54 protein-coding genes, 1 tRNA gene and 1 pseudogene (2 of these 56 only partly in view) are annotated in these 56,292 nt (G+C 66.1%); 17 read left to right on the top strand and 39 right to left on the bottom strand.

Annotated features, from left to right (window positions below; genetic code table 11):
- Positions 1-837, bottom strand: partial view of a transcription termination factor NusA gene (gene nusA, locus TV39_RS07260; RefSeq protein WP_043480087.1) — the 5' portion only. Its footprint begins 144 nt before the window's first position; the window shows 837 of its 981 coding nt (coding positions 1-837); the start codon lies at positions 835-837; its stop codon lies off the left edge, out of view.
- Positions 837-1,454, bottom strand: a complete 618-nt coding sequence (gene rimP, locus TV39_RS07255; RefSeq protein WP_043480085.1) for a ribosome maturation factor RimP — start codon at positions 1,452-1,454, stop codon at positions 837-839. The genes nusA and rimP overlap by 1 nt, the downstream gene beginning before the upstream one ends.
- A gap of 87 nt (positions 1,455-1,541) precedes the next feature.
- On the opposite strand from rimP, the gene TV39_RS07250 reads away from it, so the two are divergent.
- The 3 genes from TV39_RS07250 (at position 1,542) to TV39_RS07240 (ending at position 4,726) form a co-directional block, all read left to right on the top strand.
- Positions 1,542-2,822 (top strand): ferritin-like domain-containing protein, encoded by a 1,281-nt coding sequence (locus tag TV39_RS07250; RefSeq protein WP_144406346.1) that lies wholly within the window; start codon positions 1,542-1,544, stop codon positions 2,820-2,822.
- 82 nt (positions 2,823-2,904) lie between these two features.
- Positions 2,905-3,636, top strand: coding sequence for a VIT1/CCC1 transporter family protein (locus tag TV39_RS07245; RefSeq protein ID WP_043480081.1), 732 nt, complete (start codon positions 2,905-2,907; stop codon positions 3,634-3,636).
- 43 nt (positions 3,637-3,679) lie between these two features.
- Entirely contained in the window at positions 3,680-4,726 is a 1,047-nt protein-coding gene (locus TV39_RS07240) for an aminoglycoside phosphotransferase family protein (protein WP_043480079.1), read from the top strand.
- Here TV39_RS07240 and TV39_RS07235 read toward each other — a convergent pair.
- The 11 genes and pseudogenes from TV39_RS07235 to dxr all read right to left on the bottom strand — a co-directional run bounded on the left by TV39_RS07235 (position 4,723) and on the right by dxr (position 16,155).
- Positions 4,723-6,147, bottom strand: coding sequence for a pyridoxal phosphate-dependent decarboxylase family protein (locus TV39_RS07235; RefSeq protein ID WP_043480078.1), 1,425 nt, complete (start codon positions 6,145-6,147; stop codon positions 4,723-4,725). The two genes, TV39_RS07240 and TV39_RS07235, sit on opposite strands and share 4 nt — an antisense overlap.
- Positions 6,148-6,213: 66 nt before the next feature.
- Complete coding sequence (locus tag TV39_RS07230) at positions 6,214-7,008, bottom strand: sulfite exporter TauE/SafE family protein (protein WP_043480077.1); 795 nt, start codon at positions 7,006-7,008, stop codon at positions 6,214-6,216.
- Positions 7,009-7,026: 18 nt separating this feature from the next.
- Positions 7,027-8,838 (bottom strand): proline--tRNA ligase, encoded by a 1,812-nt coding sequence (locus TV39_RS07225; protein ID WP_043480075.1) that lies wholly within the window; start codon positions 8,836-8,838, stop codon positions 7,027-7,029.
- A 438-nt stretch (positions 8,839-9,276) separates the two neighbouring features.
- A complete protein-coding gene (locus TV39_RS07220; protein WP_043480074.1) occupies positions 9,277-9,864 on the bottom strand; it encodes a hypothetical protein in 588 nt (195 codons plus the stop codon).
- A gap of 32 nt (positions 9,865-9,896) precedes the next feature.
- On the bottom strand, positions 9,897-10,784 hold the full coding sequence (locus tag TV39_RS07215; RefSeq protein WP_043480072.1) for a GNAT family N-acetyltransferase: 888 nt from the start codon (positions 10,782-10,784) through the stop codon (positions 9,897-9,899).
- Positions 10,747-11,912 (bottom strand): annotated as a pseudogene (gene ispG / locus TV39_RS07210) (flavodoxin-dependent (E)-4-hydroxy-3-methylbut-2-enyl-diphosphate synthase). The gene TV39_RS07215 and the pseudogene ispG overlap by 38 nt, the downstream one beginning before the upstream one ends.
- 47 nt (positions 11,913-11,959) lie before the next feature.
- Positions 11,960-12,253, bottom strand: coding sequence for a YciI family protein (locus TV39_RS07205; RefSeq protein WP_043480071.1), 294 nt, complete (start codon positions 12,251-12,253; stop codon positions 11,960-11,962).
- Positions 12,254-12,295: 42 nt separating this feature from the next.
- Positions 12,296-12,844: a hypothetical protein gene (locus TV39_RS07200; protein WP_043480069.1), complete on the bottom strand. Its 549-nt coding sequence runs from the start codon at positions 12,842-12,844 to the stop codon at positions 12,296-12,298.
- A complete protein-coding gene (locus TV39_RS07195; protein WP_043480068.1) occupies positions 12,841-13,515 on the bottom strand; it encodes a hypothetical protein in 675 nt (224 codons plus the stop codon). Before TV39_RS07195 ends, TV39_RS07200 begins: the two co-directional genes overlap by 4 nt.
- A gap of 105 nt (positions 13,516-13,620) precedes the next feature.
- A complete protein-coding gene (locus TV39_RS07190; RefSeq protein ID WP_043480066.1) occupies positions 13,621-14,952 on the bottom strand; it encodes a M50 family metallopeptidase in 1,332 nt (443 codons plus the stop codon).
- An 18-nt stretch (positions 14,953-14,970) separates the two neighbouring features.
- Positions 14,971-16,155 (bottom strand): 1-deoxy-D-xylulose-5-phosphate reductoisomerase, encoded by a 1,185-nt coding sequence (gene dxr, locus TV39_RS07185; RefSeq protein WP_043480064.1) that lies wholly within the window; start codon positions 16,153-16,155, stop codon positions 14,971-14,973.
- A gap of 88 nt (positions 16,156-16,243) precedes the next feature.
- Between dxr and TV39_RS07180 the strand changes: the two genes are divergently transcribed.
- Positions 16,244-17,716 (top strand): lipase maturation factor family protein, encoded by a 1,473-nt coding sequence (locus tag TV39_RS07180; protein WP_043480273.1) that lies wholly within the window; start codon positions 16,244-16,246, stop codon positions 17,714-17,716.
- Here TV39_RS07180 and TV39_RS07175 read toward each other — a convergent pair.
- Together TV39_RS07175 and TV39_RS07170 are read right to left on the bottom strand one after the other, a co-directional pair.
- On the bottom strand, positions 17,708-18,394 hold the full coding sequence (locus TV39_RS07175) for a response regulator (RefSeq protein ID WP_043480062.1): 687 nt from the start codon (positions 18,392-18,394) through the stop codon (positions 17,708-17,710). The genes TV39_RS07180 and TV39_RS07175 overlap by 9 nt on opposite strands.
- Positions 18,391-19,971: a sensor histidine kinase gene (locus tag TV39_RS07170; RefSeq protein ID WP_043480061.1), complete on the bottom strand. Its 1,581-nt coding sequence runs from the start codon at positions 19,969-19,971 to the stop codon at positions 18,391-18,393. Before TV39_RS07170 ends, TV39_RS07175 begins: the two co-directional genes overlap by 4 nt.
- Positions 19,972-20,238: 267 nt before the next feature.
- On the opposite strand from TV39_RS07170, the gene TV39_RS07165 reads away from it, so the two are divergent.
- Genes TV39_RS07165 through TV39_RS07150 form a run of 4 tightly spaced genes read left to right on the top strand, consistent with a single transcriptional unit; the run spans position 20,239 to position 23,820 of the window.
- Positions 20,239-21,246 carry a Bug family tripartite tricarboxylate transporter substrate binding protein gene (locus tag TV39_RS07165; RefSeq protein ID WP_043480059.1) on the top strand — a complete coding sequence of 336 codons (1,008 nt, stop codon included), beginning with the start codon at positions 20,239-20,241 and terminating at the stop codon, positions 21,244-21,246.
- Complete coding sequence (locus tag TV39_RS07160; protein WP_043480058.1) at positions 21,243-21,755, top strand: tripartite tricarboxylate transporter TctB family protein; 513 nt, start codon at positions 21,243-21,245, stop codon at positions 21,753-21,755. Before TV39_RS07165 ends, TV39_RS07160 begins: the two co-directional genes overlap by 4 nt.
- Positions 21,755-23,374, top strand: a complete 1,620-nt coding sequence (locus TV39_RS07155; RefSeq protein WP_043480056.1) for a tripartite tricarboxylate transporter permease — start codon at positions 21,755-21,757, stop codon at positions 23,372-23,374. The genes TV39_RS07160 and TV39_RS07155 overlap by 1 nt, the downstream gene beginning before the upstream one ends.
- 53 nt (positions 23,375-23,427) lie before the next feature.
- A complete protein-coding gene (locus tag TV39_RS07150; protein WP_043480054.1) occupies positions 23,428-23,820 on the top strand; it encodes a universal stress protein in 393 nt (130 codons plus the stop codon).
- A gap of 97 nt (positions 23,821-23,917) precedes the next feature.
- Here TV39_RS07150 and TV39_RS07145 read toward each other — a convergent pair whose 3' ends face one another.
- The 7 genes from TV39_RS07145 to TV39_RS07115 form a co-directional block, all read right to left on the bottom strand.
- Positions 23,918-24,751, bottom strand: coding sequence for an HpcH/HpaI aldolase/citrate lyase family protein (locus tag TV39_RS07145; protein ID WP_043480052.1), 834 nt, complete (start codon positions 24,749-24,751; stop codon positions 23,918-23,920).
- Positions 24,748-25,368: a MaoC family dehydratase gene (locus TV39_RS07140; RefSeq protein ID WP_235347302.1), complete on the bottom strand. Its 621-nt coding sequence runs from the start codon at positions 25,366-25,368 to the stop codon at positions 24,748-24,750. The genes TV39_RS07145 and TV39_RS07140 overlap by 4 nt, the downstream gene beginning before the upstream one ends.
- Positions 25,365-26,132 carry a CoA transferase subunit B gene (locus TV39_RS07135; protein WP_043480051.1) on the bottom strand — a complete coding sequence of 256 codons (768 nt, stop codon included), beginning with the start codon at positions 26,130-26,132 and terminating at the stop codon, positions 25,365-25,367. The genes TV39_RS07140 and TV39_RS07135 overlap by 4 nt, the downstream gene beginning before the upstream one ends.
- Positions 26,133-26,134: 2 nt before the next feature.
- Positions 26,135-26,974 carry a CoA transferase subunit A gene (locus tag TV39_RS07130; RefSeq protein WP_043480049.1) on the bottom strand — a complete coding sequence of 280 codons (840 nt, stop codon included), beginning with the start codon at positions 26,972-26,974 and terminating at the stop codon, positions 26,135-26,137.
- Between the two features lie 59 nt (positions 26,975-27,033).
- Positions 27,034-28,197 (bottom strand): acyl-CoA dehydrogenase family protein, encoded by a 1,164-nt coding sequence (locus TV39_RS07125; protein ID WP_043480048.1) that lies wholly within the window; start codon positions 28,195-28,197, stop codon positions 27,034-27,036.
- A 65-nt stretch (positions 28,198-28,262) separates the two neighbouring features.
- Complete coding sequence (locus TV39_RS07120) at positions 28,263-30,491, bottom strand: ATP-binding protein (protein ID WP_043480269.1); 2,229 nt, start codon at positions 30,489-30,491, stop codon at positions 28,263-28,265.
- Positions 30,492-30,499: 8 nt separating this feature from the next.
- Positions 30,500-32,107 (bottom strand): carboxyl transferase domain-containing protein, encoded by a 1,608-nt coding sequence (locus TV39_RS07115; RefSeq protein ID WP_043480046.1) that lies wholly within the window; start codon positions 32,105-32,107, stop codon positions 30,500-30,502.
- Between the two features lie 198 nt (positions 32,108-32,305).
- Here TV39_RS07115 and TV39_RS07110 point away from each other — a divergent pair, with 198 nt between their 5' ends.
- Positions 32,306-32,959 carry an SACE_7040 family transcriptional regulator gene (locus tag TV39_RS07110; RefSeq protein ID WP_043480267.1) on the top strand — a complete coding sequence of 218 codons (654 nt, stop codon included), beginning with the start codon at positions 32,306-32,308 and terminating at the stop codon, positions 32,957-32,959.
- Between the two features lie 71 nt (positions 32,960-33,030).
- Here the strand turns inward: TV39_RS07110 and TV39_RS07105 are convergent, their stop codons facing one another.
- Genes TV39_RS07105 through pdhA form a run of 3 tightly spaced genes read right to left on the bottom strand, consistent with a single transcriptional unit; the run spans position 33,031 to position 36,592 of the window.
- A complete protein-coding gene (locus TV39_RS07105; protein WP_082049561.1) occupies positions 33,031-34,395 on the bottom strand; it encodes a dihydrolipoamide acetyltransferase family protein in 1,365 nt (454 codons plus the stop codon).
- An 8-nt stretch (positions 34,396-34,403) separates the two neighbouring features.
- The gene (locus TV39_RS07100) at positions 34,404-35,414 is read right to left on the bottom strand and encodes an alpha-ketoacid dehydrogenase subunit beta (protein ID WP_043480043.1); all 1,011 of its coding nucleotides are present in this window, start codon (positions 35,412-35,414) and stop codon (positions 34,404-34,406) included.
- Positions 35,414-36,592, bottom strand: coding sequence for a pyruvate dehydrogenase (acetyl-transferring) E1 component subunit alpha (gene pdhA / locus TV39_RS07095; RefSeq protein ID WP_043480041.1), 1,179 nt, complete (start codon positions 36,590-36,592; stop codon positions 35,414-35,416). The genes TV39_RS07100 and pdhA overlap by 1 nt, the downstream gene beginning before the upstream one ends.
- A gap of 196 nt (positions 36,593-36,788) precedes the next feature.
- On the opposite strand from pdhA, the gene TV39_RS07090 reads away from it, so the two are divergent.
- Both TV39_RS07090 and TV39_RS22495 read left to right on the top strand, forming a co-directional pair.
- Positions 36,789-37,262 (top strand): Lrp/AsnC family transcriptional regulator, encoded by a 474-nt coding sequence (locus TV39_RS07090; RefSeq protein WP_043480040.1) that lies wholly within the window; start codon positions 36,789-36,791, stop codon positions 37,260-37,262.
- 119 nt (positions 37,263-37,381) lie between these two features.
- On the top strand, positions 37,382-38,248 hold the full coding sequence (locus TV39_RS22495; protein WP_235347301.1) for a hypothetical protein: 867 nt from the start codon (positions 37,382-37,384) through the stop codon (positions 38,246-38,248).
- 95 nt (positions 38,249-38,343) lie between these two features.
- On the opposite strand, the gene TV39_RS07075 is transcribed toward TV39_RS22495, so the two are convergent.
- On the bottom strand, positions 38,344-39,960 hold the full coding sequence (locus TV39_RS07075; RefSeq protein ID WP_043480034.1) for a solute symporter family protein: 1,617 nt from the start codon (positions 39,958-39,960) through the stop codon (positions 38,344-38,346).
- The gene (locus tag TV39_RS07070; RefSeq protein WP_028272139.1) at positions 39,957-40,337 is read right to left on the bottom strand and encodes a DUF485 domain-containing protein; all 381 of its coding nucleotides are present in this window, start codon (positions 40,335-40,337) and stop codon (positions 39,957-39,959) included. Before TV39_RS07070 ends, TV39_RS07075 begins: the two co-directional genes overlap by 4 nt.
- Before the next feature lie 198 nt (positions 40,338-40,535).
- On the opposite strand from TV39_RS07070, the gene TV39_RS07065 reads away from it, so the two are divergent.
- Genes TV39_RS07065 through TV39_RS07050 form a run of 4 tightly spaced genes read left to right on the top strand, consistent with a single transcriptional unit; the run spans position 40,536 to position 44,349 of the window.
- Positions 40,536-41,753: a sensor histidine kinase gene (locus TV39_RS07065; protein WP_043480265.1), complete on the top strand. Its 1,218-nt coding sequence runs from the start codon at positions 40,536-40,538 to the stop codon at positions 41,751-41,753.
- A 22-nt stretch (positions 41,754-41,775) separates the two neighbouring features.
- On the top strand, positions 41,776-42,495 hold the full coding sequence (locus tag TV39_RS07060) for a LytR/AlgR family response regulator transcription factor (RefSeq protein WP_043480032.1): 720 nt from the start codon (positions 41,776-41,778) through the stop codon (positions 42,493-42,495).
- On the top strand, positions 42,492-42,842 hold the full coding sequence (locus tag TV39_RS07055) for a DUF485 domain-containing protein (RefSeq protein ID WP_043480030.1): 351 nt from the start codon (positions 42,492-42,494) through the stop codon (positions 42,840-42,842). Before TV39_RS07060 ends, TV39_RS07055 begins: the two co-directional genes overlap by 4 nt.
- 7 nt (positions 42,843-42,849) lie before the next feature.
- Positions 42,850-44,349 carry a sodium/solute symporter gene (locus TV39_RS07050; RefSeq protein WP_043480028.1) on the top strand — a complete coding sequence of 500 codons (1,500 nt, stop codon included), beginning with the start codon at positions 42,850-42,852 and terminating at the stop codon, positions 44,347-44,349.
- Between the two features lie 44 nt (positions 44,350-44,393).
- On the opposite strand, the gene TV39_RS07045 is transcribed toward TV39_RS07050, so the two are convergent.
- From TV39_RS07045 to rpsB, 6 genes are all read right to left on the bottom strand, one after another.
- Positions 44,394-44,978 (bottom strand): DivIVA domain-containing protein, encoded by a 585-nt coding sequence (locus TV39_RS07045; RefSeq protein ID WP_043480027.1) that lies wholly within the window; start codon positions 44,976-44,978, stop codon positions 44,394-44,396.
- A gap of 77 nt (positions 44,979-45,055) precedes the next feature.
- Positions 45,056-45,976 (bottom strand): phosphatidate cytidylyltransferase, encoded by a 921-nt coding sequence (locus TV39_RS07040; RefSeq protein WP_043480025.1) that lies wholly within the window; start codon positions 45,974-45,976, stop codon positions 45,056-45,058.
- Complete coding sequence (gene frr / locus TV39_RS07035; RefSeq protein ID WP_043480023.1) at positions 45,976-46,533, bottom strand: ribosome recycling factor; 558 nt, start codon at positions 46,531-46,533, stop codon at positions 45,976-45,978. Before frr ends, TV39_RS07040 begins: the two co-directional genes overlap by 1 nt.
- Positions 46,534-46,644: 111 nt before the next feature.
- Positions 46,645-47,382: a UMP kinase gene (pyrH, locus tag TV39_RS07030; RefSeq protein WP_043480021.1), complete on the bottom strand. Its 738-nt coding sequence runs from the start codon at positions 47,380-47,382 to the stop codon at positions 46,645-46,647.
- Positions 47,383-47,530: 148 nt separating this feature from the next.
- A complete protein-coding gene (tsf, locus tag TV39_RS07025; RefSeq protein WP_043480020.1) occupies positions 47,531-48,367 on the bottom strand; it encodes a translation elongation factor Ts in 837 nt (278 codons plus the stop codon).
- Between the two features lie 135 nt (positions 48,368-48,502).
- Positions 48,503-49,384, bottom strand: a complete 882-nt coding sequence (gene rpsB, locus TV39_RS07020) for a 30S ribosomal protein S2 (RefSeq protein WP_043480018.1) — start codon at positions 49,382-49,384, stop codon at positions 48,503-48,505.
- Positions 49,385-49,836: 452 nt separating this feature from the next.
- Between rpsB and TV39_RS07015 the strand changes: the two genes are divergently transcribed.
- Positions 49,837-50,361, top strand: a complete 525-nt coding sequence (locus TV39_RS07015; protein WP_043480263.1) for a M23 family metallopeptidase — start codon at positions 49,837-49,839, stop codon at positions 50,359-50,361.
- Positions 50,362-50,392: 31 nt separating this feature from the next.
- Here the strand turns inward: TV39_RS07015 and TV39_RS07010 are convergent, their stop codons facing one another.
- From TV39_RS07010 to TV39_RS06985, 6 genes are all read right to left on the bottom strand, one after another.
- Positions 50,393-51,583: an acyl-CoA dehydrogenase family protein gene (locus TV39_RS07010; RefSeq protein WP_043480016.1), complete on the bottom strand. Its 1,191-nt coding sequence runs from the start codon at positions 51,581-51,583 to the stop codon at positions 50,393-50,395.
- Positions 51,584-51,827: 244 nt separating this feature from the next.
- A tRNA-Ile gene (locus TV39_RS07005) sits at positions 51,828-51,901 on the bottom strand.
- 128 nt (positions 51,902-52,029) lie between these two features.
- Positions 52,030-53,226, bottom strand: a complete 1,197-nt coding sequence (locus TV39_RS07000; RefSeq protein WP_043480014.1) for a glycosyltransferase — start codon at positions 53,224-53,226, stop codon at positions 52,030-52,032.
- A gap of 109 nt (positions 53,227-53,335) precedes the next feature.
- Positions 53,336-54,241, bottom strand: a complete 906-nt coding sequence (locus TV39_RS06995; protein ID WP_043480013.1) for a DMT family transporter — start codon at positions 54,239-54,241, stop codon at positions 53,336-53,338.
- Positions 54,241-54,864, bottom strand: coding sequence for a CDP-alcohol phosphatidyltransferase family protein (locus tag TV39_RS06990; RefSeq protein ID WP_043480011.1), 624 nt, complete (start codon positions 54,862-54,864; stop codon positions 54,241-54,243). Before TV39_RS06990 ends, TV39_RS06995 begins: the two co-directional genes overlap by 1 nt.
- Before the next feature lie 51 nt (positions 54,865-54,915).
- Entirely contained in the window at positions 54,916-55,773 is an 858-nt protein-coding gene (locus tag TV39_RS06985; RefSeq protein WP_043480009.1) for a phage holin family protein, read from the bottom strand.
- Positions 55,774-55,957: 184 nt separating this feature from the next.
- Here TV39_RS06985 and TV39_RS06980 point away from each other — a divergent pair, with 184 nt between their 5' ends.
- Positions 55,958-56,292: the 5' end (the start) of a multidrug effflux MFS transporter gene (locus tag TV39_RS06980; protein WP_442853488.1), read on the top strand. It continues 889 nt past the right edge of the window; the window shows 335 of its 1,224 coding nt (coding positions 1-335); the start codon lies at positions 55,958-55,960; the stop codon falls past the right edge of the window.

Here is a 56,292-nt window from a genome sequence, read left to right as displayed (position 1 = left end):
TGCCTCATCCGTGATGGTGACGGAATTCACCCTCGACGGCGACAAGGCGCTGGCGATGAACGTGGCCGGGTCCTCACTGAAATCGACGATGTCGATCTTTTCGTCGTTGAGCTCGGTCATGACGGCCCGGACGCGTGAACCCATCTCACCGATGCAGGCACCCTTGGCGTTGATGCCGGGGATGTTGGCCTTGACGGCGATCTTGGTGCGGTGTCCGGCTTCGCGGGCCAGCGCCACGATCTCCACCGAGCGGTCGGCGATCTCCGGAACTTCCAGTTCGAAGAGCTTCCGGACCAGGCCGGGGTGGGAGCGGGACAGCGTGATGGACGGGCCCTTGGTGCCGCGGTGCACGTCGATCACGAAGGCGCGGAGCCGGTTGCCGTGGATGTATTTCTCGCCGGGTACCTGCTCGGGCGGGGGCAGCAGCGCCTCCACCGTTCCAAGGTTCACCTGGATCATGTGCGGGTTGTTGCCCTGCTGGATGGTGCCGGCCACCAGTTCGCCCTCGCGGCCCTTGAACTGGCCCAGGACGTTGTCGTCCTCAGCGTCGCGCAGGCGCTGGAGGATGATCTGCCGTGCGGTGCTGGCAGCGATGCGGCCGAACCCGGCCGGGGTGTCCTCGAACTCGCCGATGGGGGCGCCGTCGTCGTCGATTTCAGTGGCCCAGATGGTTACGTGGCCGCTCTTGCGGTCCAGCTCTGCGCGGGCCTTTTCGAAGGCTCCCGGAGACTTGTGGTAGGCCACCAGCAGTGCCTGCTCGATGGTCGGGATCAGGAGGTCCAGCGGGATTTCACGCTCACGCTCCAGAAGTCTCAGTGCGCTCATGTCAATATCCATCAGGCCTCCTCAGAAGGTCCATTGTTTTCATCTTCCAGACCGACCTCATCGAGGTGGCTGAACTCTATCTCGACTTTTCCGTTGCGGATCCTGTCGAAAGGAATCTTTTCGGGCGCGCCCTGCTTGGGCTTCATCCCCTTTTTGGCCGCGATCTCCGGAATCAGGGTCACGCCGTCGTCGTCAACGGACTGGATCCTGCCGGTGAGGTTCTCGCCCTGGATGACATTCACCTTGACCATCCGGCCGCGGGCGCGGTGCCAGTGGCGCGGTTCAGTCAGGGGCCGTCCGACGCCGGGCGATGACACCTCGAGGTCGTACGGGCGGCTGTCATAGCTGGGATCGCCGTCCAGGATGCCGGAGAGCTCCTTGGAGATCTCCGCAATGACGTCAAGGCTTACTCCGCCGGTCTCTTCCTGCGGCAGGTCCACCACCACGTGGACCACCCGGTTTGCCCCGGCGACGTGAATGGACACGTCCTCCAAGTACAGCCGGTGTGCTTGGACCGTGGGTTCCAGCAGCGTCCGGACGCGCTCGGCCTCCGGATTATGCACGGACTCGGCCTCAGCCTTGCCCGTCCCGGTCCGGTCTGATGAAGTCGTGGCTTCTACATTACTCACGATGCCGGCCGCCTCCCGCTAGATGATGTTGTGTGTACTAGCGTAGCGATTTTATGGGCGCCATGGTGCACTCGCCTGCTGCCGGACATGACAACATGGTCTGTTGTGAAAGACGACACCAAGGAAAAACGACGGCCGGGCCGCTATTTCCGGTTCGGCATCCTGGCGTCACTGGCAGTGCTGGTCATCAGCCTCGGGCTGGCGCTGATACCCGGGCCGCCGCCCGAGGCGCCGGAACCCCCGTTTTCCGAGCGTGCGCGGACCTCAGCCCTTGCCGAAACGATGCAGCTGCGCATGGCCGGCAGCCGGCTTGCCGATTCCGTTTCCGGTGCCGAGCGCCAGGCGCTCCTGCGCACTGTGACTTTGCTGACAACCCAGGCGAGGGCCTTGGCCGCGCCCGGCCAGGAACCGTCGCCCGCGGCCACAGGTGCCAGCTCCGCGCCCGCCTCCGCCACCGCGTCCGGCACGGCAGCTGGTTCCGTCTCCGCGCCCGTGACAGGGGAACCCTCGGGGCCGGACTCCCCCGCCGGGCTTGTGGCCTCCTTGTCCGCCAGCGGCAGCCAGCGTCTCAGGGACGCGGAAGCGTCCGACGGCGGGATGGCGCGTCTGCTTGCCGCCGTCGGTACCGCGCAGGTTCTTCAGGCGTCCTCGCTGGCGACCGGCGTGGGGGCAGCCGCCCCGGAACTCCCCACGCTGTCCGTACCGTCATCGCCACCTGCAGCGGCGGCCGCTGCATCGCAGCCGGCCGCATCTCCGTCGGATGCCTCTCCAGTCCCTGCGTCTAGGGCCGCTGCTTCTCCGGGCGCATCTCCGGCCGCCGGCGAAAGTTCATGCCCGCCGGCTCCGGCCGCGTCCGGTCCGGCCGCGGGGGCGGCGACGCCGGCAACCGCCCTGGCCACGACGGTCAAGACCGAGGCTGAGACGGTCTACGGCTACCAGGTGGCCCTGGCCCGCCTCGAAGGCGCTGCCGCCGGCCTGGCGTCACAGCTGCTCGCCCGGCATGAATCGGTCCTCGCCGAAGCGGAGGACCTCAGCAGGGCCCGGTGCGCGGACATTCCGCCGCGCGAGGCCGGCTACACGCTCAGCCCGATGTTCCTTGAATCGCCGGCGGCCGGCCTGGGCAGCCTCGAAGCAGGAACCCTTCCGGTGTACGGGGACCTGGTGGCGTTGAGCGACGGCAGCACCCGGCAATGGGCCATTTCCGGCTTGCTGGCCGCCGCCAACCGCGCAGCGCAATGGGGCGCTGACGCCGGACCCCTGCCGGGCATCGTGCTGGACACCGCACAGCTTCCCGACCTGGCGCAGGACAGCGGCGCCCCGGCCTCCACCGCGCCGGGGGCTTCGCAGGCGCCGCCGGACGCCGGGTAACCCGCGCCCGGCGAAAGCGTGCCTAACCTTCCTTAGTCCCGTATTACTGGCATGGCACGCACACCAGTGGTTTGCTATACGCATGGACAGCGCCCGAGTAGCAACGCAGCATGAGAACGAACCGCACCACAACGACATCGCCCACCGGCTGAACTGGCTACGCGCCGGCGTGCTCGGCGCCAACGACGGCATCGTTTCCGTAGCGGCGATCGTGGTGGGCGTCGCCGGCGTCACCACCGATTCCGGCCCCATCCTGGTCGCCGGCGCGGCGGGCGTGGTGGGCGGCGCGATTTCCATGGCGCTGGGTGAGTACGTGTCCGTCAGCAGCCAGAAGGACAGCCAGCAGGCACTTATCGAAAAGGAAAGGCGCGAGCTGGCGGAGCAGCCCGAAGAGGAGCTCGAGGAGCTCGCCGCCATTTACCAGGGCAAGGGTCTCAGCCCTGCGACCGCCCGCACCGTCGCCAAGGAACTCACGGCCCACGACGCCCTGGGCGCCCACCTGTCCGCCGAACTGCACATTGACGAAACCGATATCGTCAGCCCGTGGCATGCCGCTTTCGCGTCGGCAATTGCCTTCCTGGTCGGAGCGATCCTGCCCATGCTGGCAATCCTGCTGCCGCCGGAAAACATCCGGGTTCCCCTGACCTTCGCGGCGGTGCTCGTGGCACTTGCGGCAACAGGTGCCCTGGGAGCCTGGATCGGCGGAGGGTCGAAAATGAAGGCCGCCGTCCGCGTGGTGGTGGGCGGTGCCCTGGCCCTGATCGCCACCTTCGCCATCGGCAACCTGCTCGGCGCCAGCGGCGTCGTCGCCTGATTCCCCGAATACGGCAAGCGGTCCGGCGGTTAGGCTGGATCCGATGAAACCGCCCGCAGATGTCCCGATCCCGCCCGACCTCAGCCGCCGCTACAGCCGGACCAGCGGCGGACGTGCCTGGCTGGGTTCACTCCAGGGACTGATCTGCGGACGCCTGGAACGGTGGGACCTTGAGGTGGACCTGAGGCCTGGCGAGCTGCCATGGAACGGCCATGGCGGCGTGGTGGTACCGGTAACCCGGCAGGGTGTCCCCGCAGTCCTGAAGGTGGCCTACCCGCACGACGAGGCCCGGGTGGAGCGATTCGCCCTCCGGCTCTGGGATGGACACGGCGCCGTGCGGCTCCTTGAGTCCGACGCCGGAACCTGTTCCATGCTCTTGGAGAGGCTGGATGCCGGCTGCTCCCTCCAGGAGGTGCCGATGGAAAGGGCCGTGGAGGTGTGGGGCGGCCTGACCCGGCAGTTGGGCCTCACGCCGGACCAGCGCCCGGAGTGGCATGAATTCGACCATGTGGCCGCCCGGGCCGAACAGTGGAGCGATGATCTTCCAGCCGACTGGGAACAGCTCGGCAGACCCTTTCCGCGCTGGCTCCTGGAGGCTGCCCTGGAGGTGTGCCAGACCCGCGGAGCAGTGGGCCGCCGTGCCGGCACCGACGTCCTGGTCAACACGGACTTCCACTACCTCAACATCCTGGCCCGGCCGCAAGGCGGTTTTGCGGCAATAGACCCGCAGCCCATGATCGGCGAGGCCGAATTCTCCGTTGCCCCGATCCTGTGGAACCGCATCCGGGACCTCCCCCGGAGCGATCCCCGCCGGGGCCTGCTGGACAGGTGCCGTGAGTTCAGTGCCGCAGCGGGGCTCAATGCCGAGGTGGCCCGGCAATGGAGCCTTGCGCGTGAGGTGGAAAACGCCCTGTCGTACGCCGCGCGCCCGCACCACGACGGCGACCTCGCGCGTTCCCTCTGGGTGGCGAGCACGCTCGCCGGACGCACCCTTGACGGGCTCCCAGCGGCACACGATCTTCCCGAACCGGGACAAGCAGCCCCCGGGGAATCAGCACCCGGGGAAGCAGCCCCGCGGGCGTCGTCCTAGCCGCGGACCGCGGCCAGGGCTTTCCGCACGGCACCGACGGCCGCTTCGACGTCGGCGTCGTCCGTTGTCCAGTTGCTCACGGAAATGCGCAGGACATCCCGCCCCTGCCAGCGGGAACCGGACATCCATACGTGGCCGTCCTCGATGATCCGGGCCGTCACGGCCCGCGTGGTGGCGTCGTCGCCGAACGCCAGTGAGACCTGCGTGTAGGCGACGTCGTTGAGCACTTCGACGCCGTCCAGCGCCGACAGTTGCTGTGCCAGCTGCGAAGCGCGGCTGACCAGGTTGCGCACCTGCGCGGCAACACCGTTCCGCCCGAGGGACTTCAGCGCCGCCCAGACGGGGACGCCGCGTGCCCTGCGGGAGAGCTCCGGGACGGTCTGGAAGGGGTCCGCCGCCGCACCGGCATCGCGGATCATGTAGCTGGGATTGACGCTCATCGCGGCCTCCAGCGCCTCCGAGTCCCGCACGGCCACGATGCCGCAGTCATAGGGCACGTTGAGTGTTTTGTGCGCATCGGTGGCCCACGAGTCAGCCAGGTGCAGCCCGGCGGTGAGGGCGGCGAGTTCCGGCACCGCGGCCGCCCAGAGCCCGAAAGCACCATCTACATGCACCCAGGCGCCATGTGCCTTCGCAACGGTGATCGCCTCAAGAAACGGATCGAAGGCGCCGGAGTGCACGTTCCCGGCCTGCAGGCACACAATCGGCGGCGCAGGAGGTAGTCCCCCCGCACAGCCCGACGCATTGACCAAGGCCCGGTCCAGGGCGCAGTCCAGCTCCGCCGGATCAATGCGGCCCTGCAGGTCCGAGGGCACCACGAGGGGGCTTCCCAGGCCCAGGTACCTCAAGGCGAGATCGATCGAGTCATGGCGTTCCTGCCCCACCAGGCAGCTGACAGCCGGAGCGCCGGCAAGGCCGCCGGTGTTGACGTCCCAGCCGGCTTTCTCCAGGACGCGCCAGCGTGCGGCCGACAGACCGGCGAAGTTGGCCATGGTCGCCCCGGTGACGAAACCGACGTCGGCCGCTTCCGGGAAGCCCAGCAGCTCCAGGAACCATTGACCGGCTGCCGCCTCGATGGCCGCGGTGGCGGGCGTGGCGGCCCGGAGGAAGGAATTCTGGTCCCAGGCGCTCACCAGCCAGTCGGCCGCCATGGCGGCAGGCAGGGTGCCGCCGATGACCCAGCCGAAGAAGCGGCCGGAGGGCATGGCCATGAGGCCGGGTTCCGCCTTGACTGCAAGATAATCGATCACGTCACCCGCCGGAATGCCGTCCTCGGGCATCGGGCCGCCAAAGGCGGATGCCAGCTCCCCTGCTGTGGCGCGGGGCCCCACGTGGCGCGTGGGCTGGCTTTCCAGCCATTCACGGGCATGCCTGGCTGCTGCGTCCAAGGCGTCCCGGAAGGGTTCGTCCCCTGTTGACATAGGTGAATGGTACGCCCGCTCCCTTCCCGCCGGGAGGGTCTTTCGCATCCCCTTCGGTGCAGGCGCCTAGGCGAAGGTGTCCTGCCAGATGTCGTAGCCCAGCTTGAGGATCAGGGCCCCGACGACGACAAGGAAGACGTTGCGGATAAAGGTGCTTCCCTGTTTCACCGCGGTCCGCGCCCCGAGGTAGCCGCCTGCCATGTTGGCGAGCCCCAGCACGAGTCCGACGCCCCACAACAGCGAGCCGTGCGGCAGGAAGAAGATCAGAGCGCCGGCGTTCGTGGCCATGTTCACAATTTTTGCCTTGGCGCTGGCTTCGAGGAACGCGTAGCCCATCGCGGAAACGAGGGCGATGATCAGGAACGATCCCGTCCCGGGTCCGATCAGGCCGTCGTAGAACCCGATGGCCGCTCCAATGAGGCAGGCCACCACGTAGTGCGTCCTGCCGTCGTGGCGGAGCGAGGTCAGGTCGCCGACGTTGGGTTTGAAGGCAGTAAAGAGCGCGACGGCGACCAGCGCCGCCACGATGATGGGTTTGAAAACACTAGCCGGCAAGGTGGCGGCCAGAACAGCGCCGCCGAAACTGCCTGCCAGCGCAATGACGGCCATGGGTATGGCCGTCCGCAGGTCGGGCCGAACGCGGCGGTAGTACGTCACCGCGCTTGTTGTGGTCCCGAAAATCGAACCCATTTTGTTGGTGGCAAGGGCCTGGACCGGGCTGATGCCCGGGACCAGCAGCAACGCCGGGAGCTGGATGAGTCCCCCGCCGCCCACCACGGCATCAATCCATCCTGCGGCGAAGCCCGCCACGATGATGAGGATCAGCGTGGCGGGCTCCAGCGATTCGAATCCCGAGATCACTCCTGCGGCCGGGAGGGGTTACTTGCTGCGGACGGCGTTGACTACGTAGTCAACGGCCTTCTCAACGGCAACGTTCTCTGCCTCACCGCTGCGGCGGTCCTTGATCTCCACGACGCCGTCCGCCAGTCCGCGGCCGACGGCCAGGATGGTGGGCACGCCGATGAGTTCAGCATCGCCGAACTTGACGCCCGGGGACACCTTGGGGCGGTCGTCATAGATGACCTCGAGGCCGGCGGCTTCGAGTTCGTGTGAGAGCTTCTCGGCGGCCGCGAAGATTTCCTCGCCCCGCCCCACAGCCACAACGTGGACATCGGCAGGGGCCACTGCCCGGGGCCAGACCAGGCCCTTGGCGTCGTGGTTGGATTCGGCGAGGGCGGCAACAGCGCGGGTGACGCCCACGCCGTAGGAACCCATGGTGACCACGACCTGCTTGCCGTTCTGGTCCAGGACCTTCAGCTCAAGGGCTTCGGCGTACTTGCGGCCGAGCTGGAAGATGTGGCCCATCTCAATGCCGCGTGCGGTCTCCAAGGGTCCTGAACCGTCCGGTGCTTCGTCGCCGGCGCGCACTTCGGTGCACTCGATCACGCCGTCCCAGCCGAAGTCGCGGCCGGCCACGAGCCCGAAGACGTGCTTTCCGGCCATATTCGCGCCGGTCACCCAGGCGGTGCCGCTGACGACGCGGGGATCCACCAGGTACAGGAGCTTGGCTGCACCTTCCAGGCCCAGGAGCGGGGTGCCGAGCGACATGCCCGGGCCCAGGTATCCCCGGACGATCAGGGGGTTGCGGGCGAGGTCTTCCTCGCCAGCGGCTTCCACGGTGATCTCACCGGCGACCGGCAGGTAGGCGCCGATGTTGGCCTCCACCCGCTTCAGGTCGACGCCGCGGTCGCCGGGCACGCCAATGACGACGATCTGGCGCTCTCCGGTGGGCAGGGTGACGGCGAGGACAACGTTCTTGAGCGTGTCAGCGGCCGTCCAGGCGCCGCCGTCGTTCTCATCGCGCGGAACCAGCTGGTTTGCCGCGTCCACCAGCGTGTCGATGGTGGGGGTGTTCGGGGTGTCCCGGATCTCGGCTGCAGGCGCGTTGCTGAAGTCGATCTCGGCGGGGACCACGGTGGTCACGGCTTCAACGTTGGCTGCGTAGCCGCCGGCGGACCGCACGAAGGTGTCTTCGCCGATCTCGGTGGGGTGCAGGAATTCCTCGCTCCGGGAGCCGCCCATGGCACCGGCAGTGGCAGCCACCGGAATCACCTCGAGGCCGAGGCGCTCGAAGATCTTCAGGTAGGCGGCACGGTGCGCGTTGTAGCTCGCGTCCAGGCCGGCGTCGTCGACGTCGAACGAGTAGGAGTCCTTCATGATGAACTCGCGGCCGCGCAGCAGGCCGGCGCGGGGCCGGGCCTCGTCGCGGTACTTGTTCTGGATCTGGTAGATGCTCAGCGGAAGGTCCTTGTACGAGGAGTACAGGTCCTTGACCAGGAGGGTGAACATCTCCTCGTGGGTGGGGGCCAGGAGATAGTCGCCGCCCTTGCGGTCCTTGAGCCGGAAGATGCCCTCGCCGTACTCGGTCCAGCGGTTGGTGGCCTCGTAGGGTTCCTTGGGCAGGAGCGCCGGGAAGTGGACTTCCTGGGCACCGATGGCGGTCATTTCTTCACGGATAACTTTTTCCACCTTGCGCAGCACGCTGAGGCCCAGCGGCAGCCAGGTGTAGATGCCCGGCGCTGCCCTGCGGATATACCCGGCGCGGACCAGGAGACGGTGGCTCGCCACCTCGGCGTCGGCGGGATCTTCGCGCAGGGTGCGCAGGAACAGCTTGGAAAGTCGAAGGACCACGGGTAGGAATCCGTTTCTTGGGAGGTGCCTGTTCTGATGACGGGCTTGGCAAATTCGTCTGGGTACTAATCTACCGTGGCGCGGCGGGTGCCGGGTTCCCGGCGGCCGGCCGCCGGCGTCGGCGGCTGAAATCCCGCTCCGGACGGAGAAGAGCCACGCCAGAACTAGAGGAAGCCCCTGGCCGTCACCGGCTGGTCATCCTGTTTTGGCGTGGCTCTTACGGCCCGTCGGACCGAGAAGTCCGGAGGAAGCGCTAGGCGTGCCCGCTGGGAAGGTCAACGTCCAGTGCCATCTGTTGATTTCCCCTCTGAGACCGCACGCACCCCATTCGGCGCGGCTAGGAAGAACCTATGTGATCCACTGCACCATTACAAGAGTCGTCACGCAGTTTTCTGCAGTTGACTCCGGGTTACCGCGTGTGTCCGGATGGGCGGCAGGCTAGTCAATGAGGGCGGCCGCCTGGTCCAGCAGGGCTTCAGCCGACGCCAGGTCGGAGGAGGTAACGCCGGCCCCTGAAGCCTGCGCGGAGATCAGGACTCCGCCTTTGACGGCGAAGGTCATCCCAGTGCTCTGGGTGGCACCAGTGGGCAGCGTGACGTCCGTCTGCATGGCAACGGCGCCGGGAGTGCCGGCTCCGCTGTCAAGCCTGGTGGTGGCCGCTGTCATGGACATTCCGCCGATATTCATGCTGATGTTGCCGCAGGCTTCGATGTCGTTGCCGCGCTGTGCAAGCGATTGGTCCAGCTTTTCCTTTTCAACGCCGGAAAGGAGCGAGAGCCTCTGGGTCAGTTCAGCCGTAGAGGACGTGGATGCGCCCACTGCCATTGTGGTGTTGCTATCCGGCTTCAGTGCCGTGCCCGTTGCGATGGTATTGCATTCGGCGGGCTCCACCTGGACTTCGGTCATGAGGGAGACCATCTGATCCAGCGCCTGCGAGACCTTCTCCGCGGGCATCACCGACAGGGCTACGCTCTCCGAGTCCTTCACCGCTCCGGCGATCTCCGCCAACTCACCGGCCGTCAGCATTGTGAACTCAGCTGCCGGCCGGTTGCGGCCAGCTAGAACAGAACCGTAGCGAACGTACCCACCTGGTGGAAGCCAACACGTTCGTAGGTGGCCCTCGCCCGGGCGTTGTAGTCATTGACGTACAGGCTGGTGACCGGCGCCAACTTCTGCGCCAGCACTACGACTGCGGCCATGTACCCGGCGCTGAGTCCGCGTCCGCGGCAGGAGGGGTTCATCCAGACGCCCTGGACCTGGGTCACATCGGGGGTAACGGCGCCCAGTTCGGCCTTGAACGTGACCTGGCCGCCTTCGTCGAGGTGGACGAGGGAATGACCCTGCCTGATGAGGCCTTCCACGCGCCGGCTGTAGAACTCGCGGCCGCCCAGGAATGGCGAATAACCGACTTCTTCTTCGAACATGGCGGCGCAGGCGGGGAGGATCCTGTCGAAATCGGCGAGCTGGCCGATGCCCAGGCCGGTGTTGGGCTGAACCGCCGGCGGCCCGGCGATGCTCATCAGCGGCTGGTCCGCCCGGACCTCGTGTGCCTGCTGCCCGAGCTGCTCCAGTTGCTCGTACATCGCCAAAACAGTATCCGCGGGCCCGAAGATGGAGGCGAAGCGGCGGCCGGAGCGTTGCGCATGCTCGGCGACCGGGCCGGCGAGCTCCGCGTCCAGCTGGATGGGAACAAGGTTCGCCCCGGCCCAGCACGCGCCCACCAGGGCGTCGCCGTCAAACACGCCAAAGATACTGGCCCCGCCCGTGGTGGGCGCGGCCGTTCCCGTTGCGGCCAGGTGCGACAGGATGAAGACGTTGGCCACAACGTCCGTCCGGGCCAGCTCGCGCAGCTCCGCGGTGTCCGGCCCGGACAGGACCCTGATGGATATGCCGGGCCCTGCAGTCTCTCTACGAGACGCTAACCACGGGGCTACCCTTGACAGCATCTTCGCCATCGGCCTCCCCCATCTCTTCAGCGATTCGCATGGCCTCTTCGATCAGTGTCTCAACAATTTCACTCTCGGGGACAGTCTTGATGACCTCTCCCTTCACAAAGATTTGTCCCTTGCCGTTACCGGAGGCCACGCCCAGGTCGGCTTCGCGTGCCTCGCCGGGGCCGTTGACGACGCAGCCCATGACGGCAACGCGCAACGGGATCTCCATGCCTTCCAGCCCTGCAGTGACCTGTTCGGCCAGCGTGTACACGTCCACCTGGGCCCGGCCGCAGGACGGGCAGGAGACAATTTCGAGCTTGCGGGGACGCAGGTTCAGCGACTGCAGGATCTGGTTGCCAACCTTGATTTCCTCGACGGGCGGAGCGAGAGGGAAACGCGGATGGTGTCGCCGATGCCCCGCGACAGCAGCGCGCCGAACGCGGTGGCGGACTTGATGGTGCCCTGGAAGGCCGGGCCGGCTTCGGTGACGCCGAGGTGGAGCGGCCAGTCGCCCTTTTCAGCCAGCATCTCGTACGCGGCAACCATGATCACGGGGTCGTTGTGCTTGACGGAGATCTTGAAGTCGTGGAAGCCGTGCTCTTCAAACAGCGAGGCTTCCCAGACGGCTGACTCCACCAGGGCCTCGGGGGTCGCCTTGCCGTACTTCTTCAGGATCCCGGGTTCTAGGGATCCTGCGTTGACGCCGATCCGGATGGAGGTGCCGTGGTCCTTGGCGGCGCGGGCGATCTCCTTGACCTGGTCATCGAACTTGCGGATGTTGCCGGGGTTGACGCGTACCGCGGCGCAGCCCGCTTCGATGGCGGCGAAGACGTACTTGGGCTGGAAGTGGATGTCCGCAATCACCGGGATCTGGGACTTCCGCGCGATGATCGGCAGCGCCTCGGCGTCATCCGCGGACGGGCAGGCCACGCGCACGATGTCGCAGCCTGAGGCCGTCAGCTCAGCTATCTGCTGCAGCGTGGCGTTGATGTCCGTGGTGGGCGTGGTGGTCATCGACTGCACGCTGATGGGCGAATCCGAGCCGACCCCCACCGAGCCCACCTTGATCTGGCGGGTCTTCCTGCGCGGGGCAAGGACGGGCGGCGGTGCTGACGGCATTCCCAGGCTGACCGAGGTCACGTGGACTCCTCTTTAGATCGAAATTCGATGGTGTGTGATGCCGGCGGCTAAGCGGCGTGCCCGGCCAGGAGGCCGGTCACCGGGTCCCATTCGGTGGTGCGCGTGCCTGCGATGACGTCGGCCGAGGCGTAGGGATCCTGCTTGAGGATGCCGTTCAGCGCATTTTCGTCTGCGGCCTTGAAGATCAGCAACGCACCGGCGCCGTCACCGTAGGGTCCGCTGGCCAGGAGCGCGCCTTCACGGGCAAGCCCGGCAGTCCATTCGCGGTGTGCCGGACGGGCGGCGTTCCGTGCTTCGGTGGACTCGGCGGCGTATACGTACTCAACAGCAAAAACAGTCATACGGATACCCTATCGCCATGCCCGCCCGAGTATGTATCCGGTTCAGCCAAGGAAGAGGATCCTGGCGAGGGCGGCAACGCCGGCGCCCCACAGCATGGAGGTCAGCGTGCCGATGATGAACCTCTCGGCGGCAACGGGAGTCTCCTTCAGCTCGGCGAAACGCCCCAGGCCCTTGATGGCCACCACATACGCGATCGCCACGGGCTGGCCCGCCAGGATGGCCAGGCACACCGCCAGCCGTTCCAGGACGCCGATAATGGCTCCGCCGCGCAGGATCCGGGTGGTGGGCGCCGGCGCCGCTGCCGCACCTTTCGGAGCTTTTCCGGATCCGTCTCCGGTTTCGCCGGCGGCAACGGTGATCTCGCCGTCGACCGTTCCCCTGTCCGCTGGTTCCGGGTGGGCGGCCGCCTTGTCCACCGTGACATCCGCGGCGGGGTCGTCAGCGGACCCGTCGGCAGCGCGGTCTTCGGCGGCCTTGGCCGCGTCCGCCCTGTCGTCAATGGTCCGGGCCAGCCGGAACACCAGTGCCGTGACCGGCCAGCCCGCGAAACCTGCCGTCAGCAGGGCAAGCGTAATCCAGAGAGCGTTCACCTAAGTCCTTCCAGCACTGCATCGCGGGCCAGGGCCAGGAGCATTTCGGCGGCAGGCCTCGCCGCCCATTCTTCCTGCCAGCCGGATCTCAGGACGGCGCGGCTCACCGATTGCTCCGTGATTCCCAGTTCTGCGGCCGCAAGCTTCTGGCTGCCGTGCCTGGCTGACGCGTCATGCTGCAGCCTGCGGAGGGCGTCCACCACTTTCCATTGGGCCTCCGTGCGTTCCTGCACCAGCCGGCCAATGAGTCGCAGGACTGCCTCGGCGTTCGCGCAGGCCCTGAGGCCGGGCCCTGCCTCAGGCGTGGCCGCTCCGCCGCGGCGGAGCCCGCCGGAAACTACGGACAACGGCACGTGGGCAGCCGCGGACTTGGCCTTTTCAACCGCCCGCCGGGCAGCCACGAAGGCCGCCCCGGACCCTTCCCGCGGGCTCGCCGGCAACGGCAGGTCGACAGCACCGACTCCGATTCCCACGTACCACCGGCCGCTGCGCAGGCAGTGCAGGGCGATGTCCACGACTTCCGCCGGTTTCTCGACGACGCCCTGGACTTCATCGCCGACGGAGCGTTCGAACCTGCCGGCGGAGGAGAGCCGGTGCAATTCTGCCAGGAGGCCGGGCACACGGTCCCGGTCCCCTGTGCTGCCCCGCTGGTCGATGGTGAGCACGTACATGCGGCAACCATAATCGACTGATTATTTAATATCAATCGTTTTAAGCTGATTTATAAAAATCAGTCGAAAAGAGCTGACTAACGGAAAGAAGCCGTTGAGCGCTGATTATCCGAAGAGGTTGACGGGCTTGACGATGTCCGCGTAAATCAGCAGCGCACTCATGCCCATCAGCAGCGCAGCCACCACGTAGGTCACGGGCAGGAGCTTGGCGATGTCGAAGGCTCCGGGGTCAGGCCGGCCAAGCACCTTGGCCAGCCGCCGCCGGGCTCCCTCATACAGAGCACCTGCCACGTGACCGCCGTCCAGCGGCAGCAGCGGGACCAGGTTGAACACCGCCAGCGCGAAGTTCAGTCCGGCCAGCAATCCCACCAGCGCGGCGAGCCTGGACTGCAGCGGAACCTCCTCCATGGCGGCAACCTCGCCGGCGACCCGGCCCACACCCACAACGCTGATGGGGCCGTTGGGATCGCGCGGCTCTTCGCTGAAGGCCGCCTTGGCAACGCCCACCACGCGTGCGGGCAGATTAAGGACGACGCCGGCAACCTGCCGGATGTTTTCCCCCGCCATGGGCAGGACGGACGACGCCGGCTGGGCAACCAGCGCTGTTTGGGCGCCGATCCCCAGGAAGCCGACTTCCTGGTACTGGAGGGTTCCGTTCGAATCAGTCGCCTGCCGGCCGTCGGCGCCGACGACGGGCCGGGCAGAAAGCACCGGGGTCACCGTGGTGGTGACAGTCGAGCCGTTACGCTCCACGGTGATGCTGACTTCCCGGCCTGCGGAGGCGCGGATCCAGCCGGTGAGTTCATCCCAGCTGGTGACGGCTTTGCCGTCGAAGGACGTAATGGTGTCGTTCGGTTTGAGTTGCGCCTCAGCCGCGGGGGTGAGCTTGCAGTCGGCGGAGTCCGGGTCCACGGTTTCCCCGGCCTTGACCTGGCACTTGGAAACGTCCGAGATAGTTGTGGTGGGGGTGCTGATCCCGAAGCCCATCAGCAGCACGGCCGTCAGCGCCACGCCGATCAGCAGGTTCATGGCGGGGCCGCCAAGCATCACGATGACTTTCTTCCACACCGGAAGCCGGTAGAAGACCCGCTTCTCGTCACCCGGCCCCACTTCCTCGTGGGCCATGGAACGCGCCTCGGTGGCGAGGGTCTGGAACATCCCGGTGCTGGAAGGCCGCACCGTGCCGTCGTCCTTGTTCGGCGGGTACATGCCGATCATGGACACGTAGCCGCCCAGCGGGATGGCCTTGACGCCGTACTCGGTCTCGCCCTTGCGCTTTGACCACAGGGTGGGACCGAAACCGATCATGTACTTGGTGACGCGCACCTTGAACAGTTTGGCCGGAACGAGGTGGCCCACCTCATGGAGCGCAATGGAGACTGCGATGCCGATCGCCACGAAGACGACACCGAGGATGAAGAGAATGACGGGACTCATGCTTAGATCTGCTGCTTCCTAGAGACTGCTCACTGCTAAACGTTCGTGGGTGCGCGCTCGTGCCCACGCTTCAGCATCCAGCACGGACTCAACTGTCAGCCCGGAAGATCCTGGGTGTTCGCTGAGTACCGCTTCGATGGTATCCACAATGTCCGTGAACCGGATCCGGCCGGAGTGGAAGGCCATCACGGCCTCTTCGTTGGCTGCGTTGAAAACGGCGGGGTAGGTGCTCCCCTGCCTGGCGGCGTCCTTGGCAAGGCTGACGGCCGGGAACGCCTCCACGTCGAGCGGTTCGAAGGTCCAGCTGGTGGCCCGGGTCCAGTCGCAGGGCGCGGCCGCCTTCGGCACCCGGTCCGGCCAGCCCAGGCCGAGGGCGATGGGCAGGCGCATGTCCGGCGGCGAGGCCTGGGCGATGATGGAGCCGTCCACGAACTGCACCATGGAATGGACCACGGACTGCGGGTGGACCACCACGTCGATGCGGTCCAGCGGGATGTCGAACAGCAGGTGCGCCTCGATCACCTCCAGCCCTTTGTTTACCAGACTGGCCGAGTTGGTGGTGACCATCAGGCCCATGTCCCAGGTGGGGTGCGCGAGGGCATCCTGCGGCGAGACGTTATGGAGTTCCTCCCGGGTCCTGCCGCGGAAGGGCCCCCCGGAGGCCGTGAGGATGAGCCGGTCCACCTCGGCCGCGGTCCCGGAGCGCAGGCATTGCGCGATGGCCGAATGCTCGGAGTCCACCGGGACGATCTGGCCGTCGCGGGCGGCAGCCTTCACCAGGGCGCCGCCGACGATCAACGACTCCTTGTTGGCCAGCGCAAGTGTGGCTCCGGATTTCAGGGCAGCCAGCGTGGGTGCCAGGCCGATGGAACCGGTGATGCCGTTGAGCACCACGTCGGCTTCGATCTCCGCGATCCGGGTGGACGCGTCCGGCCCGGTGATGATTTCGGGACGGTAGCCCGCCAGCCCGGCCGCCCTGGCGGCGTCGTCGATCAGGTCCTGCAGGGCTGCGGCGTCGCCGCTGGCCGTACCAACGGCCTTGGCCTTCGTATGGACGGCCTGGCGGGCCAGGAGCTCCAGGTTTCCGCCGCCTGCGCTCAGTGCCACAACCTCGAAAAGGTGCGGGGCGCCGTCGACGACGTCAATCGCCTGGGTGCCGATGGAACCGGTGGATCCGAGGAGAACGATTCTGCGTGGCTGCATCCGTTAAGTATCCCGCACGTCAGCGCACCCGCCGGCGGCAGGGCCTCGGGACATTGACGCCGTGCACGGCAGGCGTAACGTGAACAACGTGGAATGGGCCGCCTGGTTCGACGCGCCGGAGTACGAATTCGCCCGGCAGGTGCTGCAGCGCGGCATTGCCACGCTCTTCTTTGTGGCGTTCCTCTCCTGCCGCAACCAGTTCCCTGCGCTGCTCGGTGAGCGCGGACTGCTTCCGGTGCCGGACTACTTGGACAGTTTCAGGCGCCGCCGCCGTCCCAGCCTGTTCCTCTGGCGCTACTCGGACCGCCTGCTGCGCATGGTTTGCTGGGGCGGGATGGCTATTTCGGCCACACTCGTCCTGGGGCTTCCGCAACTGGGACCGCCCTGGCTGCCGATGATCGCCTTCCTGGCCCTCTGGCTGCTGTACATGTCGATCGTCAATGTGGGCCAGACCTTCTACGGGTTCGGCTGGGAGATGCTGCTGCTGGAGGCGGGCTTCACGGTGGCGTTCCTCGGCTCGGACCAGACCCCGCCGCCGCGGACGATCCTGATCCTGCTGGCGTGGCTGCTGTTCAGGCTTGAGTTCGGTGCCGGGATGATCAAGATCCGCGGAGGCAGCGAGTGGCGCGACCTGACCGCGCTGTATTACCACCACGAGACGCAGCCGATGCCGGGTCCGTTGAGCCGGCAGGCACACCTGCTGCCCAAACCGCTGCACCGGATGGAGGTCCTGGGCAACCACTTCGCCCAGCTGGTGGTGCCGTTCTTCCTCTTCGCCCCACAGCCGCTGGCCGGCATCGCCGCGGGCATCATCATCTTCACCCAGCTATGGCTCGTGGCGAGCGGAAACTTTGCCTGGCTGAACTGGATGGCCATCCTGCTGGCCTTCGCCGCAGTGAGCGATCCGGTGGCCCACGCCGTTCTTCCCGTCATCCCGCTGGACTGGCATGCGTATGGCGCTGCGTCCGGTGCCGGCGGCACGCAGGCCCCGGTGTGGTGGCTCGCCGTCGTGCTCGCCGTGACGCTGCTCCTGCTGGTGCTCAGCTACTGGCCGGCCCGGAACCTCCTCCAGCACCGGCAGCTGATGAACGCCAGCTTCAACCGCTGGCAGCTGGTGAACACCTACGGGGCATTCGGCACGGTGACAAAAATGCGGATCGAGATCGTGGTGGAGGGCACCCTCGACGACGAGCCGGACGACGACGCCGACTGGCGGGAGTACGGTTTCCGCGGTAAGCCGGGCGACGTCCGCCGGCTGCCCCGGCAGTGGGCTCCCTACCATCTCCGGCTGGACTGGCTCATGTGGTTCCTGCCCTTGCGCACGGTCCACGAGGAGTGGTTCTACGCTTTCCTGGCCAAGCTGCTGGAAGCCGACCGTGCTGTGCTGCGGCTCCTGCGCAAGGACCCGTTCGACGGCGCACGCCCCCGGTGGGTGCGCGTCCACAGCTACCACTACCGCTTCGCGAGCCGGGCGGAACGCCGCGAGACGGGGCAGCGCTGGATCCGGACCCTGCTGTATGAGGCCATCCCCCCGTTGTCCCTTCCGCCCGGGTCACGCTGACTTGAGCTCGTAGCGGCGCTCGGGACGGCCCGCGCCGTACTTGAGGTGAACGTCAACCCTCGCCTCATCGTGGAGGTACTCGAGGTAACGGCGTGCGCTGACCCGGGACGTGCCCAGCAGGTCCGCAACCTCGGCCGCCGACAGATCCGCTGCGGCGGACTGCAGCACGTCCACCACCCGGCTGAGGGTTTCCGGGCTGCACCCCTTGGGGAGGCGGACTTCCGCCCGTTCGGCGCGATCGGTGCGCTCCAGCCCGAAGACCCGGTTGACGTCGGATTGCTCGGCGACGTCCTTGGCAAGGTCCAGGCCCTGGTAGGCGCTGCGATAGTGCTCCAGCCGCTCCTGCAGGTCCGCCTGCGAAAACGGCTTGATCAGGTAATGGACGATCCCGCCGCGCAGCGCCCGGCGGACGGTTTCCACCTCGCGGGCCGCGCTGATCACCAGTACGTCCAGTTCCGGCGCCGTTTCCCGCAGCCTGGCCATGAGGTCAAGGCCGTTGATGTCGGGGAGGTGGATGTCCAGAAGGACCAGGTCAGGCAGCAGGCGTGCGGTTTCCGCCACGGCCTGGGCTCCGGTGTGCGCAACCCCGACGACGGTGAAACCCGGCGTGCGCTGGATGAAGCCGGCGTGGACTTTCGCCACCATGAAGTCATCATCGACGATCAGGACGTTGATCATGCCCGGGTACCCTTTCCTGTCTTTAGCCTCGCCGTAAAGACGGCGCCTCCGTCGTTGGCCACTGCAAGGTCTCCCCCGCTCCGGCGGCAGACCACCCGCGAGAGTGCCAGGCCGAAGCCACGGCCGCCGGCCGGGCCGGGCTGCTTGGTACTGAATCCCTGCCGGAAGATCTCATCGGCCGCTGCGCCGTCAATGCCCGGCCCGGTGTCCCTGACAGTCACCACCACTTCCTCGCGGCTGTCCTCGACGAGGACCCGGACCGACGCTTCCGCGGCTCCCGTGACGGCGTCGAGCGCGTTGTCCACGAGGTTCCCCACAACAGTGGTCAGGTCACGCGAGAGCTCATCGCCCACCGGCGAGAGTGACGACGCGGGGTCCAGCTGCAGCGGCACGCCCCGTTCCGCTGCAAGGCTTGATTTGGCGATCAGCAGGGCGGCGAGCGCCGGGTCCTGGATGCGGCTGGTCACATCATCATTCAGGCGCGTCCGGTCCACCGCGACTCCGTTGACGAACTGCACCACGGAATCGTACTCGCCGATCTGGATCAGCCCCGAAATAACGTGCAGCTGGTTGGCGAATTCATGGGCCTGCGCCCTGAGCGTGTCCGTTGCCGTCCGTGTTGTGCCCAGTTCGCGTTCCAGGGATGAAAGCTCCGTCCGGTCACGCAAAGTGGCCACAGAACCCATCACCCTGCCCCTGGAACGGATCGGCACCCGGTTCAGCACCACCAGGCGCTCCCCCACCAGCACCATCTGGTCCTGCCCGGGCTGCTCGCCGGTGAGGACTTCCTTAAGCGCCGGTTCCACGGGCAGTCCGGCCAGATCCTTGCCCACGCAGTCGGCCGGCAGGCCCAGCAGCGCCCGGGCACTGTCGTTGGCCACGGTAATCCGTCCGTGGAGGTCCAGCGCCACCACGCCTTCCTTGAGTCCATGCAGCATCGCTTCGCGGTTCTCCACCAGGCCCGAGATTTCGCTGGGCTCCATGCCGAGGGTCTGGCGCTTAACCCTGCGCGACAGAAGCAGGGAGCCGGCAACCCCCAGGACGCTGGCCACCCCCAAATAGGTCAACAGGTTGGGGACAGCATCCCCCAGGCGCTCCCACGTGGACGGGTAGTTCCGGCTGATGGACGCAATCCCGATCATGGTCCCGGAGTCGTCAAGGACCGGGACGTGGGCTGAAAGCACGGGCGTGGCCGTTCCGCCCACCACGCCGGTCCAGGCCCGGCCTTCCGTCACCCGGCTCGCACCGAGTTCCAAGGGCCGGCCCAGCAGTCCGGGGTCCGACGACGCCACCACGGTGCGGTCAGACCGGGCGAGTGCCACCTGCGCGGACCCGGAAACGGTGCGTACCGACTCGGCGACGGCGGACAGTGCCGCACTTCCGCGCGGTTCGGCCGAGGGAAGCAGCGCCCGGACGGCGGGATTGCTGCCCAGCGCCTCAGCCGCGGACAATGCGCGGCGCCCCTCGATCCGCTCAAACGCGGCGGCCGACTGGGCCAGGGATATGGCGACGACGGCGACGAGGACAGCCAGGACAATCAGCAACTGCAGGACCAGGTACTGCCCGGCGAGGGACATTCCTCTTCGTCGAGTCACTGTGGTTCTTTCCTCTGGTGGGTGGGGTACCGGAACTATACCCCAGCGCACCCTGCCGGACGGACGCGCAGCCGCTCCCCCGGGACGGCGTCCGGAGCGTCCGGTAAGACAGCGGAAACGTGAACGAAATGAACTTAACTTTCTCTGAGTACACAAGAGTGATGCCTGTCACTTCCCCGCCTAGCATCAGAGCACCGGTCAGTTTTGCTGACTAGCGTTACCAAGAACTTTACTGAGAAGAGGAACCCCATGCGCCAGAACCGCGCATTGCGAATTGCCGCCGTCGCTGCCGGCATCGCCCTGATGGCCACCGGTTGCGGTGCAACCGGCAAAAGCTCCACGAGCGGCAGCTCCAGCGCCGCTGCCGGCCCCGTCACCGGGCTGCAGATCCTGGTCCCCAATACGCCCGGCGGCGGCTACGACACCACCGCGCGTGCCGCCGCGAAGGTTCTCGACGACGAGAAGATCGCCACCAACACCGAAGTCTTCAACCTCGCCGGTGCCGGCGGCACCGTGGGCCTGGCCCGCGTGGTCAACGAAAAGGGCAACGGCGACCTCACCATGCTGATGGGCCTGGGCGTGGTGGGCGCCAGCTACACCAACAAGTCCGCGTCCAAGCTGACGGACACCACGCCACTGGCCAAGCTCATTGAAGAGCCCGGCGCCATCATGGTCAGCAAGGATTCGCCCTACAAGACCATCGACGACCTCGTGAAGGCCTGGAAGGCCGACCCGGGTTCCATCGCCGTCGGCGGCGGCTCCTCACCGGGCGGCCCGGACCACCTGCTGCCCATGCAGCTCGCAGGAGCCGTGGGGATCGACGCCACCAAGGTCAACTTTGTTTCCTACGACGGCGGTGGCGACCTGCTCCCGGCCATCCTCGGCAACAAGCTCGGCTTTGCTGCCTCCGGCGCCGGTGAGTACCTCAAGCAGATCGAATCGGGCGAGGTCCGCGTGCTGGCTACCAGCGGCGCGGAGAGGCTGGACGGCGTTGACGCCCCCACCCTTAAGGAATCCAACATCGACCTGGTCTTCACGAACTGGCGCGGCATCGTTGCCCCTCCGGGCATCAGCGACGCCGACAAGGCAGCCCTCATCGCAGCCATCGAGAAGATGCACGGTACCGCTGCCTGGAAGGAGACGCTGAAGACGCACAGCTGGACCGATGCTTTTGTCACCGGTGACGAATTCAAGACCTTCCTGACGGAGCAGGACAAGCGGGTGGCGGACGTCCTCACGAAGCTTGGCTTGGCGTGAGTTCCTCACCAACGGTGGCCTCACGGCTCAAAGGCCGCTCCGAGCTGGGGGTCGCCCTCCTGCTCGGGGCGGCCGGGGTCCTGGTCTTCCTCGACGCCTACGGCCTGGCGACACCCTATTCCAAGTCGGACCCTGTGGGTCCCAAAACGGTTCCCTTCATCGTGGCCGGCCTGCTCGTCGTCTGCGCCGTGCTGCTGGCAGTGAATGTACTGCGCGGCGGCAAGGGCGAGGCGGAAGGCGGCGAGGACGTTGACCTGGCGCACCCCGCGGACTGGAAGACCGTACTCCCCCTGGTGGGCGCCTTCATCGCGAACATCCTGCTCATCGACTGGGCCGGCTGGGTGATTTCCGGAACCGTGCTGTTCTGGGGCAGCGTATGGGCCCTCGGCGGACGGCACTACGTCCGTGACGGCCTCATTTCCCTGGCCATGTCCATCCTGACCTTCTACGGCTTCTTCCTGGGCCTTGGCATCGCATTGCCCGCGGGCTTGCTGGAAGGGATTCTCTAATGGACGTCTTCTCCTCCCTCATGGACGGTTTCGCCACCGCGCTGACCCCCATGAATTTCCTCTACGCCGTCATCGGCGTGGTCCTCGGCACTGCCGTGGGAGTCCTCCCGGGCCTTGGCCCGGCCATGACCGTGGCCCTTTTGCTTCCGGTCACCTACGCCCTGGAGCCCACCAGCGCCTTCATCATGTTCGCCGGCATCTACTACGGCGGCATGTACGGCGGCTCCACCACCTCCATCCTGCTCAACACACCCGGCGAGTCGTCATCGGTGGTCACCGCCATCGAGGGCAACAAGATGGCGAAAGCCGGGCGGGCGGCACAGGCTTTGGCCACCGCCGCCATCGGTTCCTTTGTGGCCGGCACCATCGGTACCACGCTGCTCGCCGTCTGCGCGCCGATCGTGGTCCAGTTCGCCGTCAGCCTGGGCTCACCCAGCTACTTCGCGATCATGGTGCTCGCCCTGCTGGCCGTCACCGCCGTGCTGGGGTCCTCCCGGCTGCGCGGGTTCGCGTCCCTGGGCCTGGGCCTGGCAATCGGCCTTGTGGGCATGGATTCGGTCACCGGCCAGCAACGCCTCACTTTCGGGATGCCGCTCCTGGCCGACGGCCTGGACATCGTGGTGGTGGCCGTAGCCATCTTCGCCGTCGGAGAGGCACTGTGGGTGGCGGCTCACCTGCGCCGCACTCCGATGAACATCATCCCTGTCGGACAACCCTGGATGGGCAAAGACGACTGGAAGCGGTCCTGGAAACCCTGGCTCCGCGGTACAGCATTCGGTTTCCCCTTCGGAGCACTCCCCGCAGGCGGCGCCGAGATCCCCACCTTCCTGTCCTACGTCACGGAGAAACGGCTCTCCAAGCACCCCGAGGAATTCGGCCACGGCGCCATTGAGGGCGTTGCCGGACCGGAAGCCGCCAACAACGCCGCGGCAGCGGGCACGCTGACCCCCATGCTTGCCCTGGGCCTTCCCACCAACGCCACGGCCGCCGTCATGCTGGCAGCATTCACGTCCTACGGCATCCAGCCCGGGCCGCAGCTGTTCGCCAGCGAGGGGCCGCTGGTCTGGGCGCTGATTGCCAGCCTCTTCATCGGCAACTTCCTGCTCCTGATCATCAACCTTCCGCTGGCACCGGTCTGGGCGAAGCTCCTGCAGCTCCCGCGGCCGTACCTCTATGCCGGGATCCTGTTCTTTGCCACGCTGGGCGCCTATTCGGTGAACCTGCAGGCGTTTGACCTGGTCATCCTGCTGGTGCTTGGCGCGCTGGGCTTCATGATGAGGCGCTTCGGACTGCCCGTGCTGCCGCTGATCCTGGGCGTGATCCTGGGGCCGCGCCTCGAAGGCCAGCTACGCAAGACCCTCCAGCTCAGCGCCGGCAATCCGGCCGGACTGTGGAGCGAAGCGATTGCCGTCGGGATCTGGGTCATCGTGGCGATCATCCTCCTCTGGCCGCTGCTGCTCAAGCTGATCCGCCGGAACCGCCCGGCGCGCAGCTCACTGCTTCCCGCCACTTCCGGCGCAACCGAACCGCGGGAAGTTAGCGGCAGCGTCAGCCATGCCAGCCACCGTGCCGACGGTTCGTCCGGCGACGGCCACAGCGACGGCGACGGCGACGGTTAGCCCGGCCACACGATGACCCAGTGACAAACAAGTACAGCTAACAAGGAGCAACCATGACGATCGTGGTGGGATACGTCCCGACACCCGAGGGCGAAGCAGCGCTGGCCCAGGCCATCGCCGAGGCGCGGAAAAGCAACAGCAGGCTGCTGGTCATCAACTCCTCGAAGGGTGATGCGCTGGTGGATAACCGGTACGCACAGGAACCTGAGATCCAGAGCATCGAGGACCGGCTCGCTAACCAGGGCATTGACCACGTGATCAAGCAGCCGGTCCGGGGCCATGATGCGGCCCTGGAGGTACTGGATGCCGCGGAGGAGCACCATGCCGATCTGATTGTGATTGGCCTGCGCCGCCGCACGCCGGTAGGCAAGCTGATCCTGGGGAGCACGTCCCAACGGATACTGCTTGAGGCGGACTGCCCGGTGCTGGCAGTGAAGGCCGGGTAACGCCTGCCGGCAGTCCATGACCGGAACAGCACGGAAAAGCCGCAGGCCGGGAGTCCAACGACTCCCGGCCTGCGGCTTTTCGTCTCGAAACGCGTTGCTAGCGGCCGGCCCGCCGCAGGGTGGATTCCGCGTGCTTGAGGATGGGGCCGTCAATCATCTTTCCGTTGAACTGGAACACGCCGCTGCCGGCAGCAGCGGCGGCCGCCAGGAGTTCCCTGGCCGCGGCGACGTCCGACTCCGCAGGGGCGTACGCTTCCCGGACCACGGACACCTGGCTGGGGTGGATGCAGGCCTTTGAACCGAATCCCGAGGCGACGGCGTCGCGTGACTCAGCTGCCAGCCCGTCAAGGTCCGGAATGTTGACGTACACCGCATCGATGGCTTCCTTGCCGAAGGCCCCGGCCGCGAGCAGCACGGTGGACCGGGCATGCAGCGCCACCGCCCGGTAGCCGCCGTCGTCGTTCCTGCTGGAGGTCCCGCCCAGCGACGCGAGCAGGTCCTCGGCACCCCACATCAGGCCCACCACGTTGGGTTCGGCGGCGATGGCTGCGGCGTTCACAATCCCCAACGCGGTTTCGCACAACGCTATGACGCTGTAGTCCTCCAGCGCCTTGAGCTGGCCGGCGTTTTCGGCCTTGGCCAGCATCACGTGGCGGTACGGGGTGTGCTTGAGGCAGTGCAGGTCCTTCTCGAACTCTTCCGTGCCGGCCGGGTTGATCCGGATGATCGTCCGGCTGGGGTCCAGCTCCGGAACGTCGCCGGTGGCGCCGAGCTGGGCCAGGATGGCGCCGCGGGCGCGTTGCTTGTCGGCAGGAGCGACGGCGTCTTCCAGGTCCACGATCACGGCGTCGGAACGCTCCGCGGCCTTTTGGTATCGCTCGGGACGGTCGGCGGGGCAGAAGAGCAGGGCGGGACCCATCAGGAAAGTCATGCTTTGATTGTCCCCTTTTCGGCGGTTTCTTTCTGCGCGGTTTCTTTCTGCGCGGTTTCTTTCTGCGCGGCATCTTTCTGGGCGGCATCTTTCTGCGCGGCAGCGTGCGCCTCGCGCGTCCACATCAGGCAGCTCCGCGACGCCAGGGCAACCACCACGCCGTCCTGGTTCCGGCCCGTGTGCTGCATGGTCACGATTCCCTGCCCCGGCCGCGACGCCGACATCCGCTTGCCGGTGATGACCGTCTCCGTATAGAGGGTGTCGCCGTGGTACAGCGGATGCGGAAACGACACGTCGGTCAGTCCCAGCTGGGCGATGATGGTGCCTTGGGTGAGCTGCGGAACGGACTGCCCCACCACGGTTGCCAGGGTGAACATCGAGTTCACCAGCCTCTGTCCGAACGGCTGGCCGGCGCTCCACGCAGCGTCCAGGTGCAGCGCCTGCGTGTTCATGGTCATGGTGGTGAACAGGACGTTGTCCGTCTCGGTCACCGTCCGCCCCGGGCGGTGGGCGTAGACCACTCCTTCCTCAAGCTCGTCGTAGTAGAGGCCCCGCTGTTCAACGACGCGGGGGCTGCCGGTGGTTGAGTCCGTCGAAACCCTGTCGGCAGTGGTCATACCGTCAGTTCCTGGTCCTCTTCGAACAGTTCCGCACCCGTGGCGGCGGCGACTTCCTCAGCCGTCACGTTCGGGGCCAGTTCGCGCAGGACGAGCCGGGAGGAACCGCCTTCGGTGACGACGTCGATCACGGCGAGGTCGGTGATGATCCGGTCCACGCACCCCTTACCGGTGAGGGGCAGGGTGCACTGCTGCACGATTTTGGGTTTTCCGTTGCGGTCCACGTGCTCCATCATCACGATCACCCTCTTGGCGCCGAAGACCAGGTCCATGGCGCCGCCCATGCCCTTGACCATCTTTCCCGGAATCATCCAGTTGGCCAGGTCCCCGTTCTGGGCCACTTCCATGGCACCGAGCACGGCAACGTCCACGTGGCCGCCGCGGATCATGCCGAACGAGGCGGCGGAGTCAAAGAACGCGGCGCCCTTGTTCACGGTGACAGTTTCCTTGCCGGCGTTGATCAGGTCCGGATCCACCTGGTCCTCGCCGGGGTACGGCCCCACGCCCAGGATGCCGTTCTCCGAGTGCAGCACCACTTCGATGCCCGCCGGGATGTAGTTGGGGATCAGTGTTGGCATCCCGATGCCGAGGTTGACGTATTGGCCGTTCCGGAGTTCGCGGGCCACCCGGGCGGCCAGTTCATTCCGGGTCCAGCCCTTAGTTTCGGGGCTGGTGCCCTCGGGATGTCCGACGGCGGACCGCCGGTATTCGTGGCGGACGGCTTCGGGGCGGGGCGGGGCACCCGGGGTGCTGTTCGATTCCACGGCTATGCTCCTGCCTGGTGGGATGCTTGGTGGTCAGTTGCTTGCTGGGCAGTTGCTTGCTGTCCGGTCCCTCGGGACGGGTTGCCGTCGGCGGACACTGCGACCGTCCGCTTTTCGATGCGCTTCTCACCTTGGGGTGCGAGGACAACCCGCTGGACGAAGATGCCGGGAACGTGAACATGTTCGGGATCCAGCTCGCCCGGCTCCACCAGTTCTTCAACCTCGGCGATGGTGATTCGCCCTGCCATGGCGCACAGCGGGTTGAAGTTCATGGCCGTGGCGTGGAAGACAAGGTTCCCGTGCCGGTCGCCCTTCCAGGCGTGGACCAGGCCGAAATCCGGGGTCAGCGATTCCTCCAGCACGTAGTCGGCGCCGTTGAAGGTGCGGACCTCCTTGGGCGCCGAAGCGATGGCGATCGTGCCGTCGGCGTCGTACTTCTGCGGCAGGCCGCCGTCGGACACCTGGGTTCCCACACCGGCAGGCGTGTAGAACGCCGGGATGCCGGCGCCGCCGGCGCGGAGTTTCTCGGCGAGCGTGCCCTGCGGGGTGAGGACCACCTCGAGTTCCCCGGAGAGGTACTGCCGGGCAAATTCCTTGTTTTCCCCGACGTAGGAGCTGATGGTGCGGCGAATCCTGCCGTCCTTCAGCAGGATCCCGAGCCCCCAGTCGTCCACGCCGCAGTTGTTGCTGACGGTTTCCAGGCCAGTGGTTCCGTGCTGGTGGAGGGCGTCGATCAGGGCAACCGGGATGCCGCACAGTCCAAAACCTCCGACGGCGAGCGAGGCACCGTCGGGGATGTCGGCAACCGCGGCCTCGGCACTGGCAACAACCTTGTCAATCATCGTCGATCCTTCCTGATTTGCTCCCTGTTTTGCTCCCTGCGGTGCTCTTTGGCAGGAAGCTAAAGGCCGAGTTCGCGGGCGATCAGCATCAGCTGGACCTCCGTGGTGCCCTCCCCTACTTCAAGGATCTTGGAGTCGCGGTAGTGCCGTGCCACGGTGAATTCGTTGATGAAGCCATAGCCGCCGAACACCTGGGTGGCGTCCCGCGCGTTGTCCATGGCTGCCTCACCTGCGACCATCTTAGCGATGGCCGCCTGGGTCTTGAACGGCTTGCCGGCCAGCATCCTGGCGGCGGCGTCGTAGTAGGCCAGCCGGGCGGTGTGGGCCCGTGCTTCCATGCGGGCGATCTTGAACGCGATGGCCTGGTACTTGCCGATGTTCTGCCCGAATGCGCTGCGTTCCTTGGCGTATTTCACAGACAGGTCCACGCAGCCCTGTGCCGCTCCCGTGGCAAGTGCCGCGATGGCGATGCGGCCCTCGTCCAGGATGGACAGGAAGTTTGCGTAGCCACGGCCCTGCTCGCCGAGGAGGTTCGCCTCCGGCACATGGACGTCCTTGAGGGTGAGCGGGTGGGTGTCCGAGGCGTTCCAGCCCACCTTGTTGTAGGCCTTCTCCGCCTTGAACCCGGGCGTGTTGGTGGGTACCAGGATGGTGGAGATCTCCTTCTTGACGCTGCCGTCCTGCCGCTCGTGCTTGGCGGTTACAGCGGTCACGGTGACCAGGCGGGTGATGTCCGTCCCGGAGTTGGTGATGAATTCCTTGTTGCCGTTGATGATCCACTCACCACTCTCGAGCCGGGCGGTGGTCTTGGTTCCGCCCGCGTCGGAGCCGGCCTCGGGTTCTGTCAGGCCGAAGCCGGCGAGCGCCTTGCCGGAAGCCAGCGAGGGCAGCCATTCCTCCTTCTGGGCGTCGGTGCCGAACCGGTAAACGGGCATGGCACCAAGGGAGACGCCGGCTTCCAGTGTGATGGCCACGGACTGGTCCACCCGGCCCAGCTGCTCCAAGGCCAGCGCCAGCGCGAAGTAGTCCCCGCCCATGCCGCCGAACTCTTCCGGGAACGGCAGGCCGAAGAGCCCCATGTCCGCCATCTGGGAGACGACCTCGTAGGGGAAGCTGTGTTCCTCGTCGTGTTTTGCGGACACGGGGGCCACCACTTCGTCGGCGAATTCGCGGACGGTGTTGCTGAGGTCCTGGTATTCCTCGCTGAGCTCAAAATCAGCCATGTTGGGACTTCCTTGTCTTAACTCTGTGAAGGGTCTGTTGGCGTACTGAATGGTTGATGCGGGGGCTACTCTGCCGCGCCCATGGCGATGACGGATTCTTCCACCGTGTCCTCCGCCTTCGAGGGCTCTTGCGGGTGGATGGTCGCGAGGACCTGGTCCGCCTTGACGAGGTCACCGGACGTGACGCTGATGTGCACGGTGCCGTCGAGCGGCGCCACGAGCTGGTGTTCCATCTTCATGGCCTCCACTGAGAGCAGGACCTGGCCGGCCTGCACGGTGGCGCCGTTGCTGACGTTGACGGACACCACGGTGCCGGGCATCGGCGAGCGCACGGCCGGGTCAGTGGCGCCCTCCTCGCGCTCGATCGCCGCCAGGACCCGGGCCAGCCGGGCCTCGCGGCTGAGCACTTCGAGGCGGCAGGACCAGCCCTCGTTGCCGAGGAAGAGCTCTGTGGGCGCCCCGGGGGTTGGGTTGTCCCAGCTCGGGGTGATGGAACCGGTGTAGACCGGTGCCAGGGAGTAGCCGCGCACTTCACCGTCGAGCGTCACCTCGACGTAGCTTCGCGCGAGGAACTTCAGCGACGCCGTGCAGTGACGCCCATCGCCGAGGGATACGAAGACCGGCCCCTCGGCCACGCGGCCGGTCACGCCCACAGTTCCGACGCCGCCATCGGAGGTTCCCAGGCTGACCATCCGAGGCGCATGCGTGCCGAGACGCCAACCGTCACGGCGCTGCCAGGGTCCCGCCGACTCGAGCGGATTGTTCTGCGCATCCATAGCCACGGCGTACAGACCGGCCGCCGCGAGCTCGAAATCGCCCACCCGCCGGAAGCTGAAGTCCGGCATCTTGCGTTCGATCAGCCCGGTGTCGAGGCGGCCGGCCCGGACGTCGGCGTCGTTGATGAGCAGGCGCAGGTATTCGACGTTGGTATCGATGCCGAGCGCGGTGTACCCGGCGAGCGCCCCGTCCAGGGCGTCCAGGGCGGCAGTTCGGTCCTTGCCCCAGGCGATCACCTTGGAAATCATCGGGTCATAGCTTGAGGAGATCTCAAGGCCCTGAACAAGAGCCGAATCGACGCGCACGCGGCCGCATGCCGTCTCGACTTCATTGCGGGCGGGGGCGCTGGGCCGCTGCTTTGGGCCCGGAACTTCGTCGAGCTGGAGCACTGTCCCCGTGGACGGCAGGAAGTTCCGTTCCGGAATTTCTGCGTAGACGCGCGCTTCCACTGAGTGTCCGTTAAGCACGACGTCGTCCTGGCGGACGGTGAGTTCCTCACCAGCGGCGATCCGGACCTGCCATTCGACGAGGTCGATTCCGGTGACCATTTCGGTGACCGGGTGCTCCACCTGAAGGCGCGTGTTCATCTCCATGAAGAAAAATTCGTCCGGGGCGTCGTCCGAGACCAGGAACTCGACAGTCCCGGCACCGCTGTAATGGACGCTGCGGGCCGCGTTGCAGGCCGCCTCGCCGATCCTCGCTCGGACGGCGGCGCCGTCGGGCAGGGATTCCAGCAGCGGGGACGGTGCTTCCTCGATGACCTTCTGGTGGCGGCGCTGCAGGGAGCACTCGCGCTCCCCCAGGTGGATGACGTTTCCATGGTTGTCCGCCAGGACCTGGACCTCGATGTGCCGCGGGGTGGTGACGAGCCGCTCAAGGAACAGGGTGTCGTCGCCGAAGGCGCTGGCTGCGACCCGGCGGGCCGTGGCCAGGGTGGCTTCCAGCTGCTCGGGACGCTCGACAATATGCATGCCCTTGCCGCCGCCCCCGGCGGAAGGCTTGATCAGCAGCGGGAAGCCGACGCCGGCAGCGGCCTCAATCAGCTGCGCGTCCGTCATGCCGGGTTGGGCGATGCCCGGCACCACGGGAACGCCGTAGCCGGTCACGTGGTTCTTGGACCGGATCTTGTCCCCCATGACATTGAGCGACTCGACGCCCGGGCCGATGAAGATGATCCCCGCTTTTTCCAGGGCGCGGGCGAAGTCGACGTTCTCGCTCAGGAAGCCGTAGCCCGGGTGCACGGCCTCGGCGCCGGTCTCGCGGCACGCCTGGATGATGGCCTCGATCTTGAGGTAGCTTTCGGCCGCGGCCGCCGGGCCGATCCGGACGGCAAGGTCCGCTTCGCGCACGTGGCGGGCACCGGCGTCGGCGTCGGAATAGACAGCCACCGAACGGATGCCCAGCGCCCGCAGGGTGCGGATCACGCGGCAGGCGATCTCGCCGCGGTTGGCGACGAGTACGGTGCCGAACAGCGGCTTCGGGGGTGTGGAACTAGTGGGTGTGGAGGTAACAGTCACAGCGGGGCTCACATCCGGAACAGGCCGAAGGAGGTCTCCGGCAGCGGGGTGCGGGAGACGACGTCGAGCGCCAGTCCCAGAACGGTGCGGGTGTCCGCGGGGTCGATCACGCCGTCGTCCCAGAGGCGGGCCGTGGAGTAGTAGGGGCTGCCCTGGTCCTCGTACTGCTGTTTGATCGGGGCCTTGAAGGCTTCCTCGTCGGCAGCGGACCATTCCTCGCCGCGGGCCTCATATTGGTCCCGCTTGACCGTGGCGAGCACGCTGGAAGCCTGGTTGCCGCCCATCACGGAGATCCGCGACGCCGGCCACATCCACAGGAATCGCGGCGAGTAGGCCCGCCCGCACATCGAGTAGTTGCCGGCGCCGAAGGACCCGCCGATCACGACGGTCAGTTTGGGCACGCGCGCCGTGGCGACAGCGGTGACCATCTTGGCGCCGTTCTTGGCGATGCCGCCCTGCTCGTAGTCCTTGCCGACCATAAAACCGGAGAGATTCTGCAGGAAGACCAGCGGGATGCCGCGCTGGTCGCAGAGTTCGATGAAGTGGGCGCCCTTCAGGGAAGATTCGCTGAACAGCACGCCGTTGTTGGCCACGATGCCCACCGGGTGGCCGTGCAGCTTCGCGAAGCCGGTGACCAGGGTGGTGCCGTAGTTCTTCTTGAACTCGTGGAAGCGGCTGCCGTCCACCAGCCGGGCGATCACTTCCCGGACGTCGTACTGGGCGTTCACGTCCGTGGGGACGGCACCGTACAGCTCGCCCTGGTCCGCAACGGGCTCGACGGCGGTGTCCACCTCCCAGGCGGGGCTGGCCGGCCGGGGCAGGGTGGAAACGATGTCCCTGACGATCTGCAGGGCATGTTCGTCGTTCTCGGCCAGGTGGTCAGTGACGCCTGAAATTTTCGAGTGCACCTCGCCGCCGCCGAGTTCCTCCGCCGTGACGATCTCGCCGATCGCGGCTTTAACAAGGGGCGGGCCGCCCAGGAAGATGGTGCCCTGGTTGCGGACGATCACTGTCTCATCGCTCATGGCCGGGACGTAGGCGCCGCCGGCGGTGCAAGAACCCATCACGGAGGCGATCTGCGGGATTCCTGCCGCGGACATCTTCGCCTGGTTGAAGAAAATCCGGCCGAAGTGCTCCTTGTCCGGGAAGACCTCGTCCTGCTTCGGCAGGAAGGCCCCGCCGGAGTCCACCAGGTAGATGCAGGGCAGCCGGTTCTCCAGCGCGATTTCCTGCGCCCGAAGGTGCTTCTTCACCGTCATCGGGTAATAGGTGCCGCCCTTGACCGTGGCGTCGTTGGAGATCACCAGCACCTGGCGGCCGTGGACCAGGCCGATCCCGGCAATGACGCCGGCCCCGGGCGAGTCGTCGTTGTACATGCCGTTGGCGGCGAGTGGCGCGATCTCCAGGAAGGGACTGCCGTCGTCGAGCAGCTGGTTGATGCGCTCGCGCGGCAGGAGTTTGCCCCGCGCCACGTGGCGTTCCCGGGACTTCTCCGGACCGCCGAGCGCGGCGGTAGCGAGGCGCTCCTTCAGCTCGCGGGCCAGCCCCAGCTGGGCCTCGCGGTTCGCGGCGAAGGCGTCGCTTGACGCGTCCACCTGGTTGGCGATTGTCTCCATTGACTGCTTCCGTTCCCGGACGCCCTGGCGAGGCCGTCCTGAGCAATTCGGTTAGTACCGCATAACTGAGATTTAGGTTAGTCTCTATTAACTGTGATGTCCAACACGCGCTTGCATTGCTAGGATTTGCAGTTCCAAGGAGGAAATGTGCCGATCATCGAGCGCGACCCGACAACCCAAAACAGCCCGGCGGGCCAGCTGGCCCAGGCAACCGAACGCAGCCAGGCGACCGAACGCAGCCCGGCGACCCAGCGCAGCCAGGCCAAAGAGAGCCGGCGCCAGGCGTTGCTGTCCTCAGCGGCCGCACTCTTCGCGCTCAACGGCTTCAACCGCGTTTCGTTGGAGGACCTGGGCGCCGCGGCAGGCGTCAGCGGCCCCGCCGTCTACCGCCACTTCGCCGGCAAGCAAGCCGTTTTGGGCGCACTGTTGCTCAGCGTCAGCCAGGAACTCCTCGACGGCGGCCGCCGGGTGGTGGCGGACGCCGGCGATCCCGCCGCAGCGCTGGCCCGCCTGGTTCAGTTCCATGTTGACTTCGCCCTGAGCAATCCCGACGTCATCCGCGTCCAGGACCGCGACTTCAGCAACCTGTCCGATGACGACCAGGCTGCAGTGCGCACCCTGCAGCGGAACTACGTGGAGCTTTGGGTGGAGGTGCTGCAGGAGCTGCATGCGGGTACGGATGCCGCCGAGCTGCGGATGCGCGCCCACGCCGCCTTCGGCCTCATCAACTCCACCCCGCACTCGGTCCGCAGCCACGGCCGGAAGGTCGCGGTCAAGTCGGCCCGCCCGCTGCTGGAGAGCATGGCCCTCGCCGCCCTCATGGTGACGGCCAGCCCCGTTCCCGGCGAGTAGGCCGGGACAAAGCTGCCGGCTGCCCGTTCCCTCGGAACGGACAGCCGGCAGTTTTTGGTGGAATGGTCCGCCTAGACCATTGCCAGCACCATTCCCGGGTCGGCGAGGATCGCGCCGATGTCCGCCAGGAAGCGCGACCCCTGTTCCCCGTCCACCAGCCGGTGGTCGAAGGAGAGGCTGAGGGTCATGACCTGGCGGAGTGCCACCTCGTCCTTGTACTCCCACGGCATCTTCCGCACGGCACCCATGGCGAGGATGGCAGCTTCGCCGGGGTTGAGGATCGGTGTGCCGGCGTCGATGCCGAACACTCCGATGTTTGTGATGGAGATGGTGCCGCCGGAGAGCTCGGCCGGGCTGGTCTTGCCGGCGCGGGCAGTCTCGGTCAGGGCCGTCAGCGCCGCAGACAGCTCCGCCAGGGACATGCTGTGGGCGTCCTTGATGTTCGGCACGGTCAATCCCCGGGGAGTGGCCGCGGCAATGCCCAGGTTCACATAGTTGTACTGCACGATCTCCTGGTTGGCGTCGTCCCACCGCGAGTTCAGCGACGGCTGGCGGCGGAGGGCGATCAACAAAGCCTTGGCCACGAGTGTCAGCGGCGTCAGCTTGAAGCCCTCAAATGCGCGGCCGGCCTTGAGCCGGGCCAGCAGCTCCATGGTGGGCGTGACGTCGACGGTCAGGAATTCGCTGGCGTGCGGCGCGGTGAAAGCGCTGGACACCATGGCAGCCGCGGTCAGCTTGCGGACGCCCTTGATGGGTGTGCGCGTTTCGCGTTGTTCCGGCGTTGCGCTGACGGTGCTGCCCGCTGCCTCCGCTCCGGCCAGTGCCCGGGCCGCGGTTGGCAGGTCTCCCCCGCCCACGAAGTTCCGCACATCGTCGCGGGTGATCAGCCCGCCGGCGCCAGTACCGGTCACCGCCGTGAGTTCAACCCCAAGGTCCTTGGCCAGCTTCCGCACGGGCGGCGTGGACCGCGGGCGCTCGGCGGCAGGTGCGGGGGCCGGGGCCCGGGTTTCGACAGGCTCAACCGCCGGCGCAACCGGCGCCCGGGTTTCGACCGGCTCAACCGGGGCAGCGAATGTGCGCGCACGCCTCGCCGGTCGGCCCGAACCTTCGACGACGGCGCCGTACCCCACGAGGTTGGGTTCCCTCTTGGCGGTCTCCACCGGAGCCGGACCTCCTGCGGAGGGGGCGCCGTCGTCGCCTTCAACCTCGAAGGAAACGATCGGCTTGCCTACCTCCACTACGGTTCCCGGCTGCTCGTGGAGGGCGGTGATCACCCCGGCGAACGGCGACGGCAGTTCGACGACGGCCTTGGCCGTTTCCACTTCAGCGATGACCTGGTTCAAAGCGACGGTGTCGCCCACAGCAACTTTCCAGCTGAGGATTTCCGATTCCGTCAGCCCTTCACCGAGGTCCGGGAGCCTGAATTCCTTGATCATGGCGGCGCTCATCCTTCCAGCCCGCTGAGGGAGTTGGGACGGCCCAGGGCACGGTCCACACCGTCAAGGATCCGGTCCAGGCCCGGAAGATGGTGCATTTCAAGTTTCGAATAGGGGTAAGGGATGTCGAAACCGGTGATCCGGACAGGGGCCGCTTCCAGGTAGTAGAAGCAGCGCTCGGTGATGCTCGCCGCCACTTCGGCACCGAGCCCGCCGGACTGGCCGGCCTCGTGCGTGATGACCAGCCGCCCCGTCTTGCGCACCGAGGCCTCCAGCGTGGCGAAGTCCACCGGGGCCAGCGAGCGCAGGTCGATGACCTCAATGGAGACCCCCTCGTCTGCCGCAGCCACGGCGGCGTCCCTGGCGGTCTTGACCAGCGGGCCGTAGGCCACAAGCGTGACGTCTTTGCCCTCGGTGACCACCCGGGCCTTTCCCATGGACATGGCGGAGGCGGGATCGACCGTTTCATCCACCTCGCCCTTGTCGTGATAGCGGCGCTTCGGTTCGAAGTAAAGGACAGGATCATCCGAGGTGATGGCCTGCTGGATCATCGTGTGGGCGTCCTGCGGGTTGGAGGGGGTGATGACCCGCAGTCCGGACGTGTGGGTGAAGTATGCCTCGGGAGACTCTGAATGGTGTTCCGGGGATCCGATGCCGCCACCAAAAGGCACACGGACGGTAATGGGCATCTTCACGGCGCCCTGGGTGCGGTAGTGGAGCTTGGCCACCTGGGACACGATCTGGTCAAAGGCCGGATAGATGAACCCGTCGAACTGTATCTCCACCACCGGCCGGTACCCGCGGTAGGCCAGGCCGACGGCGGTGCCCATGATGCCGGACTCGGCAAGCGGAGTGTCTACGACGCGGTGCTTGCCGAAGTCCTTCTGCAAACCGTCGGTCACGCGGAAGACGCCGCCGAGGGTGCCGATGTCCTCGCCCATCAGGATGACCTTGGGGTCGTTTTCGAGGGACTTGCGGAGGCCGGAGTTAATTGCGCGGGCAAAGCTCATCTGCGTCATCAGCGAGCACCTTCTTCTGAGTTGGCACCTGCGGGATCGCCGAAGGAAGCCAGGTAACGGGAGTAGTGGTCTTCCTGACGGTCCAGCCAGGAGTTGGGGGTGCTGTAGACGTGCTTGAAGATGTCCAGGGGTTGCGGGTCCGGCATGTTGATGCAGCCGGCACGCACTTCCCGGGCCACGGCGTCCGCCTTGGCGGCCACCCGGGCCTCGAGCTGCTCCGTCAGCAGGCCCTTGCGTTCCAGCAGGCCCTTGATCCGGGCAATCGGATCCTTGGCCGCCCAGTCCTCCAGTTCGTTGGCATCCCGGTAACGGGTGGGGTCGTCGGCAGTAGTGTGCGGGCCCATCCGGTAGGTGACTGCTTCGATGAAGGTGGGGCCGCCGCCGTGGCGGGCCCGTTCCAGTGCCTCGCGTGTGGCCGCCATGACTGCGAGGACGTCATTGCCGTCCACCCGGATGCCGGGAATCCCGAAACCCGCAGCGCGGTCGGCGATCCTGATGTGGGACTGCAGGCGGACCGGCTCGGAAATGGCCCAGTGGTTGTTCTGGCAGAAGAAGATCACCGGGGACTGGAAACTGGCGGCGAAGACCATGGCCTCGTTGACGTCACCCTCGCTCGTGGCGCCGTCGCCGAAATAGGTGATGGCCACCGAGTCTGCCCCGTCATTTTGGATACCCATGGCATAGCCGGTCGCGTGAAGGGTTTGGGCTCCGATGATGATCTGCGGAGTGGCCATGTTGACGGTGTAGGGGTCCCAGCCCGCCGATGCGTTGCCACGCCACACCTTGAGGATGTCGCTGAGGTCCACACCGCGGCAGTACGCGACGCCGTTCTCGCGGTAGCTGGAAAACACGAAGTCGTCGTCGCGGAGCGCCCTCGCGGAACCTATCTGCGCGGCCTCCTGGCCCAGCAGCGGCGGCCAGAGGCCGAGCTCGCCCTGGCGCTGGAGAGCGGTGGCCTCGGTGTCGATCCGCCGGATGACCACCAGGTCCTCGTACAGGGACCCGAGCTGTTCATCACTGACGTCGCGGACCCAGGCGTCGTACTGCGGGTGGCTGACGCGCTCACCACCGGGTGTGATCAGTTGGACCAGGTTCTCCCTCGCCCCGCCGTGATGTCCTGCACTGTTGTCCGGGCCATCGGTGACGTTGCCGCCCTGACCCAACTCGTCTGTAAACACAGTTGCACGCAACCTTCATACGTCGTGTCACCGGCGCTCCAGGAACTCGTGATCCCCGTGCACGCCAGCCGCCCGGGCGCCGTTGCCCCGGATAATTGTGACCATACTCACAATGCTCATTGGGTACAACCACTCCAGAAAAAACTGAGCAGAATGCACTGTCCGGGGGTCATCAGTCGTGCTAGCCTTGCGCATTATGCAAGCTTTGGATGGCACTGACACCCGGCTCCTTTCCGCCCTCGCGAAGGACCCGAAACGGACGGTAGTGGCTCTGGCGCAGAAGCTTGGGCTCTCCCGCAATACCGTGCAGGCCCGGATGGCCCAACTGGAAAAAAAGCACGTCTTCCTCTCCTTTGAACGGCGGATCAGTCCGGCAGCCCTTGGATATCCGCTGATGGCATTCATCTCGGTCCACGTCCAGCAGCAGAAACTCGGCCAGCTTGCCGTGGACCTGGCCGGCATCCCGGAAATCCTGGAAGGTTACGGACTGACCGGCTCCGCGGACCTCCTCCTGCGTGTGGTGGCGCTGGACGCCGAAGATCTTTTCCGCATCAATGGCAAGATTTTGGCCTGCGAAGGAGTGGACCGGACGGATACGGCGCTCGCCATGGGAGAGCTGATCCCGTTCCGGATCCAGCCCCTGCTCGAGCGCGGCCCCGCGGAGGGGTAGGGTTCGCGGCCGACTGAGGGGCGCCGGGGTTATAGGCTGGGTCGAGTTGAACGAATCGCGGCCCAGAACGGCCCGTGCAATCAGGCAGTGGCCAGGCCGGCTGCCGGAAAGGCTTGATCTTGAGCAATCCTCAGGAACCGTACCAGCCTGCCGAACCGGGCGCGGGCGAACGGCGCCGGCGGCAGCAGCCTCCTCCCCTCCCGCCGAACGCGGCCCCTCAACCGGGAGTCCCGGAACAGCCGCCGCTCCCGACATATGAACCCTCGGGCCAGCAGCCGCCCGCTCCGCACTACGGCGCCCCCGGACAGGAAGTCCCGGGACACGGGGTTCCCGGACACGGGGTTCCCGGACAGGGGGTTCCCCACTACGGCGAACCGCAGTATGGGCAGCCACAGCACGGGCAGCCACAGTACGGCCCTCCCCCGTCCGCGGATCCCGGCACAGGATACCCGCAGCAAGGAATCCCGCAGAACGGCCAGCCGCAGTACGGCGGGGCGCCCTACGGCGCGCCGGCCGTCCCAGGGCCCTATGGCGTTCCCGGCCAGCGGCCACCGGCCAGGAGCCGCAAGAAACTGTGGATCATTCTGGGCATTGTGGGTGGAGTGGCGCTGCTCGCCGTCGTGGGAGTGGTGCTGCTGGTCAACGTGGTGGGCGGCGCAACGGCCAAAGCCAAGGGCCTGGCGGAGGATTTCACGCGGCTCGTCATTGCCGGGGACACCGACACCGCATATGACGACTTCCTCGACCCGGCCCTGCAGCAGAAGCTCTCCAAAGAGGAATTCGCCGCCGGAGTCCAAAGCCTCGAACTGGACGAAACCTGCAAGCCGACGTACAACGACTTCAAGGTGAGCAGCGAGAACGGCAACAACGCTGCCGACGTCGCCGGGATCATCAGCTGCCCGAGCAAGGAAGTAGACCTGGCTTACCGTTTCGACGGCAACAAGGACATGAAGATGATCAACATCAAACTGCGGCCGAGGGCCTGAACGCCGGCTACCTGAGAACAGCAGGACACAAGAGGAGCTCCCGTGATTCACGGGAGCTCCTCGTGTGTGTCAGCTATGCCTGGGCCAATCAGGGATTAGTGGTCCACTGCCTTCTCGGCGCCGACGCCGGTCAGGGAACGGACTTCCATTTCGGCCTGCTTGGTGGTGTCTTCCAGATTCTTGTCCAGCACCGAACCGAGCCAGCCCAGGAAGAACGCGAGCGGGATGGAGACGATGCCGGGGTTGCTGAGCGGGAAGATCGCGAAGTTGACGCCCGGGATCATGGACGTTTTCAGACCCGAAACCACCGGCGACAGGGCAATGAGGATGATCGCCGAGCCAAGCCCGCCGTACATGCTCCAGATGGCGCCCTGGGTGGTGAACTTACGCCAGAACAGCGAGTACACAATCGTGGGCAGGTTCGCAGACGCCGCCACCGCGAAGGCGAGCGCCACGAGGAACGCCACGTTCTGGCCGTTGGCGAAGATGCCGCCGGCAATGGCCAGGAGGCCGATGACCACAACGGTGCGCCGTGCAACCTTGACTTCCGTGTCGGCGTCGGCCTTTCCCTTGGCGATGACGCTGGCGTAGATGTCATGCGCAAACGATGCCGCCGCGGTAATGGTGAGGCCGGCGACGACCGCCAGGATGGTGGCAAAGGCCACCGCCGAGATGAAGCCGAGCAGCAGCGGGCCACCGAGGTGGAATGCCAGCAGCGGTGCAGCCGAGTTGACGCCGCCCGGCGCACCCTTGATCGTGTCAGCACCGACCAGTGCCGCGGCACCGTAGCCCAGCACCAGCGTGAACAGGTAGAACAGGCCGATCAGCCAGATGGACCAGACCACGGACTTGCGGGCTTCCTTGGCGGTGGGAACCGTGTAGAAGCGCATCAGCACGTGGGGCAGGGCCGCGGTGCCAAGCACGAGTGCCAGGCCCAGGGACATGAAGTCAAGCTTGGAGGTCTCGGTCTTGCCGTACTGCAGGCCCGGGTTGAGCATGTTCGGGTTGCCTGACGTTTCCACCGCGCCGCCCAGCAGGTCGGAGAGGTTGAAGCCGTAGATGGCGAGGACCCAGAAGGTCATGACGGCAGCGCCGGCAATCAGCAGCATCGCCTTGATGATCTGGACCCAGGTGGTGCCCTTCATGCCGCCAATCAGTACGTACATGATCATCAGGGCGCCGACGACGATGATGACCAGCGCCTGTCCGCCCCAGTCGCTGATGCCGAGGAGCAGGGAGATCAGGCTACCGGCTCCGGCCATCTGCGCCAGCAGGTAGAAGAAGCAGACCGCAAGGGTGGAGATGGCTGCCGCGATGCGCACGGGGCGCTGCTTGAGCCGGAAGGAGAGCACATCGGCCATGGTGAACTTGCCGGTGTTGCGGAGCAGTTCGGCGACAAGAAGCAGGGCGACGAGCCAGGCGACCAGGAAGCCGATGGAGTACATGAATCCGTCGTAGCCGTTGATGGCGATGGCGCCGGTGATCCCCAGGAACGAGGCCGCCGAAAGGTAGTCGCCGGCGATGGCGGTGCCGTTCTGCGGGCCGGTGAAGGAGCGTCCGGCAGCGTAGTAGTCTGCCGCCGTTTTGTTGTTGCGGCTGGCCTTGATCACGATGACCATGGTGATTGCCACGAACAGGCCGAAGATGCCCATGTTCAGCAGGGTGGTGTCCTTGAGATCCGCAACGTTGACTGCGGGAACCATAAGCGTCATTTTGTTACCCCGCTGATTTTGTTGCCTTCTTTGTCGAACTCGTGGCCCTCGATTTCATGGCGGATTTCCGCCGCGATGGGATCAAGGCGCCGGTTGGAGTAGCTCACGTACCAGCCGGTGATGGCGAAGGTGGAAACAAACTGCAGCAGGCCAAGGATCAGCCCGATGTTGATGTTGCCCCATACCTTGGTGGACATAAAGCCCACGGCGTAGTCGGCCAGGAGGACGTATGCGAAGTACCAGAGCAGGAACGCAACGGCCATTGGAAAGACAAAGCTGCGGTGACGCTTGCGCAGTTCCTGGAACTGCTTGGTCGATTGGACTTGCTTGAAGTCCACGGACGCCGCTGCGTCCGGAGTTGGGGCATCGTTACCCATCATTCCTCCTCATTGAGACTTGCCGTCCACACCGACTGCCCCGCCCACCCGCAGACAGTCCCAGCCAATGTGACTGCAATCACTGTCTCCCGTGATGCGGCTTACATCCAGAGAAGGCCGCCGCGGCGTCGCTCAGCGGTCCCGATGCTGCGCCAAACGGTGCCCCGCGGCCACGCCGGGCAGGATACGCTGGGCACCATGCCGGACTCCCCCCTGTTCACCGCTGCCGCCATCGCCGTGATCGCGATGGCGATCGCCGTCGTCGTCGGCGTTGGGCTCAAAGTCCTGCGGTCCTTCCGGGAGCTGGGCACCGATGCGGAACGGGCCACCTACAAGACCCTGCATGCGGCCTCGAGGGCCGGCCAGCACCTCCGCACCGGACTCAACCCCGCAGGCGCGGCCAAGGCCAGCCGGCAGCTCCGCACGATTCTGGGCTGCGACGCCCTGGCCATTACCGACACCTCGGGAGTGCTCGCCTGGGACGGCGCCGCGGAGGAATTGAAACCGTCCCTGATGGGACTGGCCGCCAAAGTGCTCGACGGCGGCCACACGGCAGTGATCCCGGCCGGCGAACTGCAGATGCTCGCCGGAGACACAGCCTCCGGTACGATCACGCCCGACGTCGAACGCGCCGTCGTCATCGCCCCCATCAAGGCCGGCGCCAGGGTGGTGGGAGTCATTGCGGCGTTCGCGCCGTCGGCAGGCGCCGGACTGGTCCGGGCCACCGGCGAAGTGGCCGACTGGGTGGCGGCGCAGGTTGAGCTCGCTGAACTCGACGCCTCCCGGACCCTCCTGATGGAGGCCGAGGTCCGCGCCCTCCGCGCCCAGATCAGCCCGCACTTCATCTACAACTCGCTCAACGCGATCGCCTCCTTCATCAACACGGACCCCGTGCGGGCACGGGAGCTGGTGGTGGAATTTGCCGACTTCACCCGGTACTCCTTCCGCCGCCACGGGGACTTCACCACCCTTGCCGAAGAGCTCCGGTGCATCGACCGCTACCTGCTGCTGGAGCGGGCCCGGTTCGGCGACCGCGTGCAGGTGAGCCTGCGGATCGCCCCGGAGGTGCTGAGCACCGTGATTCCGTTCCTCAGCCTGCAGCCACTGGTCGAAAATGCCGTCCGGCACGGGCTGGAGGCCAAGGAAGGTCCGGGCCACATCACCATAGCGGCGAACGATTCCGGCGCCTTCGCGGAGGTAACGATAGAGGACGACGGCGTGGGGATGGATCCCGAACAGCTGCGGTCCATGCTGGCGGGGCACAGCGACGGCGACCACGTGGGGCTGCGGAACGTGGACGCCCGGCTCCGCCAGGTCTATGGCGAAGACAACGGCCTGGTCATCGAAACGGCACCCGGGGAGGGGACCCTGATCACCATGCGTGTCCCCAAGTCCCAGCCCGGCCACGACGCGTGAACCGCGGCAGTACTCTAGAACCATGATTAACGTCCTCGTCGCTGACGACGAGCTGCCCGCCGTCGAGGAACTCGCTTTCCTGCTTGGTCGTGACGGCCGGATCGGGGCCATCCACCGGGCATCGTCCGGCGCCGAGGCCCTTCGTGTGCTCGACGCCGAGACCGTGGACGCGGTGTTCCTGGACATCCATATGCCTGCCCTGTCCGGCCTGGACATCGCCCGGGCCATCGCACGGAGCAGCAATCCCCCGGCTGTTGTCTTCGTTACCGCGGACGAGGACTGCGCGCTGGAAGCGTTCGAACTCGCCGCCGTCGACTACCTGCTGAAGCCCGTGCGCGCCGAGCGCCTTGCCAGGTCGGTGGGCCGCATCAGTGAACTCATGAAGGACGGCGCCGCAGCACCGGAAATGATCACGGTGGACCTCGGCGGCACCACCCGGATGATCCGGCGCGACGACGTCACGTACGTTCAGGCCCAGGGCGACTACGCCCGCCTGCACACGGCCGACGCCAGCTACCTCATCCGCGTCCCGCTGGCCGACCTGGAGCAGCAGTGGGCCGAGGCCGGGTTCATCCGCACGCACCGGTCCTACCTCATCGCCCTCAACCACGTCAGCCACATGAAGCTCGCCGCGGCCCGGCCCACCGTGACTGTGGCCGGGGCCGAGCTGCCCATCAGCCGCCGCCACCTGCCGTCTGTCCGGGAGAAACTCGAAACCACCCGGATCCGGCCGCAGGCATGACCCGGGTCAGGGTGACGGCCCCGCGTTCCGCCGCGAAGCCGGTGCGGGATTCCCGCGAAGCCGCCGAGGAGTCGGACGTGGGGCAGGTGTTCGTCAGGTCCCTGATCCGTTCCCAGCTGCGCCTGGCGATCGTCGTGGCAGCGGGCTTCCTGCTGATCCTGCTGGCATTTCCGCTCCTGCTGGGGCTGGTCCCCGGGCTGGCGGAAGCTGAGATCGCGGGAATCCCCTTCGGCTGGCTCCTCCTCGGCGCGGGGATCTACCCCGTGATCGGGCTGAGTGCCTGGCTGTACATCCGCACGGCCGCCCGCAACGAGGCCCGGTACCGGGACCTGGCGGAGGGCGGGTGAGGCGGCTGTGAACCCGGTGGTCGGCATCGCGGCCTTCGTGGCGGTTTCGGTGGCCACCGCCGTCATCGGGTTCTACGGGTTGCGGATTTCACGAACCACGGGCGACTTCTACGTGGCCTCCCGGACGGTCCGCCCCTGGTGGAACGCCTCCGCGATCGGCGGCGAGTATCTTTCGGCAGCCAGTTTCCTGGGCGTGGCAGGCCTGGTCCTGCTTTCCGGGACGGATGCCCTCTGGTTCCCCATCGGCTACACGGCGGGATACCTGATGCTCCTGTTCTTCGTGGCCGCGCCGCTGCGCCGCTCGGGCGCCTATACGATTCCGGATTTTACCGAAGTGCGGCTGGATTCCCGGCCGGTCCGCCGGGTCACCAGCCTGGTGGTTGTGGTGGTGGGCTGGCTCTACATTGTGCCCCAGCTCCACGGGGCCGCCCTGACGATCCGCATCACCACCGGGCTTCCGTCCTGGGTTGGGTCCGTGGCGGTGGTCATCGTGGTGTGCCTGACGGTTATGGCGGGCGGGATGAAGTCCATCACCTTTGTGCAGGCGTTTCAGTACTGGCTGAAGCTGACAGCCCTTGCGGTGCCCATCGTGTTCATCGCCCTCGTGCTGGCGGGCAACGGGGCGTTTTCGGTGGCCGAAGCCAACAGCAACCCCACCGGCCTGGCACCGACAGGTCCCTACCAGAACATCTCGCTGCTGGTGGCGCTGCTCTTTGGAACGCTGGGGCTGCCGCACGTCCTGGTGCGGTTCTACACCAACCCGGACGGGCAGTCGGCACGCCGCACCACGCTGATCGTGCTGGGGCTGCTGTCCGTTTTCTACCTCTTCCCCACCGCCTACGGGCTGATTGGGCGGATGTTCGCGCCGGACCTCGCGCAGGGCGGCAGGTCGGATGCGCTGGTCCTGCTGCTGCCGGGCCGGCTGATCGGCGGTCCGGCCGGGGATCTGCTCTCGGCACTGGTGGTGGCGGGGGCTTTCGCAGCGTTCCTGTCCACCACATCCGGGCTGGTGGTGTCCCTGGCCGGCGTCATCAGCCAGGATGTCCTGGGCGGAAGCGTCCGTGGCTTCCGGCTGGCCGCGCTTATCTCGGCAACCGTTCCGCTGGGCTTCGCCTTCATGACGGACTCCCTGGCCCTGGCCGGCAGCGTTGGCCTCGTGTTCGCGTTTACGGCCTCCACGATCTGTCCCGCCCTGCTGCTGGGGATCTGGTGGCGGGGCCTCACCGATGTCGGAGCCATCGCCGGGATGGTGACCGGCGGTGTCCTGTGCGGCGGCGCCCTGGTTGCCGGCGCCTTGTCCGGGCCGGCCATGTCCGGTGCCGCGATGCCGCAGTGGCTGGCGCAGCCGGCAGCCTGGACGGTGCCGGCCGCGTTCGCCGTCATGATCGTCGTTTCGCGTGCCACGAAGGGCCGCGTGCCGAGGACGCTCACGAAGGTCATGACCAGGCTGCACACTCCGGAACGTCCGCTGGCCACCGAACGCCAGGGAACCACGGAACGCCCGTAACAGACCACGGAACGCTCAGCGTAACCGCCGAACGCGCGTGAACGTCAGTCGATGGCCGCCATGAGCTCGACGACGCGGTCCAGGAACGCGTCCACCTGGGTTTCCTCGTAGCCGTCCTTGCCCTTGGCCTGGCGGAAGACCGCCCGGCGGACGTTGTCGACGCTGAGCGGCTGGTCGTGCTCGAGGTAGCCGACGAGGTCGTGGCACAGGTTGTCCACGTCCACGGTGTTGTAGCTCCGGACGCGCCCGCCCGCGGGCCGGCGGAAGCGTTCGCCGTCGGGACGGTGGAGGCGCCCCCGCAGGAGGCCGGACAACTTGCCGATCTCGCGGAGCCAGGCTTCCTCGCCGCGGGCTTCGATGAGTTCGTCGCGCTCGCGCCGCGCGAAGGCGTCCTCGAGGCGGTCCAGGGCAGCGTCGACCCCGGCAGCGGCGTAGCCGCCCTTGACGGGATCAAAGCAGACCGCCCTGACATCGGCGCTCTTGATGACCTGGGCGGCTGATCCCGGATTCTCGAATGAAACCCGTGCGCGCTGGAGGAACTGGTCCACCTGCTTGGCGTTGTAGCCGTATTCGTTCCGCTGCACGCGGTCAAAAGACGCAGGTATCTGCCGTTGAATGTCCACTGTCACTTTGCTTCCTTCAGTGCTGTTCAGCTGTTTTGCTCCGCACCAGTCTAAGGTGCCGGGTTGTTGCCGGGCGGGAGGCCTCAGGCTCCGGAAACAGCTGTGAACAGGATAAACGCCGCCGGGGAGGCGAACACGATTGAGTCCAGCCGGTCCATGACGCCGCCGTGACCGGGCAGGATGCTGCTCATGTCCTTGATGCCGAGTTCCCGCTTGACCATGGATTCGGAGAGATCGCCGATGGTTGACGCTGCCACCATGCCCACGGCGAGCACCACACCGACCCACCACGGCTTATCTAGCAGGAAGAGGCAGGCCAGGACGCCCACGGCAATGGCGCCGGCGATGGACCCCGCGAACCCTTCCCACGATTTCTTGGGGCTGATTTTGGGCGCCATGGGATGCTTTCCGAAGGACGCGCCCACCAGGTAGCCGAAGGTGTCGTTGGAAACCACCAGCAGGAGCATCGTGGCGATCTGCCACGCACCCGGCGGAACCACACCGCCGGGCCACAGGCCCACCGGCGTCACGCTTCCCACCCCGTGCAGCGGCAGGATCGCGAAGCTGATGAAGAACGGAACCCATGCCAACGTAAAGACCCCGGCAAAGATGCTGCGGGCAGATCCGGCGGCGCTCTCGATGGTCCGCCACAGCAGCACGGCCACGCTGCTGGCCAGGAGCGCAAACAGCAGGCTTTCCAGTCCGCCGAAGTAGGCGGCCAGCGGCATTCCCACGGTGCCCACCATCACCGGAACGATGGGCAGGCGCGTGCCGCTGACCTCAAGGGCCCGGAAGATCTCCCAGACGCCGAACACCGCGAAGGTGGTGGTGACCAGGACAAATCCGAGCGGCAGGAACAGGAGACCCCCCAATACGGCGAAAAGCATTGCCAGACCCACCGCCGTGGCGGCCGGAAGGTTCCTTCCTGCCTTGGGCGTCGGGTTGGAGCGCTGCTTCCCCCGGACCCGGACCCTTGGTCCGGGTGCCTGCTGTGCCTGATCCATCAGACCTCGAGCAGCTCGGCTTCCTTGCGCTTGAGCAGATCGTCGATGCCGTCAACGTGTGCCTTGGTGATGGCGTCGAGTTCCTTCTCGCCGCGCGCTCCCTCGTCCTCGCCCGCTTCGCCGTCCTTGACCAGCTTGTCCAGGGTTTCCTTAGCCTTGCGGCGGATGTTGCGGATGGAGACCTTGGCGTCCTCACCCTTTGCCTTGACGATCTTGACGTATTCCTTGCGGCGTTCCTTGGTCAGTTCCGGAATGGTGATCCGGATGACGTTGCCGTCGTTGGACGGGTTGGCGCCTACCTCGGAGTCGCTGAGGGCCCGCTCGATGTCGCGCAGGGCCGTCTTGTCGAACGGGGTGATCAGGATGGTGCGGGCGTCGGGAACGGCGAACGATGCCAGCTGCTGCAGCGGGGTGGGCGAACCGTAGTAGTCCACCAGCACCCGGTTGTAGAGGCCCGGAGTGGCACGGCCGGTACGGATCGACGCGAAGTCTTCCTTGGCTACCTCGACTGCCTTGTCCATCTTGTCCCCGGCTTCGAGCAAGGTCTCTTCGATCACGGTCTCTCCTCAGAAATTGGTGCACCCCGGATGCCCGGAGCAATGCACGGTTCGTTCCGTCTTTGCGGCCCGCCCTGCGGGCCGGCCTTCCTCAAATCATCCTAGCTGTTGCTAGGGGGTGACTACGGTGCCAAGCTTCTCTCCGCGGATCGCCCGGGTCACGTTGCCTTCGCCTTCCATGCCGAAAACCACCATCGTGAGGTTGTTGTCCTTGCACATGGTCATGGCGGTCTGGTCCATCACGCGGATGTCGCGGCGCAGGGCGTCGTCGTAGCTGAGGTGGTCCAGCTTCTCGGCGTCGGGATCCTTCTTGGGGTCGGCGGTGTAGACGCCGTCCACGCCGCTTTTTGCCATCAGTACGACGTCGGCGTGGACTTCCAGCGCGCGCTGGGCAGCCACGGTGTCGGTGGAGAAGTACGGGAGCCCGGCGCCTGCACCGAAGATCACGACGCGGCCCTTTTCCATGTGGCGGATGGCCCGGCGGGGAATGTATGCCTCAGCAACCTGGCCCATGGTGATGGCGCTCTGGACGCGGGTCTCCACGCCGGCCTGCTCCAGGAAGTCCTGGAGCGCAAGGCAGTTCATCACGGTGCCCAGCATGCCCATGTAGTCGGCACGGGAACGGTCCATGCCGCTCTGGGACAGTTCGGCGCCGCGGAAGAAATTACCGCCGCCCACGACGATCGCAACCTCGACGTCGGGAACTGCCGCGGCGATCTGCTTGGCGACTCCGCGGACGGTGTCCGGGTCCACGCCCAGCTTTCCGCCGCCGAAGACCTCGCCGGAGAGTTTCAGGAGGACGCGACGCCGGCTCTTCTCTGACTGGACAGAATTGTTGACGGTTTCCATGGTGCCTTCCCGTAAATGCGCTCTGAGCTAGGTTATCGTGCCGGATGGCCAAAGGTGTCATTTCCCCGGGCCGTAAGTGCAGCCTGCAGGGCTGCGGTTGCATGCAAAAGGGGCGGCCACCGAAGTGACCACCCCTTTGCGTGTCTAACTAGGAACCGACGCGGAAACGCGCGAATGCGGTGCCCTTGACGCCGGCCTCTTCGAGGACCTGCGCCACAGACTTCTTGGCATCCTTGGCGAATGCCTGGTCAACCAGCACCTCACCCTTGTAGAAGCCCGTAACGCGGCCTTCCACAATCTTGGTCATGGCTGCCTCGGGCTTGCCCTCGGCCTTGGCCGTTTCCTCGGCGATGCGGCGCTCGGACTCGACCAGCTCGGCCGGAACGTCTTCGCGGGTCAGGTAGTTCGGAGCCATGGCGGCAATGTGGACGGCGACGTCGTGTGCCGCGGTTGCAGCCGCTTCGCCTTCGCCGTCGACGGCGAACAGGACGCCGACCTGGGCCGGGAGGTCCTTGGAGGTCTTGTGCAGGTAGGCATCAACCGTGCCGCCCTCGAGGCGGGAGATACGGCGGACAACAACCTTTTCGCCCAGGATTGCGCCCTCTTCGACGACAACCTCGGACAGCGGCTTGCCGTCAACTTCGGTGGCCAGCAGGCTTTCGATGTCGGCTGCGCCGGACTCGACTGCGACAGCCAGGACCTTGTCGGCCAGCTGGATGAACTTGTCAGCCTTGGCTACGAAGTCGGTCTCGCAGTTAACCTCAATCATTACGCCAACGCCGCCGGCAACCTTGGCAGCAACCAGGCCTTCTGCGGTGGAGCGGCCTTCACGCTTGGTAGCGCCCTTCAGGCCCTTGATGCGGATGATCTCGATGGCCTTTTCGGCGTCACCGTTGGCTTCGTCAAGAGCCTTCTTGACATCCATCATGCCGGCGCCAGTGCGCTCACGCAGAGCCTTGATATCAGCGGCAGTGTAGTTCGCCATGTGAACCCCTCTGTCTAGAAATTTTGTGTGGTGTACGGACTGACAGGACGGCAGCTCACCGAGTGAGCGGCCATCCTGTCAGAAACCCCCGGCACTGCGGACAGTGCCGGGGATGGTCCAGATTTATTTGTCTGCCTACTTGGCAGCGTCGGCTTCGCCGGCAGCAGGCTCGGTGGCCTCGGCAGCTGCCGGGGCTTCCTCTGCCGCGGCGGGAGCTTCTTCTGCAGCAGCCGGAGCAGCTTCTTCAGACTTGCTGCCTTCGAGGAGCTCGCGCTCCCACTCGGCCAGCGGCTCTTCCGGAGCTTCCGTGGTGCCCGTTGCACGCTGGTTGCGGGCGATCAGGCCCTCAGCAACTGCGTCGGCAACAACGCGGGTCAGCAGGTTGACGGAGCGGATGGCGTCGTCGTTACCCGGGATCGGGAAATCGACTTCGTCCGGATCGCAGTTGGTGTCCAGGATGGCAACAACCGGGATGTTCAGCTTCTTGGCCTCGTCAACGGCGAGGTGTTCCTTCTTGGTGTCCACGATCCAGAGCACGGACGGTGCCTTGGTCAGGTTGCGGATACCGCCGAGGTTGGTCTCGAGCTTGGTGAGTTCACGGCGAAGGAGCAGGAGTTCCTTCTTGGTGTACGCGGAGCCGGCAACGTCGTCGAAGTCGATCTCTTCGAGTTCCTTCATGCGCTGGATGCGCTTGGAGACCGTCTGGAAGTTGGTCAGCATACCGCCGAGCCAACGCTGGTTGACGTACGGCTGGCCAACGCGGGTGGCCTGCTCGGCGATGGATTCCTGCGCCTGCTTCTTGGTACCGACGAAGAGCACGGTGCCGCCGTGGGCAACGGTGGCCTTGACGAACTCGTAGGCACGGTCGATGTAGGACAGCGACTGCTGCAGGTCAATGATGTAGATGCCGTTGCGTTCCGTGAAGATGAAGCGCTTCATCTTCGGGTTCCAACGACGGGTCTGGTGTCCAAAGTGGACGCCGCTGTCAAGCAGCTGGCGCATAGTTACGACGGGCATGCCGACGCTCCTTCCGGCAGGTCATTCATGAGAGAGCCCATGGCTCTCTTACCCTGCCAATAGTTGACGGTTGATTAGCTTCGCCCAGGCGGGCGTTGCTCCTGGCATCCCTTGCACTTCTCATCAGGACCGTTGCCGGGCCTGACCGTAAGAGGCACAATCCTCCGCAGCCTGAAGCCTGGGCTTCGGAACGGGAGGGCTGGATGCGCGTAGTCAGCCACTGCTCCCCCACACCCCTGAATGAGACGTGCTGACGAGAACGTCCGGAAGGACCAAGCGACCAAGAGGAGGCATGAACCGCCGGCCGGGCATCGTTGAGGGCACAGCAAACTGCTCCGTCAAGTGTACTACAGCGGCCCCACCGGATCAGACCATTTTCGGGGGCGGGCGCCTTGTCCACATAGCGACGCACGCCCCTTCCGGCAGGCACGCCGGGATTGCAGGCTGAAGGCATGAAAGTCCGCGCCGTCCCTGCCGCCATCCTGCTCTCCATTTCAGCCATCGCCCCGGCCTCCGGCCCGGTCGGGACGGCTGGTGCAGCTGCTGGGCCCGGCGCCTGGGACTGGCCGCTGTCACCCAGGCCGGCAGTGGTCCGCGCGTTCGATCCCCCGGACAAACCGTGGATGAGCGGGCACCGCGGCGTGGACCTCCAGGCGGCGGCCGACGGCGCCCCGGTCGCCGCCCCGGAGTCCGGAACCGTCAGCTTCGTGGGCGTGGTGGTGGACCGGCCCGTGATCACTATCGATCACGGCAATGGGCTGCGCAGTAGTTTCGAGCCGGTCGAAAGCGGTCTTTCCACCGGTGCCGCGGTGTCGAGGGGAGACGTAATCGGAACGGTGGCGAGGGGTCATTGCGCATCCCTGCCGTGCGTGCACTGGGGTGTACGCCGGGGCGAGGAGTACATCAACCCGCTGTCCTTGGTCACAGACCTGCGGCCCTCCATCCTGCTTCCCGCGACTAGACGGAATGGAGGGTGAAGGGCCGCAGGTGCACAGCTTTCCGGATTGGCTACACGATGGCTGAAATCCCGGTGATGGCACGCCCAGTCACCAGGGTGTTGATCTCGTGGGTGCCCTCATAGGAATAGATCGCCTCGGCGTCGGAAAAGATCTTGGCCATCTCGAAGTCCGTGACAATGCCGTTGCCACCGAGGAGGCTGCGGCCGATGGCAACGCTTTCGCGCATCCTGGCCGTCGTGAAGGCCTTGGCAAGGGCGGACTGCTCGTCCTTCGCCTCGCCGGCGTCTTCAAGCTGGGAAAGCCGGACCATCATGCCCATGGAGCTGACGGCGTTGCCAAGAATCTGCACCAGCTGGTTCTGCACCAGCTGGAAGGAAGCGATCGGCCGGCCGAACTGGCTGCGCTCCACGGCGTAGCGCCGGGCCACGTCGAAGGCCGCGAGCTGCTGGCCGACAGCCTGCCAGGCGACGGCGAGCCGGGTCACTTTCAGGACCTTGTTGGTGTCGCGGAAGCTGTTGGCATGGGCGAGCTTGAAGAAGTCCGGGACCACGACGTTGTCGAGCGTGATGTCGGCGTTCTGGACGGTCCGAAGCGAGATCTTGTTTTCAATCTTGGTGGCGCTGTACCCCTCGGTCCCGGTGTCAACCAGGAAGCCCTTGACCTGGTTGTCAGCCTCGTCACGGGCATAAATGACCACCCAGTCCGAGAACGTGGCATTGCCGATCCAGCGCTTGGCGCCGTTGAGGATCCAGCTGCCGCCTTCGCGGCGGGCAGTAGTGCGGGTGCCGCCGGCAACATCCGAACCACCCAGCGGCTCGGTAAGGCCAAAGGCGCCGATCTTCTTCAGCGAGTAAATGTCCGGCAACCAGGCTTCCTGCTGTTCCTGCGAGGCGAGGGCCTCAATGGAGCCGGTGAACAAGCCGTCATGCACACCCAGGAAGGTGGCGATGGAGGTGTCCGCGCGCGTGGCTTCTGCGTGCAGGATTCCGGCGAACAGGTTGGAGTACCCCTGGCGCCGGACGGGGCTGACCAGGTCGATCTCGGCCAGCTTCGGGATCAGGTCCATCGGGAACTCGGCCCGGTTCCAGCAATCGACGGCTATCGGCTTGACCTCGCGGTCCAGGAACTCCCGGACTTCGGCCAGCCGGTCGCGTTCCTTGCCGCTGAGCAACTGCTCGAACGCGAAGAAGTCGCCGTCGGCGTACGGCAGGTTGTTGATGTCGATAGCAGCTTTGGACATGGGGTTCCTTCACGTGTGATCAGCAGCGACCAGAAGACGCCGACGTCGCGCCGGCGATTAAGTTACTGATGAGTAACATACCGCAGCGGAGTGTGGCGGGCAAGCGGACACAGGGTCTTTGCACGCCCCGGGCGGCAAACAAAAAAGAGCCGTGGCCGATGTTTGAACATCGGCCACGGCTCCCTGGCAGGGGCGCTGTCGGCGCATGCGACCGGCTTCCCGTGCCGGGCGCTGTAACTTCTCGTAGGGCTACTCGGACTTGAACCGAGGACCTTAGGATTATGAGTCCCGCGCTCTAACCAGCTGAGCTATAGCCCCGTGCGCCCCGCGGACCGCCGGCTCCTCAGGGAGCCTCGGCAGTTCCGGGGCAAAAACACTCTAGCAATAGTAATCGCCCGAGACGCGCACCAGCACCAGGGGCGTGCGGGGATTACCCGCCTTCGGGGTTACACCACTTTGTCGTCGTAGGTGGCGCCGCGGTAGAGGTCTTCGAACGTCTGAAGGGTCCCCTGGATGCTGTGCGGCTCCACCATGCAGCGGCTGGCCCTGCCCATCGCTGCAAGGTCTTCAGCCGGAAGCTGGAGGATCCGGGTGATCTTGGCGGCGAGGTCGTCGCTGTCGTTGGGAGTGAAGAGGTAGCCGTTTTCACCGTCGCGCACGAGGTGCGGCAGCGCCATCGCATCCGCCAGCAGCACCGGGGTGGACGCGGACATGGCCTCCAGAGTGACCAGGGACTGGAGCTCAGCTGTTCCCGGCATGCAGAACAGGTCCGCCTTGATGTACGCCTCGCGCAGTTCGGAGTCGCTCGCCAGGCCCAGGAACTTCACCCGGGATTCCAGTCCCAGCCGTGCCACCTGGGCTTCGAGGGCGGCGCGGACCTCGCCTCCCCCGACGATCTCCAGGTGGACATTCAGCTCTGCCGGGGTCTTTGCCACCGCATCGATGAGGACGTTGACGTGCTTCTCCTCGGCGAGGCGGCCCGCGAACAGCACGGTGGGGTACGGGTGCCGCTCGATCACCTCACCCTCGCGGAGTTCATAGGCTGCCGAATCAATGCCGTTGGAGAGCGGCAGGACCTTGCGCAGGAAGGCGTGCTGGTGCATGGCCTTGGCGGCGAGCGGAGTGGGCGTGGTGACAACGTCAGCCCGGCCCATCACCTTGCCCATGTCCTTCCAGGAAATGCGTCCCACGATGTCCTTGAACCACTGCGGGAATGGCAGGAAGGGGTTGAGGTTCTCCGGCATGAAGTGGTTCGTGGCTATGATCCGCACCCCGCGACGCTCGGCTTCGTAGAGCACGTGCTCGCCGATCATGTAGTGGCTCTGGATGTGCACCACGTCCGGCTTGACCCGGTCGAACAGGAGGCTGATCTCCTTCTTGATCTCCCAGGGGAAGGTGATGCGGAAATACTCGTGCGTGGGAACTGAGTGGGAGCGGATCCGATGAACCGTACCCTCCGCACGGAACTCGGTGAAACTCTTACCCTTGTCCGGACGGCATGCCAGCACGTGGACGTCGTGTCCGCGGGCGGTCATGCCCTTGGCCAGCCGGTATCCGAATTGCGCGGCTCCGTTGACGTGGGGCGGGTAGGTGTCCGCAGCAATCAGGATGGTGAGTGGGTGCTGGCTGTCGGGCAAGGTCACGTGGAGAGCTCCTGGTGGTCACGGTGCGGTCAGCGCTGGCTGTGGCGGCCGGCTGTCCCTCGGCGCTCTCGCGCCGGGACTTCAGGTGAAGTCTGGGTATCAGCCGCCCCTAGGACACCCGCCCCGCTGCCTTGCGCGCGTCCTTCTTGCGCTTGGTCACTTCGGGATGGTGCCGCGAGAGGGCGATTACCCCCACGATAGCAAGGGAAGCGGCCGCCCCCATGGCAATCGCCAGCACGGCGTGGACATCCGGCCGGAGTTCGCCGAGGATGGCGATGCCGATGGCGATTCCCACAATGGGGTCAACAACCGTAAGCCCGGCTATGACCAGGTCCGGCGGGCCGCCGGAGTACGCCGACTGGACAAACCACGAGCCCAGGCCGCCCGCTGCGGCGATGGCCACCACCGAATACCACTGCACGTTGAGCAGAACCAGCCCGTTGGGGTCCAGCAGGTGCTTGCCGATGATGCGGGTCAGCACTGCCACGAAACCGAAGAGCACGCCTGCCCCCAGAATGTAGATAAAGGCGCTCATCCGGTGCTTGAACACCAAAGCCAGCGTGCCGAAGAGGCCAACCGCGAGGGCGAGCAGCAGCACAATGGTGAGTTCGTCGTCGAAACTCACGTGATGGTTTTCCTGCGTCACATTCACCGCAAGCAGGACGAACATCGCAGATCCGGTGACACACGCCGAGATGGCAACCACCGTGGCACGGTTGATGCTCAGGCCCTGGTCCTTGGCGTTAACGACAGTGGTGATGACCAGTGCGATTGCCCCGATCGGCTGCACCACCGTCAGCGGCGCCGAAACGAGCGCTACAGCGTTCATCGCCATGCCGGCGCAGAGCAGCAACAGACCGAAAACCCAGCGCGGATTGCGGATGAGCCGAAGAAAGCCGTGCGAGCTGAGCGCAAGGCCGCCGGTGTCGGCCTTGACCGCACTGCCTTGGCGTTGCGCGCCGATCGCCAGGCAAAAGGCACCCAGCACCGCCAGGAAGACGGCGAGCCACACCATCAGCCGCGTCCGCCGTCGTCCGCAGCCTTGAGCCGGCCCTTACGGATGATGGCCCAGAAATAGTTGTAGGCCGCCACCCAGTGGCCGATCAGCCCGAGGCCAAGGAAGATCCACGCAGCGACGAAATACAGCTCGGTCAGGGGGATGGGCAGCTTGGCGAGCACCAGCAGCGGGGTGCCAACGAGGAGGAGCGCAGTCCGGATTTTTCCGATCCGGCTGACCGGGAGGTCCGGGTGGCTGTGGAAGTAGTACAGCGAAACGGCCATCAGGATGGCATCCGGAACCACCAGGGCGGTCAGGTACCACCATTCCACGACGCCCGCGATCACCAGGGTGACGGCGACGGCAATGAGCGCCATCCGGTCGGCCACCGGATCCATGATCCGGCCCAGCCTGGACGTCTGGTTGAAGCGGCGGGCGATGTACCCGTCCACCCAGTCCGTGCTGCCCATGACCACCAGCACGATCGTGGCGAGGGCATACTCCTTCTGACCCAGGACCAGCCAGATGAAGAGCGGCACGCCCATGAACCGGACAACAGTCAGGATGTTGGGGATGGTGAAGACGGCGTCGCTGTCCACATGGCGCTGGCCCGGACGTGCGCCCGCGTTGATGAACTTCATCCCTAACCTCCTTCCCTTGCCGCTTGGACTGCCTGGGTGGTGCCGGTAGCGCTAGCCTTTGAGGAGCTTGCGGAGGAGGACTACGAGGACGGCGGCCGATGCCGCCAGGGCAGCCAGCGGCTTCCAGCGCTCGCCGACCTGGCTCTCGCCGGCACGGTTCAGCAGGGCGGATGCCGAGCGGCTGAGGGATTCTGCCTGGCGGCCTGCGCTGGCCTTGCCGGACTTCAGGCCGGCGTCGGCGGCGGCCAGCAGCAGTTGCGCCTGGGTCTTGACGTCGAGTTCCTCGCCAAGCTCGTCGCGGACGCCCGTCAGGTGCCGACGGCGCTTGTCCAGCCGGCTCCGCAGGTCGGCTTCCGTAGGTGCCGGTCCAAGGTCCGGCTTCGCCGCTTCCTTGGCCTCCTTCTCCGCCTTTTCCTGCGCCGCCTTCGCTTCCTTGGCGGCCTTTGCGGCCTTTGCCTGCTCGGTGGTCGGGTCCAGGACAGCCGGGTTGAACTCCGAGCCTTCCTTCACGATGCCGAGATCGTGTTTGAGACCGCGGATTGTGTCTTCGGGCACCAGCGGCATGGCCTTCTTGAATTTCCTCATGCCGATCAGTGCGCCGATGAGGGCGATGACAAGGAAGACGGCGCACACAAGGAGGGCTGCCAGCCAGGCGGGCATGATGGTGGCAAGCCCCATGATTGCCGCAACAATGAGTCCGGTGATGAGGAAGGCAACGAACACCAGCGCAACAACCAGGAACGCCGCAGCCACCCCGACCTCGATGCCCTTGCGCTTCAGCTCAATCTTCGCGAGGGCGATTTCGTCATTGAGCTGCCGTGGTGCCAGTTTCGCAACGAGCCTCAGAGTTTTGGGCAGCGCCGCAATACTTAGTCCGCCTGTTGTCCGGCCGCTGTGTCGTCCGCTCATCGATCCCGCCTAACTGGTTCCATCTTTGATTCGGATTCCGGTGGATTCCGAGGGCCTGCGCGGCTTCACACACTCCCCGTTGACAAAACTATCATTCAGGTTCGGCCCCTTCTTCGGCTAATAACCCGTGGCGCGCCCTCCAACGCTGTAAAAGTATGATCTGAGCGCCCTAGGATTGATCCCTGTGAGCATTCCCGCCAATCCGGGCGACTCCCTGAGCCGCAAGCGGAAAATCCTGTACATCCTCCTCCTCGGCGCCCTGACCGCACTGGGCCCCTTCACGATCGACCTCTACCTGCCGGCCTTCCCCGCCCTTGAGGCGAGCCTCGGAGTCTCCGAAGCGGAAGTCCAGCTGACGCTGACCGGCACAACCGTGGGCTTCGCGCTGGGACAGCTGGTGGTGGGCCCGCTGAGCGACAAGTTCGGCCGGAGGCTCCCGCTGATCCTTGCGACCGCACTGCACATCACCGCCTCTCTCGGGGCCGCGCTGTCCACGGACCTGGCGACGCTGGGACTGTT

The sequence above is a fragment of the Arthrobacter sp. SPG23 genome (assembly GCF_000876655.1).
In the GTDB taxonomy this organism is placed as follows: domain Bacteria; phylum Actinomycetota; class Actinomycetes; order Actinomycetales; family Micrococcaceae; genus Arthrobacter.
The sequence above is the reverse complement of the archived record's forward strand: the minus strand, read 5'-3'. Positions and strand labels throughout refer to the sequence as shown.

Coding starts and splice junctions, on each gene's coding strand:
- TV39_RS06990 (WP_043480011.1), bottom strand. CDS start 54,864: ATGAAGTTCATCAACGCGGGCGCACGTCCGGGCCAGCGCCATGTGGAC.
- TV39_RS07240 (WP_043480079.1), top strand. CDS start 3,680: ATGAAACCGCCCGCAGATGTCCCGATCCCGCCCGACCTCAGCCGCCGC.
- TV39_RS07245 (WP_043480081.1), top strand. CDS start 2,905: ATGGACAGCGCCCGAGTAGCAACGCAGCATGAGAACGAACCGCACCAC.
- TV39_RS07250 (WP_144406346.1), top strand. CDS start 1,542: ATGACAACATGGTCTGTTGTGAAAGACGACACCAAGGAAAAACGACGG.
- TV39_RS07065 (WP_043480265.1), top strand. CDS start 40,536: ATGCCGGACTCCCCCCTGTTCACCGCTGCCGCCATCGCCGTGATCGCG.
- TV39_RS07205 (WP_043480071.1), bottom strand. CDS start 12,253: ATGACTGTTTTTGCTGTTGAGTACGTATACGCCGCCGAGTCCACCGAA.
- TV39_RS07170 (WP_043480061.1), bottom strand. CDS start 19,971: ATGTCCCTCGCCGGGCAGTACCTGGTCCTGCAGTTGCTGATTGTCCTG.
- rpsB (WP_043480018.1), bottom strand. CDS start 49,384: ATGCCCGTCGTAACTATGCGCCAGCTGCTTGACAGCGGCGTCCACTTT.
- TV39_RS07040 (WP_043480025.1), bottom strand. CDS start 45,976: ATGGATCAGGCACAGCAGGCACCCGGACCAAGGGTCCGGGTCCGGGGG.
- TV39_RS07055 (WP_043480030.1), top strand. CDS start 42,492: ATGACCCGGGTCAGGGTGACGGCCCCGCGTTCCGCCGCGAAGCCGGTG.
- TV39_RS06985 (WP_043480009.1), bottom strand. CDS start 55,773: ATGAGCGGACGACACAGCGGCCGGACAACAGGCGGACTAAGTATTGCG.
- TV39_RS07100 (WP_043480043.1), bottom strand. CDS start 35,414: ATGACGCAGATGAGCTTTGCCCGCGCAATTAACTCCGGCCTCCGCAAG.
- TV39_RS07010 (WP_043480016.1), bottom strand. CDS start 51,583: ATGTCCAAAGCTGCTATCGACATCAACAACCTGCCGTACGCCGACGGC.
- TV39_RS07220 (WP_043480074.1), bottom strand. CDS start 9,864: ATGCTGACGGCCGGTGAGTTGGCGGAGATCGCCGGAGCGGTGAAGGAC.
- TV39_RS07115 (WP_043480046.1), bottom strand. CDS start 32,107: ATGGAGACAATCGCCAACCAGGTGGACGCGTCAAGCGACGCCTTCGCC.
- TV39_RS07215 (WP_043480072.1), bottom strand. CDS start 10,784: ATGCTGTCAAGGGTAGCCCCGTGGTTAGCGTCTCGTAGAGAGACTGCA.
- TV39_RS07150 (WP_043480054.1), top strand. CDS start 23,428: ATGACGATCGTGGTGGGATACGTCCCGACACCCGAGGGCGAAGCAGCG.
- TV39_RS07175 (WP_043480062.1), bottom strand. CDS start 18,394: ATGATCAACGTCCTGATCGTCGATGATGACTTCATGGTGGCGAAAGTC.
- TV39_RS07155 (WP_043480056.1), top strand. CDS start 21,755: ATGGACGTCTTCTCCTCCCTCATGGACGGTTTCGCCACCGCGCTGACC.
- pyrH (WP_043480021.1), bottom strand. CDS start 47,382: ATGGAAACCGTCAACAATTCTGTCCAGTCAGAGAAGAGCCGGCGTCGC.
- dxr (WP_043480064.1), bottom strand. CDS start 16,155: ATGCAGCCACGCAGAATCGTTCTCCTCGGATCCACCGGTTCCATCGGC.
- TV39_RS07140 (WP_235347302.1), bottom strand. CDS start 25,368: ATGACCACTGCCGACAGGGTTTCGACGGACTCAACCACCGGCAGCCCC.
- TV39_RS07015 (WP_043480263.1), top strand. CDS start 49,837: ATGAAAGTCCGCGCCGTCCCTGCCGCCATCCTGCTCTCCATTTCAGCC.
- TV39_RS07105 (WP_082049561.1), bottom strand. CDS start 34,395: ATGATCAAGGAATTCAGGCTCCCGGACCTCGGTGAAGGGCTGACGGAA.
- TV39_RS07190 (WP_043480066.1), bottom strand. CDS start 14,952: ATGAGTCCCGTCATTCTCTTCATCCTCGGTGTCGTCTTCGTGGCGATC.
- TV39_RS07130 (WP_043480049.1), bottom strand. CDS start 26,974: ATGATTGACAAGGTTGTTGCCAGTGCCGAGGCCGCGGTTGCCGACATC.
- TV39_RS07145 (WP_043480052.1), bottom strand. CDS start 24,751: ATGACTTTCCTGATGGGTCCCGCCCTGCTCTTCTGCCCCGCCGACCGT.
- TV39_RS06995 (WP_043480013.1), bottom strand. CDS start 54,241: ATGGTGTGGCTCGCCGTCTTCCTGGCGGTGCTGGGTGCCTTTTGCCTG.
- TV39_RS07235 (WP_043480078.1), bottom strand. CDS start 6,147: ATGTCAACAGGGGACGAACCCTTCCGGGACGCCTTGGACGCAGCAGCC.
- TV39_RS07060 (WP_043480032.1), top strand. CDS start 41,776: ATGATTAACGTCCTCGTCGCTGACGACGAGCTGCCCGCCGTCGAGGAA.
- TV39_RS07165 (WP_043480059.1), top strand. CDS start 20,239: ATGCGCCAGAACCGCGCATTGCGAATTGCCGCCGTCGCTGCCGGCATC.
- TV39_RS07090 (WP_043480040.1), top strand. CDS start 36,789: ATGCAAGCTTTGGATGGCACTGACACCCGGCTCCTTTCCGCCCTCGCG.
- tsf (WP_043480020.1), bottom strand. CDS start 48,367: ATGGCGAACTACACTGCCGCTGATATCAAGGCTCTGCGTGAGCGCACT.
- TV39_RS07125 (WP_043480048.1), bottom strand. CDS start 28,197: ATGGCTGATTTTGAGCTCAGCGAGGAATACCAGGACCTCAGCAACACC.
- TV39_RS07070 (WP_028272139.1), bottom strand. CDS start 40,337: ATGGGTAACGATGCCCCAACTCCGGACGCAGCGGCGTCCGTGGACTTC.
- TV39_RS07195 (WP_043480068.1), bottom strand. CDS start 13,515: ATGTACGTGCTCACCATCGACCAGCGGGGCAGCACAGGGGACCGGGAC.
- TV39_RS07075 (WP_043480034.1), bottom strand. CDS start 39,960: ATGACGCTTATGGTTCCCGCAGTCAACGTTGCGGATCTCAAGGACACC.